Below are 57,671 nucleotides of genomic sequence, written 5' to 3'. Positions count from 1 at the left end.
ACAAACCGATTTGTTGGTTAAAAATGTAGATTCTGCAAGAAAGATCAAACCAAATTTAGTATCGCCAAGAACCGTGGAAAAAGGGCAATTTAAAATGGTGGTTTCAAAAGACTGGACCAGCGGTTTTTTTCCTGCAGAACTTTGGTATTTCTATCAGTATACGAAAGATAAAAAATGGCTTGATTTAGCTAAGAAATATACCGAAGACATTAAGAAAGAACAATACAATAAAGGTACCCATGATCTTGGATTTATGATTTATTGTCCTTTTGGTAATGGCTACAGCTTAACACAAGATACTGCCTATCGTTCGGTAATTATTCAGGCCGCAAAGTCGCTATCGACCAGGTTTAATGAAAAGGCAGGCGTTCTAAAATCATGGGACCACAATACGGATAAGTGGAAATACCCCGTTATTATTGATAACATGATGAACCTGGAACTTTTATTTGAAACCACAAAATTAACCGGAGATTCTTCTTTTTATAAAATTGCAGTTTCTCACGCCAATACCACAATGAAAAATCATTTCAGGCCTGATTTTAGTTCCTGGCATGTAATTGATTATGATACTTTAAGTGGTAATGTTTTACAAAAAGTTACCGCGCAAGGTTATGCAAATGAATCATCATGGGCACGTGGACAAGCATGGGCATTATATGGTTATACCATGTGTTATCGTGAAACTAAAAATAAATCTTATTTAGCTCAGGCTGATAGTATTGCGAATTTTATATTAAGTAGTAAAATAACTCCTGCTGATGGAATTCCGTATTGGGATTATAACGATCCGATGATTCCGAATGTATCCAGAGATGCTTCTGCGGCAGCCATAACAGCTTCTGCATTATACGAACTGGCCGGATACAGCAAAGGAAATAACAAGAAATACAGAGCTGCGGCCGATAAAATATTAAAATCCTTGAGCACAAAATATGTAAGTAAACCTGGCGATAACTACGGTTTTATTTTAGAACACAGTACTGGTCATCGTCCTGCAAAATCTGAAATCGATGTACCCATTAATTATGCTGATTATTACTATTTGGAAGCTTTATTAAGAAGCAATAATTAAGAAAAATGATGAAAGCCTTTAAATTTTACTGTGTTGTTAGTGTGCTTATTGCTTTGGCTTTAATGGCTTTTCGATTAGAAAATTTGCCCAAAAAGAAAGTGGTAATTGGTTATATTGGGGGCTATAAAGGCCTTGTTGATGTAACTAAAATTGCCGCTGAGAAACTAACGCACATTAATTATGCTTTTATAAATGTGAAAGGCAACCGGGCTTTTCTTAACCGGGAGGCAACTGATACCGTAAACCTTAAAAACCTGAATACATTAAAGCTTAAAAACCCCGATCTCAAAATTTTAATATCTATTGGAGGCTGGGCCTGGAGCGAAAATTTCTCTGATGCTGCCTTAACGGATACTTCGAGGAAAGCTTTTTCAGCCAGTGCAGTTAAAATTATAGAGCAGTATAATTTGGATGGAGTAGATATTGACTGGGAATATCCAGCAATACCTGGTGAAAAGGGGAATATTTTCAGAGCTGAAGATAAGCAGAACTTTACTTTATTGCTTAAAGAACTTCGCTTAGAACTCGATAGCCTGGAGCAGTTGCATAAAACCAGCAAAATGCTAACCATTGCTGTAGGTGGCTTTACCAATTTTATCAGACATACCGAGATGGATAAAGTTCAGCAATACCTGGATTATGTAAACCTGATGACCTACGATTTCTATAATGGAGATTTAGCAGGCCATCATACCAATCTTTACAATTCCAAAAAACATCCGGCCGAAAATTATGCCGATAAAACCTTTAAGGAGTTTCTTGCTGCCGGGGTTCCGGCCAATAAACTGGTCATGGGAATTGCTTTTTATAGTCGCGCTTTTACCTTGAAAGAAAACTCAATAAAAGGTTTAGGTGATTCGGTTTTAAGTAGCAGATATGGAAAAGGTTATACTTTTATTAAAGATAGTTTAATTAATCAAAAAGGCTTTACAGCTTATCATGACAAGCAAGCCGTAGCATCCTATATTTATAATCCGGAAACCCGCGAGTATATGACCTATGATGATGAACAATCGGTTAAAGAAAAATGCAGATATGTATTGAAAAATAAAATGGGTGGTGTAATGTTTTGGGAATATGATTCAGACTTGAATGGTTATTTGCTTGACCAGATTAATAAAACATTAAAATAAAGGATATGAAAAAACTTATTATCCTGTTGTTGATGGCACTTAGTCATACAGGTTTTGCTCAGAATAAGAAACCACGTTTTAAGGTACTGGTTTTTGCAGAAAATGGAGGTCACCACCTGGCTTATTCAAAGGCTGCTAAAATCTGGTTAAATCAGCTTGCTACAGATAATAATTTTATAATTGATTACGTGCAGGATACACATAAATTTAGAGATGAATATCTGAATCAATACCAATTGCTCATTCAGCTTGATTATCCACCCTATAGCTGGAAAGCTAATGAAATGGAAGCTTTTAAGAAATACCTTACAAAAGGCAAGGGCGGGTGGATTGGCTTTCACCATGCAACATTACTTGGCGATTTTGATGGTTACAAAATGTGGCCCTGGTTTTCAGATTTTATGGGTGAAATTCAGTTTAAGAACTATATACCAGATTTTGCAGATGGAAATGTTAGTATCGAAGATTTAAAACACCCGGTGATGAAAGGTGTTCCTGCGCATTTTACAATAGAAAAGGAAGAGTGGTATACGTATAATAAAAGCCCAAGGCCAAATGTGCGGGTTTTAGCCCGTGTGGATGAGTCATCCTATAAGCCTAAGTCTGAAATTGTTATGGGCGATCATCCGGTAATCTGGACAAATGAAAAAATAAAGGCTCGCAATGTTTACATTTTTATGGGTCATTCGCCCGAATTATTTAATAATATTGCATACAAAACAATTGTTAAAAATGCCATTTTTTGGGCATCGGGACAGGATTTATAAAATATAAGCACAAAAAAGAATGAAACAAAACCTCAGTATTCTCTTGATTTTAGCAACTGCATTTACAGCTGCTGCTCAAAATAAAAAGGGAATTAAAACCACTGGTAAAACAGTTCAAGCCTATGCCGTTGGAAATAAAAAAGTTACGGTGTATACTACTGCAGAGAATTCTGATTACAGGTTAAGTAAAACAGAAACCTTAACCTTTACCGAAAATAAGCAACCATTTGAAACAGAACCTTGTGTTTTTGTTGATCCAACCATTAAATATCAAACCTTGGTAGGTATTGGTGGCGCTTTAACCGATGCATCTGCTGAAACCTTTGCTAAACTTTCAAAGAAAAATCAGCAGGAATTATTAACTGCATATTACAGCCCTGATAAAGGAATTGGTTATACCTTAGCCCGTACCAATATTGCCAGCTGCGATTTCTCCAGCGGAAGTTATACTTATGTACAGGATAATGATAAGGATTTAAAAACCTTTAGCGTAGCGCACGATGAAACCTATAAAATTCCTTTAATTAAACAAGCTACAGCTGCGGCGGGTGGTAAATTGCCTTTGTTTGTAAGCCCTTGGTCGCCACCAGCATGGATGAAAGATAACAATAGTTTAGTGCAAGGTGGCCATTTATTACCTGCTTTCCGTCAGAGCTGGGCAAACCACTACGTAAAGTTTATTAAAACCTACGAAAAAATGGGCATGCCAATTTGGGGCTTAACCGTTCAAAATGAGCCAATGGCAAAGCAAAAATGGGAATCTTGTGTGTTTACGGCAGAAGAAGAACGCGATTTTATTAAGAATTTCTTAGGTCCAACTTTGCAAAAAGAGGGTTTAGGTTCTAAAAAATTAATCGCCTGGGATCATAATCGTGATCAGATTTTCCAGAGAGCAAGCACAATCTTAAACGATAAAGACGCTGCTAAATATGTTTGGGGCATTGGTTTTCACTGGTACGAAACCTGGACAGGCAGCGGTATGCAGTTTGGGAATGTTAAACAAACGCATGAAGCTTACCCTGATAAAGCCTTGATTTTCACTGAAGGGTGTAAAGAAAAATACGATGTAAATAAATTGGATGACTGGACTTTAGGCGAACGTTACGGATACTCCATGATTAATGATTTTAATGCGGGTACAGCTGCGTGGACAGACTGGAATATCCTTTTAGATGAAAAAGGCGGACCTAACCATGTAGGTAATTTCTGCTTTGCCCCGGTACATGCCGATACTAAAAACGATAAACTGATTTATACCAATGCCTATTACTATATGGGCCATTTCTCTAAATTCATTCGCCCGGGTGCAAAAAGAATTGGTTCTGCATCGAGCCGCGATAAATTGGAAACTACTGCATTTTTAAATGCCGACGGTAAACTGGCAGTTGTGGTAATGAACCAAACAAATGATAAAATAAAATATAGTTTATGGATAAAAGGACAAGCGGCAACAACAACCAGCTTACCACATTCCATAACCACATTAGTTGTTGAATAAAATCAAAAAAATCTAAATAATGATTAAAGAAGTTGAAAGCCTTTTCTCTCTAAAAGATAAGGTTGTAGTTGTTACAGGCGCTACAGGTGTATTAGGAGAGGCTTTTATAAACGGACTTTGTGCTGCAGAGGCATCCATAGTTATAATTGGTCGCAACGAAGATATTGCGAAACAAAGGGTAAAAGAAGTTACTAAAGCAGGTTGTAAAGCAATTTACATTATTGCAGATGTGCTGAATGAGCAGGATTTAATTGATGCAAACGCCAAAATTTTAAAAGAATTTGGACGGATTGATGCCTTGGTTAATGCTGCCGGTGGTAATGTTGCCGAGGCTGTAGTACAACCCGGTAACGATGTGTTCGATCTTAATGTTTCGGCACTAAAACAGGCTTTTGATTTAAACCTGTTTGGTACCATTATGCCTACTCAAATTTTTGGTCGCGAAATTGCCAAAAATGGTGGGAGCATTGTAAACATTTCTTCTATTTCAGCTACACAGGCATTAACCCGTGTATTGGGCTATTCGCTTGCAAAGGCCGCAATAGATAGTTATACCAAATGGATGGCTGTAGAACTGGCAAATCGTTATGATGATAAAATAAGAATGAATGCTATTGTACCTGGATTTTTTATTACCCATCAAAACAGATCGTTGTTAACCAATGAGGATGGCTCTTTAACCAGTAGAGGACAGGCTATTATTTCTAAAACACCATTTAAGCGTTTTGGAAGTCCTGATGAATTAATTGGTGCCCTGGTTTATTTGCTTAGCGATGCTTCGAAATTTGTAAATGGCGAAAATATAAAAGTAGATGGAGGCTTCAGCGCATTCTCCGGCGTATAATTTATGGAAACGAAATATAGAAAATTAGAACAAACCTGGCGTTGGTATGGCCCAAATGATCCGGTATCTCTGCAAGATGTTAAACAAGCTGGTGCAACAGGTATTGTTTCGGCCCTTCACCATATTCCACACGGCGAGGTTTGGCCTTTAACGGATATTCAGGAAAGAAAAGCAATTATCGAAGCAGCAGGTTTAACTTGGTCGGTAGTAGAAAGTGTTCCGGTGCATGAAGCCATTAAAACCCGCAGGGCAGATGCAGATCAGTACCTCGAAAACTATAAAACATCATTGCGAAATTTATCGCAATGCGGAATTAAGATTGTATGTTATAATTTTATGCCGGTTTTAGATTGGACGCGTACACAACTGGATCTGGAGATGACCGATGGATCAAAAGCGTTATACTTTAATTGGATTGATTTAGCCGTCTTCGATCTTTACATTTTGAAAAGAGCAGGAGCAGAGGCTGATTATTCTGAATCTATATTAAACCGGGCGAAAGAAAAATACGCTACCTTGAATCAACAGCAATTAAACGATTTAAGGATCAATGTTTTAATGGGTATTCCGAATGAAAAAGAAATTGAGCTCGAAACCTTGCGCAACAGCATTAATGAGTATGCAGCAATCGGTAAAAAAGGTCTACAGGAAAACTTATTATATTTCTTAAACGCCATTGCCGGTGTTTGTACAGAAGAAGGTATAAAAATGACCATTCATCCCGACGATCCTCCGTATCCTATTTTGGGATTACCACGTATTGCAAGCACACTTGAGGATTTTAACTACATCATTAATGGTGTAAATGAAGCTTTTAACGGAGTGTGTTTTTGTACAGGTTCGCTGGGCGCCGGAATGAGTAATAATGCCTTGGAAATCTTTAATGCAGTTAAAGAGCGCGTGTATTTTGCGCATTTACGTAATGTAAGCAAAGATGAAGATGGTAGTTTTTACGAAGCCGATCATTTGGGAGGCGATGTAAATATGTACGAAATTATGAAAGCATTATCTGATGAAAATGCTACAAGAGATAAATCTATTCCTTTTCGCCCGGATCACGGACACCAGATGCTTGACGATTTGGCTAAGGTAACCAATCCCGGATATTCGGCTATCGGTCGTTTAAGGGGTTTGGCCGAACTTAGAGGCCTGGAAGTAGGGGTAACCGGAAACTATTAATCATTAAAAACGCTTTGCTTAGGTAAAGCGTTTTCTTGTGTTTGGTGGTTACAATTCATTTTGTTTTCTGCTGGTATCCAGCAGGCTGACATTTAACAATAAATAAATTGCCCGATTACAAATTTTTAACTTCACCTTTGCTTGTGGCTTGAAATTTGAGTCTAAACAAGTATGGAAAATAAGCAGCATCCCGAAAAGAAAATCCTTAAACCTTCGGTTATACACGATGATTTACCAGAGGTTAAGAAACCCGAACATTTGCGTAAAAAATCTGTCAATGATGGCTCAGACTTACCCGAAAATCCGGAAAGAAATTATCACCACGAAGAATTCAGGAGTAAAACTTCTCTTCACGATGAGCTCAGACAGGCCGATGATGACATTTGGAATGGTGAAGATGCTTAAATTATAATTGAAGTCTGTTTTGTGTTGGCAAAACAGACTTTTTATTTTACCCAAACTTTGTTCATAAACCCGATCTGAGTGTATGCCCGATATTTCATCTGGGCAGCAACGGGAGCGGGACTGCAGGTTATAAAGCCTTACTGCCCATTCGTTTCCTAATATTTACCTAACCTTAAAAAATATTATTTTGGAAAGCAGCAATAGGAATTCTCTTGCAAGGTTGTTCCTGCTAACGTTCCAAGTCCTCGCTGCGCTCCGGGCTTTCCACTTATATCAGGTTTAATAAACAAGTTGCTGCTATAAAGAAATAAATAATCGTCATAGCAGGGTACGAGGCCATCTTCTTAATGCTAAATGAACTTACCCAAACTTTGTTCATAAACCCGATCTGAGTGTATGCCCGATATTTCATCTGGGCAGCAACGGGAGCGGGACCGCAGGTTATAAAGCCTTACTGCCCATTCGTTTCCTTATATTTTCCTAACCTTAAAAAAATTTATTTTGGAAAGCAGCAACACGAGTTCTCTTGCAAGGTTGTTCCTGCTAACGTTCCAAGTCCTCGCTGCACTCCTGGCTTTCCACTTATATCAGGTTTAATGAACAAGTATGCTGCTATAAAGCACTAAATAATCGTCATAGCAGGATACGAGGCCATCTTCCTAATTCTATGTACTTACCCAAACCTTGTTCATAAACCCGATCTGAGTGTATGCCCGATATTTCATCTGGGCAGCAACGGGAGCGGGACCGCAGGTTATAAAGCCTTACTGCCCATTCGTTTCCTAATATTTTCCTAACCTTAAAAAAATTTATTTTGGAAAGCAGCAACAGGAGTTCTTTTGCAAGGTTGTTCCTGCTAACGTTCCAAGTCCTCGCTGCGCTCCGGTCTTTCCACTTATACCAGGTTTAATAAACAAGTTGCTGCTATAAACGCATAAATAATAGCAGGGTATTAATTTCCTTCTGTATACTTTTTAAAATTATCCAATATTGCCTGCCAACCACCTTGCTGCATTTCGACGCTGTTTGTAGTTTCAGCATCAAAAGATTCAGTTACCTTAGTGGTGTCTTCATCTGCATCAAAAATAATTTTAACAGTTCTCCCGTCGCCCAAAGTATAAGCAATAAGTTTATTGCTTTCAACCTGGTCATAAACTCCACCAAAATCAAAACCGAAACTACCATCTTTAGCTTCCATGCGGGTTTCAAATTTTCCACCAACTTTTAAATCATTTTCAGCTTTGGGAGCATGCCATTCTTCTGATGCGCTGCACCATTTGGTAATGTGCTCAGGTGCATTCCAATACTTCCAAACTTTTTCTACAGGAGCGTTAACAATTGTTTCTACGGTAATCACTGTTTTTTCTGGGCTATTCATAGTTATCTGTTTATTTTGAATTTCTTAATGTAAACATACGGAGCTTGTTTAAAAATAAGCGGGTTATAAACGACAAATTGCAGGTATTTTTGCGCCAGATTTTTAAAAAGTACCTTTCAGCAGAAAATAATGAACATGGAAAGTATTGATATTGGCGTATTTGCAAAATAAATGATAAAAACTGCAAGAAATATTTTCTCATATTCAGCAGAACTTCTATATTTGCATCTCTTTAAAAAAGAGCCTTGGTAGCTCAGTTGGATAGAGCAACGGTTTTCTAAACCGTGGGTCAGGGGTTCGAATCCCTTCCAGGGTACACATTTAACATTATGTTAGTACGATGTTAAAAATCTTAAAAATAAGCAGGCTGTAGATTCATATCTACAGCCTTTCTTATTTATACATTATTTGGAGCAACATTAAAAATTATACATTTGCATATTATCCAATCTATTCGCAATTATAGATTATCTGTTACAGATTCAATTGCGTTTTGAATAGCAGTTGGAACATTAGATAGTAAATCGTATCCGGTTGCAGTTTCTATAGAATTTACATTCGTACGGAAAGTTTTCCAGTTGGTATTTAACCCATTTATGTTCGGCATATTTACAGCTATTACTCGTGTACTGGAGGTAACTCTGCTTAAATCATTGTTGCCGTTTGACAATACAACAATTACTTTCCATACATTTGATGGTACCGTAATTTTTCCGTTATCAATTGTATAAGTAGTACCACCATTGCTTCCTGTACCTCCCGAACCATAAGAACCACAAATTACATATACCTCGTTGCCAGCGGTGACCAATGATCGGGTGTAGTTCTCTAAATCTGCCCACGGACCTTGATTATTATTTGGAGCCTGTGGAATCATATTGGTCATTAAAAAAGTTGAAGAATTAGCCGCAACAGACGATGTGCGATCTCCTGAAGGACAGTTGTGGCCACGGTCAAAACCTGAGCCAGAATAACTGCTGTTTGATACCTGGTACCAACCCGAAGGCAAAGTATTATCTGCACGGAAATCATCCTGACGTGAGGTTGACCCTAAATCGGTTGAACCAATGTGCCAGCTTACCCAGTTTGGCGTACCCCTGCTTTTGCTGTAAGAGCTTACGTAATAAGTGCGTTCCATTAAATAATTTTCAGGATAAGCAGTACTGCTAACCGCATTACTTGGATTGCCCATTAACATGTGGCTGTTATCTCCAGGGCTAATTACTGGTGGGGTAGTTGTGCCACCACCGGAAGAAATACTAATGTCATCAATATTAATTCGGGCCGTTCCACCGCTGACTTTACGAATCTGGAAACGTACATTTCCGCTTATAGCGGTATTAAAAGTTGCGGTGCTAATACTTGTTGCGCTACTTGTTATAGTGCCCGTAACTTGTTGCCAGCTTGAACCACCGTTAACAGAATACCATAATTGCCAGGTACTGTTAGCATCGGTACCATATTTTGCATGTGCAATGGTAACTACATCTGCACCATTAACATCAAAATTCATTGTAAGTGTTCCGGTATTACGAATACGTACCGATTGGCTGCCATTTTTTGCATCGGCAGCTAAATTTCCAATTAGTGCATCGTCTAAAGTCCAGCTGCCACTACCCAGGGTAACCGACCCGCTGGCATAACTGCCTTTTGTTGCACTTTCAAAACCTTCCGGAAAGCCAGCTACCACTTGCGCCTGGATACTTTGATTGGTGATGCCACTAAGGTCTTTATTGTTTATTCCCTGGTTTTCTGTTTCCGTAATACTTTCTTTCTTACAGGCAGCAAGGCTCAGGCAAAATACGGCCATAAAGCCTAATTGTTTTAGTCTTTTCATTGTTGTAGAGATGATTTTTTAAATTATAGTTTGTTAAGATTTTTAAGTTTCAACCGCTTGTGTTTGTACGGCAATGCAACTGCCATCTGATAAATAGCCGCTAATAATGATTGGGATACGAGAGCCGGTTTCGGCGCGGGTAACCTGAAGATCAGTAAGGTTCTTTTTAAGGTACTCATAAAAAGTACGTAGTTTAGCTGCATTTTTAACCATATTTAGGTCAGCAGGATCTGCTTTCGAGGTTAGATGTTCGAAGAATACATCAATATTTATGGTTTTCAGCTGTTCGGGTGCAGCATTGGTTATGGCGGCAATTTTACCTGTTAAATCAGTTTTAGTAACCTGGCCCCAGTTATTTACAGTAAAGGGCGATTCGGATTCGCTAAAATATAACGTACCTTTTAATAGATCCGTAATTGTATTTAGCACAGTAGTGTTTTCCATCGATAATTTAGGTGTAGAGGTGATTATTTTGAGTACAAATAAATGTATTAAATATTTAATTTTTAGTATTTTTAAGTTAACAAATGGTTAACAGCCTCATTAAATTAGTTTATGATCGATGTAAACATCGGTCATTTTACGATGGCTTCACGCCTGATATTTCTCAATTTTCTGCAGCTATGCAAAAAAAATAAAAGTCAATTTTCAAAAAAAACAACTTTTTGTTAGGTGTTTTCATCAAACATTTCACTTTTCTACTTTGGTATGGTGATAACATCAACCAAAAATATTTCAGTTTAAAATAAGGGTAAAGCACTTTAAGGGTGTCCTATTATTAAATTAAAATATTAAATAATGACTATAAGAAAATCGTGTTTTTGGATAATTACAACTGCTTTAATAATTGGCCTGGGCTGTAAAAAATCTGGTCAGCCTACTCAGGTCGACACTAAAAATTTTCATCAGGTTGAAACTTATCTTCAATCAATAATTGATACCGGAGGCATTCCTGGTATTGCCATAGCGATAACCAGCGGACAGGAAGTAGTATACAGCAATGGTTTTGGAGTAGTTAATGCACTTACCAAAGAAAAGTTAAAGCCGTGGAACAACTTTCATGTGGCATCCATATCCAAAACATTTACAGCAACAGCCATCATGCAGCTTGCAGGAAAGGGAAAAATTGACATTAATAAACCTTTAATTACTTACCTTCCTTATTTTAAGCTAAAGGATGAGCGTTACAAGGTAATTACCATTAAGCAAATGCTCAATCATACCTCTGGTATGCCTGATGTAGAAGATTATGAGTGGGAAAAAGGAATAGCAGATAATGACGCAGCCGAACGGTACACCCGAAGCCTGACTGATAAAGAAATGATTAGTAAGCCGGGTGCAGAATTTCATTACAGCAATATGGCGTTTGATGTTTTAGGTGACTTGATAGCGAAGGTTTCAGGTGTTTCTTTTGAAAATTATGTAAAAGAAAATATCCTGACTCCGTTGGAAATGAAGGAGAGCAGCTTTTATTATCCTGAGGTAAAAGAAAACCTGCGTACGACTCCACATACGGGTAAGCCACAAAAAGTAAGTGCCATTTATCCATACAACAGAATGCATGCGCCAAGCTCTACCTTAAATTCAAGCGTGGTCGATTTATCGCATTGGGCAATTGCCAATATGTATGGAGGGCAGTATAAAAACAAGCAGATTATTTCTCCTGCTACGCATGCAACTTTGTTTACACCAACTTTTACCATAGATGCCAAGCAACAAACAGCTGTAGGAATAAGCTGGTTTATGTATCCCTATAAAGGATTAATGAACTATACGCACGACGGGGGAGATTTGGGTTACAGGAGTGTAATTACTTTAATTCCTGAAAAGAAATTGGGCATTATAATATTAAGCAATTCTGATGAAATTCAAATTCAAGAGGTACATGATAAGGTACGCGATATGTTGCTTTCCGCTAAAGGATTGTAACATCGGCAAAATATCTAATTAGCTTATGGTTGGTGTTATCACTAACCATTTATGCTTTATATGTATGCTTTGGTATGGTGATAACAGCAACCAAAGGAAAAAAATAAAAATAAACACGCTGATCGTATTCGATTACAAAACCTATGGCAACCATAATACACTTTCATTTACCCTGCTGGGATTATATCTTATTTTTACGCTGATGGGTAGTTTGTAGGTTTGAAGATGCGTTAATACAGACGAATTAATAAAGGAATGGCCTAAAAAACAAGAATCGACATGAACAATACCATTTACAATAAAACTATATTTAAACTGAATTTTATTTAGGCGGGTTATATTTCCTTTGCCTATAGTTTGTGTGGTAGTTAAAACCTCTTTTCTTTCATATATTTCTCCGCTTGTTTCAGCTGTTTTTTGGATACCTTGCCACAGCATGGCCAAATAAGAAATGTTGAACGCAACAAAAAGAACAGATACTAAAAGTAAGAAAAAACAGGTTATTTGGCTTATGGTTTTCCAATCATATAAAACAAAATTATTTACTTTTTTCACTCCTTTTACTGATTATAGATTTTCACTCTGCTTGATGATAAATGATATTACTATTTAATTTGAAAAATTTAAATATAAAGAAAAAAAGCCCCCTGTAATAGAACTATTCTTCGATAGAATAGGCGTTATTTTGAAATTGATTATCTATTTAACACTAAAAAAGCCAGTGTTTTGAGCTAAAGAATAGATAGATAGTGTGGTACTATTACTCAATTAATTTCTGATTTTCCAGTTACATTTCTTTAAAAATAAATTAATTTTCGACTTTAATTTACGGGATATTGTACTGATTAAGTGAATAAATGTACAGGGAACAGCCCTTATTCAGCATGTATTTTTGTGTTGCTTTTTATGAATAGGCAAAAGAGGCAACACACAACATTAATGAAAAATACATTTAAAGCTGGTATATCTTTGCTGTTTATATTAATTGGATTTTTACATTCAGCGGCACAAAATACCGGGAAAATTATAGGCACATTAAAAGATGCCAAAACAGCTGAAAACATTCCCTTTGCAACAGTATCATTATTCAATGATAAAACAAATTTGTTGATTAAAAATACCCAAACAGATGCACTTGGTGCTTTTGCCTTAACTGATTTAACTATGGGTGTTTACCAAATTAAAGCAGGTTATATTGGCTATAATACCATCATTAAAGATAGCCTTCTACTTTCGGCAGAAAACACAAACATCAATGTTGGCAACATTAAAATGAGTTTATCAGAAAATAATCTGCTTAGGGAAGTAACCATAACCGCCGAAAAAAATAAGGACCAAATCAGCATTGGTAAAAAGAAATTTTTGGTAGAACAAAGCTTGGTAAGCAAAGGTGGTACCGCGACTGATTTATTGCAAAATATACCCACCATTAGTATTGATGGAAATGGCAGTGTAAATTTACGTGGTTCTTCCAAAGTAAATATATTAATCGATGGAAAACCTTCATTAATTGCCGGTGGAGATGTAACTCAAATACTTCAATCCATTCCGGCAGGTTCAATAGAAAGTATAGAGCTTATAACCAACCCTTCTGCAAAGTACGATGCAGAAGGAGCAACAGGTATTATTAATCTTATTTTAAAGAAAAATCAAAAGTTAGGATTCAATGGTTCAGCAAGTGCTTCGGCTGGTACGCGCAACAACTATACAGGCGGAATTAATTTAAGTTTCGAAAACAACAAGCTTAATGTATATACAAATTACGACTACCAGCGGAGTAATGTATTTAGTAATGGATATCAGAATATTACCTATTTAAATCCAGGTAATGTTATTTTTTCTGATGAAAGCTTTCCTTCAGTCACGCTTACAAATGCCAACAATATAAAATTAGGGATTGATTATTATATTAATCCTAAAAGCCTGCTGAGCTTCTCGGGCGGTTACAATTCCAGTAATATTAACAAAAGTGAATTTTTAGATATTAAACAATACGATGCAGACAGAATGCCTTTACAGCTTATTTATAATGATAATACCACAGCAGCCAAAGGCGATACCTATAATGTAAACCTTGATTTTATTAAAACATTTAAAAAGCCCAAAGAAGAACTAAGCTTTAGTATTGGTTATGCACATGGGAGCGGGGTGAGCGATCAAAATTTTATTTCCAACATTTATAATCTGAATAGGCCTGCTAATTCTTATGATCTAATTAAAATTCATCCTTTTAATCATAATCTTAACCGGTACTACAATGTACAAGTTGATTACACCTTACCCATAGGGAAAGGAAATTTAAACGCTGGCTATCGCAGTCAGATAAGGTTTGATGAAAGAAACCAAAACGTATATAGCTTTGATAAAACGGTTAATACCTACACGGAATATTATCCTTACAGCGCTTATTTTAACAGCCATAACCAAATACATGCACTTTACATAGATTATAAAAGCCAGCTTAAAGATTTTAGCTACCTGGTTGGTTTAAGGGGCGAGTATGCTAACCTAAACGGTTTTGTGAATGGATATACTAACAATAGCGAACCTTTAAGCACACCCGTTAAAGTGCTAAATAAACGATTGTACCCGAGCATTACCTTAACGCAAAAATTAAAAAATAACCAGCAATTACAATTAAGTTATGCCTGCAGGGTAACCCGGCCAACACCCAGAAATTACAGCCCGATTCCGGATATTTCAGATCCTGTAAATTACGATGTAGGCAATCCAAATATTTTACCGGAAGATATACATGCCTTTGAATTGGGTTATAATAAAAACTGGGATAAAATTAATTTCACTTCGAGTATATATTACCGGATAACCAATAACTTTATTGCACATGTAGAAAGTGAACCCGAAAATGGAATTATTACCACTACTTCGACTAATATAACACATGCCTATACGGAAGGACTCGAAATCATCAGTCGGTTTAACGTGGCAAAAACCTGGAATTTTCTTGTCAATGCAAATTTGTATGAAAATGAAACCAACGCGGCCCCACAGTTTAACATTAGTAAAAGCAGTGGCTTTAGCTGGAACGCCAATATCACTAATAATTTTTCGGTTGTGAAAAATATTTCATTTCAAATCCGCAGTAATTACCAGGCACCTTATAAGACAGCACAAGATCAAAATGATGGTAGCTTTGGGATAGATGCAGGTGGTAAAATAAATCTTTTTCAAAATAAAGCTACTTTGTCTCTTAGCGGCAGGGATATTTTTGCTACACGTAAGTGGAGTTTTTTAAGAGACGGCAATGGTGTTTTGCTCGATTTTGAACGAAAAACAATTGGGGCAAGAGCCAACCTTAGTTTTACCTATAATTTCGGTAAAGATATTTTTCATGCAAAGAAAATAGAACACAGTACCGAGAAACAAGAAAACTGAGAACAGGTGATCGCCACAGAATGCATCCCGCTATATTTATTATCCTTAAAAAAACTTCATTACGTCAAGAAACGACTTATTGATGGTACCGCCGATAAATTTTAACAGCCCTATGTTTTTGGGTTTTATGAGTATCTTTAATTATATATGGCAAGAGAACATTTATATCAACCATTTGAAACTGAATTTAAAAAAATAGACATATTTCCTAAGGCAGTTTACAAAAATAATTTTTTTAAACTGGTTTATATTGTAGAAGGAACAGGCGTGCAAACCATGAACCAACATAACTTTACTTATCGTAAAGGAAATATGTTTTTAATTACGCCAGCAGATAGTTATTCTTTTGATATTAGCAGCACAACAACGTTTTTTTTTCTCCATTTTGACGATACCTACATTAAGCCAAAAACAAATAAGGATAATGACTGGGTGCAGCGAATGGAATACATTCTACAAAATGCAAGTCACAGACCAGGCTGCATTTTAAAAAACACTGTAGATAAACCCGTGGTAGCGGCTTTGGTAGATTGTATACAAAAAGAACTTAATTTGGGGCAGCTGTACTGCAACAAAATTATTCAGCAAATTGTAAATACATTGCTGCTAATTGTGGCAAGAAATATTGCACTAAAACTGCCTAAAAACGTAAAAGAAAATACCGGCGAAGCGGTGTTAGACATCCTCCATTATATACAGGAAAATATCTTTGTACAAGAAAACCTGCGGGTTGAAAAAATAAGCAGCAACCTTAAAATTTCTGAAAGTTATTTAGGCCGTTATTTTAAAAAACAAACCGGCGAAACCTTGCAGCAATATATTTCCAATTATAAAATCAGGTTGATTGAAACAAGACTGCTAAATAGCGATATGCGCATTAACGAAATTGCATACGAATTAAATTTTACTGACGAAAGCCACCTAAACAGGGCATTTAAAAAATATAAAGGTCTTAGTCCTACAGAGTACAGAAAGAAATTTGCTTAGTTGTTTAGCGGGCCGATACTATACACCATTTACCCCAATATTACTGAATTAGTGAAGAATTGTACAGGCGCAAAGCTTATACGCCGTTTACTTTTGTTGTGGTCTTCAGTTATAAAAAAAAAAAGACCAAAAACTCAACTAAAAAGTATGAAAAAGGCAAGTGTTTTAATAATTCTGATTGTGGCAGTTATATCTGTTACCTGTTTTGCACAAAATAAAAAGCCAAGGCTAAGTTTGCCCGATACGGTTACGGCAAAATTAGCCAATACAAACATTACCATTACATACAGCAGGCCAGCGGTAAATGGCAGAAAAATTTGGGGTGGCCTTGTACCTTACGATTCCGTTTGGAGAGCTGGCGCAAATGAAGCCACAACTTTTCATGCCGACAAAGATATTACCGTGCAGGGAAAACTCTTGCCGGCGGGCACCTATGCATTTTTTTTAATACCTCGTGAAAATGCAGCCTGGATTGCCATATTTAATAAGGTAGATAAACAATGGGGTGCATTTAAATACGATGAAAAGCAAGATCAGTTACGTGTAGAAGTGCAACCTGTTGTAATAAAAGATAATCAGGAGCTATTGAGGTTTTTAATTACGCCAAAAGGCATTTTATTAGAATGGGAAAATATAAGCCTGCCCATTTATTTAGAGTAAAAATTATTGTGCATTTATTCAGCGTATAAAATCTGATCAAAAAATTAAGTGATACTCTTTTAAAGACTATAATTTATTCGTTATTATTTTTAATAAGTCTAAATAATGTTAGCTTTGCGGAAATTTATATCCATGAAGCAGCTATACATAAAGCTTTTTACCGTCGTTCTTTTTATTTTATTTTCTGCAACACTTTTTGCGCAAAACAATAAGGCCAGTATCAGTGGCGTAGTTTTAGATTCTTTAGGTCATAAAATTCCCTATGCAAATATTCAAATCAGGAAATATAACCTTAAAACGACTTCAAATAAATCAGGCGAATTTTTATTGCAGGCTATACCGGCGGGTACACACCAAATCAGGGTTTCGAGTACAGGTTTTAATCAATTGGAGCAAAATATAGTGGTTGCGTTAAACGATACCACAAAAATTACCTTCGTTTTAAAAGAGCAGAGTGAAGGACTAAATGATGTAATCGTATCTGCCAGCCGCCGGCCGGAGTCTTTATCACAAACGCCATCATCTGTAACGGTTTTAACTGCTAAGGAACTCAATACGCAATCTACCATCAGTCCTAATTTAGCCAATATTCTATCATATAGTGTACCCGGTTTAGGCTTTTCGACAAATCAGACCGGAAACTCAGGACAGACCTTGAGGGGCAGAAATGTATTGGTCCTCATTGACGGGATTCCACAATCTACCCCTTTAAGGGCGGGCGGAAGAGACATCAGAAGCATCGATCCTTCCGTTATAGAACGCGTTGAAGTAATTAAAGGTGCTACAGCCATTTATGGTAATGGTGCAGAAGGTGGATTGATTAATTACATAACTAAAAAAGCAGACCAGGGAAAATCTTTTGGAGGTTATTCTCAGGCCGGGATCACCGGTAACCTGAAAGGAGATAGTACCATTGGATATCGTTTCTCGCAGCAACTGTATGGAAAAACCGGAAAAATGGATTTCCTGATAAGTGGCATGTATGAAAAAACTGGAGTATACAGAGATGCAGAAGGCTTGGTAATTTCGCCTGAATATGGCCTTGGAGAAACCAAATCCTATAATGGTTTTGTTAAACTGGGTTATAATTTCACTCAAAAGCAGCGGTTACAGCTGATGTATAATTATTTCAGTTCAAGGCAGCATTCTCTTTACATCACCAAAGAAGGAGTTTACCGTCAATCTCCGGCAATTGGTATTTATGGGGTAAGAAAAGGAGAAGATGAAGGTACACGATACAACCATAATGTAAATTTACAATACACTAACCAGCAAATTTTCGGTAAAACCGATTTAACGGCAAATTTATATTATCAGGATTTTTATACCATTTATTCTAATTCAGCTTCTTTTTTCGGTAGTGGCCAATCTGCCATTACTTCAACTAAAAAAGGCGCCAGGGTAAATTTAAATACCCCATTAAAAGTATCAGATCAAATGTTGGTGCAATTAAACTATGGGCTGGATTTAATGAACGATAAAACCGCACAAAGCTTAACCGACGGGCGGATATGGGTGCCCGATATGAACATGATTAATTTTGCACCTTATTTACAAGCTTCAACAACTTTATTTAATGATTTAACGATTAAAGGTGGTTTAAGGGCAGAAAATATTAATATTAATGTAGATGATTTTAATACTTTGGCTACAGGTGCAAATGGCGCTGGTAGCATTGCCGTAAAAGGTGGTAAATTAAATTATAATGCACTGGTATTTAATGCAGGTGCCCGTTATTCAAAATATAAATATTTTAATCCTTTTATCAGTTATGCACAATCTTTCTCCGTATTTGAATTGGGCAGGGTATTAAGGGCTGCCAAAAGCAATACCTTATCACAACTGGAAACTAAACCCATTATTGTTAACAATTACGAGGCAGGTTTTAGCAGTACTGTTGGCAACCTTAACTTTAGCGCGGCTTATTATTATAGTAGTTCTAAGTTGGGGGCAAACCTTTTAGAAGTAAATGGCACCTATATTTCACAACGGATACCTGAACAAGTATATGGTTTCGAAATCCAGGCCGATTATCAACTCTTAAAAGAGCTAAGCGTGGGTGGTAATTATGCTCAGGTAGAAGGCAAGGGCGATGTAGATGACGATGGTAAATTTGATGGTGAAAAAGATGTTTATTTGAATACCACCCGTATTCCTCCTTCAAAAACAACTGTATACCTTAAATATTCGGGTATTAAAAACCTAACACTCGACGTAAACTGGATGCGTGTAGGTAACAGAGACCGGTTTAAACCAAATGCTGCAGGTAAGTATTTAATAGGCGAAGGACCTGTAAAAGCATTTAATTTGTTTAATGTAGCTGCGGCTTATCAAGTTATACAGCCTTTAAGGGTATCCTTAGGTATAGAAAATTTGTTGAATAAAGTTTACTATCCGGCCATATCGCAATTTTATGGCAGTAATGTTAACTATGTTAGGGGAAATGGCCGTAGGTTTAACTTGGCTGTAGGTTACGCTTTTTAACCAGTGATGAAAAGAAAATTCAAAAACACAATCAGGCAAATACACTTATGGCTTGGCCTTGCAACTGGTTTGGTGGTTATTGTGATTGGCATAACCGGCTCACTGTATGTTTTTGAAGAAGAAATAAGGGCACTTACACAAAAAGAATTTCGGCTGGTTCCTGAGCAAAATAAACCTTTTGCCGGGCTGGATAAAATTATTATCAATTTTGACCAGCTGGCCACCAAAGATAAGATCAGAGGCATCAGGATAAATGAGCAAATTGCCAATGCCACAGTTGAAGTAACAACCAAAAAGAATCAGGTGTATTATTACAACCCGTATACGGCAGCATTGGTAAAAAAAGGCGGATTAGATTGGCTGGAAGTGGTGCAACACATCCATACCTCTTTACTATTGGGTAAAACAGGCGAATTTATTATTCGGTGGTCTGTGGTAATTTTTGTACTGATGCTCCTAACTGGATTAATTCTTTGGTTCCCTGGTCAAATGCGTTTATTAAAGCAATCTCTTACCATAAAACGAAATGCATCATTTAAACGATTAAATTACGATTTGCACAATGTGCTGGGTTTTTATGCTTCGATTGTATTACTGGTTACTGCATTAAGCGGATTATATTTCGCCTTTAAGGAGGTAAAAACGGTAGCGAGTTTTTTAACAGGTACTAAACTAAGTGCTGGTAATAAAGTAATTGATAGCAAGCCTGTTGAGTTAAACTTACTGCCAGAAAGATACCAGGAAATATATAGAGTAGCCAGGCTTAAATATCCGGGTGCTATAGCCACCAATTTTTCTTTAAGGGCAGGTGGAGAGCTGCGGTTAAGAATGATTTATCCCTATAGTTGGGCACGTAAACAAAACACCTTTTTTTATAAAGAAGAAAACGGTAAAATGTTAAGAGAAAAATTATATATCCATAATAATGGTGCCGATTTAATTGAAGCTACTAATTATGATCTGCATACCGGAAAGTTGCTGGGTTTACCCGGTAAAATACTAACCTTTATGGCCGGTTTAATCGCGGCAAGTTTACCCGTTACCGGTTTTATCATCTGGCTTAAAAAACGAAAGAAACCGGCTAAAAAGCGAAGCATAAAAGCTGCAGATAAATTTGCCTGAATATTTGATTTATAGCTGAAATTAAATGTAAATTCAGCTATGAAAATTATTTCACTTCTTCGGCTGTTGCAACATTTTAATCTTTACCATTTCTCAATATCAATAAAAACAAATTTTGAAATTTACAATTCATGTAAATTTTTGAACAATAATATTCGCTGATTAGTTCTATAGCCTATATTGAGGTTTTTTCGTGTAAAATATACTTTATACGGATTTTCCATTCTGATTATGGAATTATCTTCGCCCCATCATCATCCCTAAAAGTAATTACTAATATTAATTAACGATTATTAAAACTGATGAGAAAAATTAATGCACACTCTTTGCCTTTTAAGGCAATTGGGCTCTGTTTTGTAGCCTTACTTTTATTTATAACATCTTGTAAAAAAGATAATGTAAATGGGAAATTATCTAATGACGAACTTCAAGCTTTAAAAACCTGGCAAAGCCAAAACTTTGATCAAAAAAGTATCTTATTTGCCGATATGGTTCTAAACTGGAATACTATTTATGTAAATCAATTAAACGATAAAACCGTTTACGAGGTTGATTTGAACACTACCGATAATGCTTTCATAACAAACAGTTTTTTAAAGAAAGGTGATAAGAAAGATTATCAATCAACCAGTAGGTTTAAGCTATTGATATTTAAAGATACGCAAACAGGTAAAATAACCGATGGTTATTACATGTCGAGTATATCCAATGCGCCTGTACATTACAAACAAGTAAACAATTTTACGGGTTATATCTACTTTTATAATAAACAGGGTAATTTTGTGAACGGGTGGGTGTATGACGCCGGCAAAGCATTACAAGGTATTAGCCAGGGTACAGAGGCAGGTTATAGAGAAACGATGAACGCGGGTTTAAAGGAAAAAATTAATCTGAATAATTTTGGTGATGGAAGAATCCAGGTCGCTTCGCAGGAGTTTTGTTACACCATCGAAATTCCAATTTATGGTACAAGCTGTATCGCTGCTAGCGGTGAAAGCGGACCGGCTGGTCCTCCAGTTTGTGTAACCATTATTAAAGGATATACCTATGGTCGATATTGTACACCTAATCAAATGGCCGTAGATGATAATGGTGGTGTAGTGCCTGATCCCAACAACCCAAAAGGAACGGAACCTAAAAAACCTACACTGCCATCGATAGGACCAGATGAGGAACCTGCTGATATAAAAAATAAAGTTAACGATCCATGTTTAAAAGCTATGGTTCAGAAAGAACTAGATAGAGGTATTAACTTCTCAGCGGAAGAAACTTTAAATAGTATTTTTGGAGAAAATAGTGATATAAATTTAGATTTTGGAGATAAAATTTATGCTAATACTGGCACAGATGGAGGTGCACTAATCACTAAAGCTGTAAGGAATCCTAACGGCTCTGTAGCAAAAATGGATATTACAATAACATTAAATTCAGGAATTCTTCCAAATGCGTCGCAAGAATATATAACAGCTACCATTTTACATGAGTCTTTACATGCATATTTTGATTATAAAAATGGAGTAGGAGATGAAAATGGACAGCACATTATAATGGCTTCGCAACCTTATATTTCTAAATTTTCTGCAGCTATGCAAAAAATTTATCCAAACATGAGTGGTGAAGATGCATTAGCTTTAGCATGGGGAGGCTTAGAGGGTACTCCTGATTATGACACCTATAAATTAGCCGAACCTTATAAAGTAGGCCAGATGTATTTAGCTAATTCAGAATATAGAGATGGATCAAAAGGAAGTAAATGCCCTACAAAACAATAACAATATGAAACGAATTACTCATACACTTTTTTGCATTATACTAATAATCTTTATTGGAAATAAATTAATGGCACAAGATATAGTACAAACAGATTCTGTAGGCAAACTAATTACTAAAAATGGTATAAAATTAGATTCCATCTTTAAGGACTGTGAATTGCATTATGCAATGATAAAAATGGATATAAATAAGCTTAACCAAGTTACCGAGGTAAGTTCTTTAAATAACATTTCTAATGAGTTCTACAATATCTTCTCCCCGTTAAAAAAAATGACTTTTCCTAAAATTAAGGGTTCAATTAAAAAAACCATTGTATTCATTTATGTTGTTTATCCTAGAAGGAAATGCAATTCCGGTGAAGTTAATCATAAATCTACTTTAACTTTTAGTCTTCCGGAATTGACGCATTTACTTGCTGAGCAAGTAAAGAAAAACCCTAAAACAATCTACTATGGAGTAATAGAAACTTATCCGGAATATATTAATTAGCATTTATAAAGGTTAGATGGGTGAAAGAATAAAGCCATACGAAGCTTTTTCGTGTGGCTTTGCTGGTTAAAATACATTGAATGGGTTTGAATCCAGCAGCGATGCGAACAACGCAACTAAAATGTGGAGCCGATTTTTTTATCGCCCCCCTGTTGTAGAGAAGGTTGTAAAAAGTGATTTTTGAAAGCAGTCAAATAATATTTTGTTTTATTTTTTTAATTACTCAATCTTATATTTCTTTTTAGCTAATGGTTGGTGTTATCCCCAACAATTACTTATGCCTTGGAGTGGTAATAAAACCAAGTAACTGTCCAAATGAAATAAGCCTTGCAGTAATACAAGGCTTATTATTTTAGAAGTTGTATTTAATTTTAATTTTCTTTTCGGTTATTTAGTTGGTAGGTGTTAAACGGATGGATTAACTTTAATTGCTCAGCTGTGGAAACCTCAAGATATGTATTTAGAATGTAAACGGAGCATTCCGGGACCTCAGATTATATACTTAAAACCACAATTACTACCTTCATAACGCCAAATTATACGTTCAATAACCTAAAACATAACATTTACCTTAGCTTGTGGTTAGTGTCTACTCCATTGGGTCAGCGCTTAAAATATAAATTATAGTTATAAATTAAGAACATGAAATGTTCAGGAAAAGACCTGATAGATAAAAAAGGCAAGTATAGTAAGTAACTTTTAATATAAAATATGATGAGTAAATCGATTTTAATACTCTTGATTTTTATCCTTATTAATATCATTGGATTCAATATAAATGTACAAATTCGTTACAAAATTTTTGACCCGAACGGACAACATGCTGAAATGGCAACTGAGCAATATATAACTTGGTTTAAAAGTGCGGTCAAGAAAATTCTTACACTTTAGCAGCAGAATAAGAAACCTCAGGTACACCGCTTAGTCAGCGTATAAAATGTAAGCTATAAATATATGAGATTAATAACCATAACTTTTGCAATGCTATTTTTTAGCTCGTTTTCTTTATTTGCTCAAGCAAATAATAATACTGAAACAGATATTGCGATTAATTTAGATAGTTCGATTTATACACTTTGTAAAACAAGGGCAGAAAAAGGAAAAGAGATTTATGTTTTAAATAGTCGTTATAAATTTAATAAGAACTATAGAAGTTTAGTTGGAGATGATGCAGATTTCATGTTTACTTTTTACATTTTTCCAGAAAATAATAAACTGGAAATTAAAGAAATTCAAAAACCTGTAAAAAACATCATAAATAACTCAACAGAGTTACTAAAAAAAAGTAAACAATTATTTTCGTCCGATTATAGTAGTCCTTTAGTTTTTAATTTACTTATTAAATCAGGTAACAAATACTATAAATTCATCAATTGTAAAATCGAAAGTCAAGCATTTTATATTCAAGAAGACCCTCAATTTTTCCCGAAGTTTGGAGCAGGATCTAATAGATTTGAACTTAACTTGTTATCAAAACCATATACATCTAAATCTATTGATTCGTTAAGAAAAGTTATTTCAATAGATTCTACGGCTTTAAGACGTTTCCCCACATGGGCAGAAGACTTTTACGACAAATGGTACATTAAAAGTATAAACCGGAAAGAAAATAGCTTAAATTATTGGATTGATTTAAAAAATATATCGGCAGAGGGATATTCTTTTGGAAGAGTGGCAGAAGAAATTACCTATAAGATGAAAGTAGGCATAACAAGTTTTAAAATTAGGCCAACATACCGAATGTTCACAGATGAATATATCGATGACCGTTACTCTATTATTGAATTTAAGTTTGTTGAAATTGTAGATTTGAAAAGTATACTTCATAAGTAATTTTAAATGTTAGCTTAAAATTTAGCTGGTGATAACACCAATTAAAAGAAAACCCACCAAAACATAAAAGCTGCAGATAAATTTGCCTGAATATTTGATTTATAACTGAAATTAAATGTAAATTCAGCTATGAAAAAAGTACTGACCTATTTACTCGCCATTGTGCTGAATATTGCATTTTACTTCTTTCTTTCTGTGCTAATTGCCTTTGCCGTATTTGCCATTTTTGGCGAGGGGCAGGAGAGCCATAAATATTCGTTCTGGGTATCGCTTTTCTTTCTCTTATTTCAAATGCTCTTCCTGTATTGGCTTTACAAAAAACAATTCCTGATAAAAGATAAAATTTTATTAATTGTAAATGTGCTGATTACTTTAGCCCTGTTTTTATTTTTTGTGGTTTACCTTTCCGGTGCTTTTTAATGCCCAGTAAACCAAAGCCGGCTGAAAAAATAAACGAAGAAATCTTTTGCCATCGGTATTTAAACCAAATGCACTTCTATGGTGTGTAAACTGCGAAATGTTGCCGGGAAATACTGAAATAAATAATGCAGCAGCCAGTTTACCTATGGTTTTGCGCTGTTTTGCCGGTGCCAATACCAACGCTGTACCCATTGCAATTTCTACAAAACCCGAATATACAACCGTATCATCTTTTTTTAACGGAACCCAATCTGGAACTTGTGCCTGAAAAGGTTTTCTGGCAAAACTTAAATGACTGATGCCCGCAAACACCAGGCCAGCGCCTAAAGCTATGCGTGCTATATTTTTAATGTGCTCTTCTTTCATAATATATTCTTTCTATTCTGATTTTTTTATAATCGTAAGCCCCGCAAACAATCTTATTTAATACTTTGATAAAACAGTGGTTAAAGGTTTATTGTTTGAGAGGGGCAGCATCTTTAAAACATAAACTTAAACAAGGTGTTGTTATCTTTACCAAATTAATTATACATTCTGGTTAACAATACCATGGGAATATCCAAAGACAAAGACTGGCGTTTTAAACTGCATGAGGTTATTTACGAATCTAATACACCGGCCGGAAAAGCTTTTGACGTAGGTTTACTGATTGCTATTTTAGCCAGCATAGTTGTGGTAATGTTAGATAGTGTTGTGCACATTCATCAGCAATATGGCAGGTTGTTTAGCCATTTGGAATGGATTTTTTCTATCCTTTTTACCATTGAGTATATTTTAAGATTGGTTTGCATCCGTAAGCCATTAAAATATGTGCTAAGTCCGCTGGGGATAATAGATTTAATTGCGCTCATTCCTTCCTACCTGAGTATCTTTTTTGTAGGTGCACAGTCGCTGCTTGTTTTCAGGGCTTTAAGGTTGCTCCGTGTTTTTCGCATTTTTAAACTGGGCCATTTCCTAACAGAAATTAATTTTTTAACCCAGGCGTTAAAAGGTAGTGTAAGAAAAATCAGTATATTTTTATTAACGGTTTTAACCCTGACCGTAATTTTGGGCTCTATAATGTATTTGGTAGAGAAGCGTGAAAATGGTTTTTCTAATATTCCCGAAAGTGTGTATTGGGCAATTGTTACCATTACAACAGTAGGTTATGGTGATATTTCGCCAGTTACACCAACCGGAAAATTTGTAGCTTCTGTTGTTATGTTAATTGGATATGCCATTATAGCTGTTCCAACGGGTATTCTTACCCATGATTTAGCCATGGCTTCCAGGCAAAAGAAAGAACTACCCGAATCTTGTCCATCATGCAGTAGGGAAGGACATGATACTGATGCCGAATTTTGTAAGTACTGCGGCGCTCCTCTTTTCAGAAGCTAATGGCCCCATGGTTCGTTTTCTAAACTTTTAAGGATTTAACAATCACTTTTACACTTCTCTTGCTGCCAATTTCATATGCCTGTATTTAAAATAGATAAATGTGAATAAAATTGCGGTTATTTAAGACCGTATTCGGGAAAATATATTTACATTTGATTTATAGTCATTTAGGTATTAATCCGAGTCTTGTAGCTGCATTTTCTGACGCCGTAGAACAAGACAGCAGTTTTGATACCCATATCTACTAAATATACTTTGTATGTTAAATAGATGTGGGGCTGCTGTAAAACCATATTACATAAGGCGTCAGAAACTTTTAGCAGGTATGGTGTGCAGCCCACATTTATAGTGTGTATTGCATTCCAACAAGACTCGTGTTATAAAATAAAGGTAATGAGCAGATTGAACAGCAATAATTCTTTATCACTGCCTGTAAAAAACGGGTTGTACAGCTGTGTTTTTTGCTTAGCCTTAGTTCCATCCATATGTTTACCACATCCCATCCAATCGCAAAAACAATTGTTCAAACTGATAATTAAAAAACCAGTCTGACGATTTTTATAAATCCCTTTTTCGAAACAGATTTCCTGCCTGTAAGTAACCCTTTTTAATAGAGATTGGATTGCTTTTGCTAAAAATCAGGCACCTGTTTCTATAATTTTCTTTAAAACTAACCAAATAACATATGCGAAAAATATCAAATTTAATCGCCCGGGCATCGCTTTGCCTAAAAAAACACCTCCTCATTACCAGCATGGTAACGGCATTTATGACTTTTGGAACCAATGCGATAGCGCAAACCCAGATGAATGATCAAAGAACTTTCAAAATCGGAGATCCTTTGCCGGAAATTTTCTTTAAAAAAGTGCTCAACTATAAAGATAGCACTGCACAATTATCCGATTTTAAAGGTAAAGCCATTCTCCTCGATTTTTGGGCAACCTGGTGTGGAAGCTGTATTAAGGGGTTTTCTCATGCCGATTCCATCCAAAAAAAGTATGCTAAAAATCTTCAGGTATTAATGGTGAATACTTCAGCACGAGATACTAAGGCAAAAGTTGAAGCTTTTCTTTCCAGGCAAAAAAAAGAAATTACTGATTTTTCCATCCCGGTAATTTTGGGCGATTCTACCCTAAAATCTTTATTTCCAGTTCATGTAATTCCGCATTACATCTGGATAGGGGCCGATGGCCGGATAAAAGCCGTTACTGAACAGGAGCAGGTTACTTATGCAAATGTAGAAAATCTGATTGCTGGAGTGACCATTAATTTACCGCTAAAACAACGATAATATGTTTAAGAATAATTTTAACGGTTGGTTTAATAACCGGCTATACATTCATACGGCAACATTTTCAATATTATTTATTTTGTTGATGGTATTTAGTGCTTCAAGCCAGGTTAAACTGCCCTTTACCATAAAAGGTAAAGTAACGGATTTAGACGGAAAAAGAATTTCTGTTTCCATACGCACTACAAAAAACGGAATGGCCGGAACTGATGAAGACGGCAATTTCAGTTTTCAAATCAAAACGTTGCCAGATACCCTGAAATTTAATGCTATAGGTTATGTTGCTATTTTTAAACCCATATACAATGCAGGTTTTGTAAGCATAAGAATGTCTCCAAAAATTGAACAATTGGAAGAAGTTGTCGTGCAAACAGGCTATCAAACGCTTAAACCAAATGAAATTAATGGAACCGTTTCTATAATTAATGAACAGGCACTAAATAACAGAGCAGGTACAAACATTTTAGACAGACTTGCGGGACAGAGCAGTGGTTTACTTTTTAATGTAGGGAAAACAAATGGCAATCCTCAAAATAATCTCAACATCAGCATTAGGGGTTTAGGAACTATAAACGGACCTTTAGATCCGCTGATTATTTTAGATGGTTACATTTACGAGGGCGATATCAGCAACATTAATCCAAATGATGTAGATAATGTAAGTATTTTGAAAGATGCTTCTGCCGCATCCATCTGGGGTGCCAGAGCAGGAAACGGTGTAATTGTAATCAGTACTAAAAAAGGAAAATTAAATCAGCCGCTACAGGTTGGCTTTAACGCCAGCTTACTGGTACAGGCCAAGCCTAACCTCTTTGCAGTAAGAGAAATGAACCCGGCAGATTATATTGATGTTGAACGTAAGCTATTTAACAGTGGCTTTTTTGATAGCCAGATTACACAAAACCCTTCTCAGGCACTTACCCCGGCTGTAGAGATTTTACTCCGTCAGCGTAGTGGAAAAATTTCTGCAACACAAGCGGGAGATATGCTCACTGATTTAGCGAAAAATAATACGCAGCAGGCTTACCTGGATAATTTTTATACAAAAGCTGTCACGCAGCAATATGCTTTAAATATTAAAGGAGGTGGGAATAAAAATAGTTATTTCCTGTCGGCTGCTTACGATAAGTTAAAGGGAGAAACCTATGGCACGGGCAATAAACTCAATATGCGCCTAAACAACGACTTTAAGCTGCTTGATCGATTGAATCTGACAACCAACGTATATTTTACTTCATCCAATTCAAAATCTGGCCGGCCTGTTTATAAAAGCATTGGCATTGGAAACAGAATGATTCCATACTTTTCTTTTTTAGATGCAAATGGAAATGCTTTACCTGTAGCTAAGAATTACCGTTCTACCTATACAGATACGACAGGTAATGGTAAATTATTGGATTGGAAATATTACCCTGCTGAAGACTATAAGCACAACACGGTTAAAAATGTTCAACAAGAACTATTTGCGAGTGTTGCTTTAAAATACCAGTTGTTAAGTTATTTAAGTTTAAACCTAAGTTACCAGTATCAGAAACAAAATGCAACTTCAACGGCTTTTGCAGATTTGCAGAGTTACATGGCTAAAGATCGGATTAACACCTATAGCCAGTTGAACAGGACAACAGGCGTGGTAAAATATATTGTGCCTTTGGGCGGAATACAAAATGTAATTGATAACGACATAGCTTCACAAACAGGACGTTTTCAGCTTAACCTGAATAAAAATATTAATGTACACGCTATAAATGCCATTATTGGAATGGAAGCACGGAATGTACTCACTCATGGCAGCGGCGTAACGAGGTATGGCTATCAGGAAGATCCTCTTTATTTTTCGCTTATTGATGCCGTTACAAATTACCCTGAATTTTTAGGCGGCAATTATAGTCAGATCAGTTCTGAAGACAATTTACTACATACACATTATAGATTTGTAAGTTTATATGGAAACGCGTCTTACAGTTATTTAGGTAAATACTCTATTTCAGGTAGCATTAGAAGGGATGGTTCAAATATTTTCGGAGCCAACACCAACGATAAATGGAAACCACTTTGGTCAGCAGGTATTGGCTGGGATTTATCAAAAGAATCGTTTTTTACCCTTAAAGGATTTTCCTTATTAAAATTATCAGCCACTTTTGGGTATAGTGGTAATGTAGACCTGACCAAAACGGCTTCAGCAATAGGTTCTTACCTTACTTATCCGGTAACCGGATTGCCCGGCATAAGGGTAACGAGTATTAATAATCCCAACTTAAAATGGGAGCAGCTATCGCAACTTAATTTGAAGGTAGATTTTGCATCACAAAATAACAGGTTAAGTGGTTCTTTTGCGTGGTACTTAAAAAAAGGTACTGATTTGTACGGACAGGCACCTTATGATTATACTACATGGGGTGGAAGGGAACTATTGGTTAGAAATATTGCCGATATGAAAGGGTATGGCATTGATGCAGAATTTCACAGTCAGAATATAACAACTACTGCATTTAAATGGAATAGCGACTTATATTTTAACTACAATACCAGCAAAACCGTTAAATACTATCGTTCGCAAGGTTCAGATTTATCTGCTTTGCTTTCCGCAGGATCGAGTATCACGCCGGTAGAAGGAAAGCCGCTGTATGCAATAGCAGCTTATAAATGGGCGGGTTTAGATGCGCTTGGAAATCCGCAAGGTTATTTAAATGGTAAGGTAAGTACCGATTACAGGGCCATGCAAATGGAAGCATTTGCAACAGGAAACAACCTCGAATATTTAGGTTCGGCAAGCCCAACTTTTTTTGGTTCATTTATCAATACCCTAAAATATAAAGCGTTTAGTTTTTCCTTTAACTTTTCTTACCGTTTAGGATATTACGTTAAAAAACCATCCATAAACTACAATAACCTGGTCACATTTGGACAGGGGCACGGAGATTATGAAAAACGCTGGCAAAAGCCAGGTGATGAGGTTTTAACAAATGTACCGGCCTTTATATATTCTGCTAATGCAGCCCGGGATGGGTTCTACTTAAATTCGACCATAAATGCGGTTAAGGCTGATAACATCAGGCTTGATTATGTTAACCTGAATTATAAATTCAATACTGCTGGCTGGCGTTTTCCTTTCAGAAGCCTGGAAATATATACTGTAGTACAAAACTGTGGTTTGATTTGGAAAGCAAGCAATGAAAATATCGACCCCGATTATGCTGATGTAGTTCCGCCTGCTAAGCAGTTTAGTTTTGGTTTAAGAGGAAATTTCTAAAATAAAAAAAGATGAAAATAATATATCAATTGATATTTGCTTTATTGATTATAGGAACAATAAGCAGCTGTAAAAAGTATTTGGATGTAAAATCAAATGCGACTTTAGTTATTCCGCATACTTTAAAAGATGCCCAGAGCTTGCTGGATGATGCCACACTGATGAATATTAAAACTACGCCATCTTATGGGGAAACCTCTGCCGACGATTATTTCCTGACTTTGGCGGGTTATAACGCGGCAGGTACTTTAGGGCAGGATATTTATGTATGGAAAGCCATTGAATACCTATATGGAAACGATTGGTCTTATTCCTATCTGGCGGTTTATAACACAAATTTAAGTCTGGATATTTTGAATAAGATTGACCGGAATGAGCAAAATGCTCAAGCCTGGGACAATGTGAAGGGTTCTGCTTTATTCTTCAGATCGTTTTATTTTCTTGGTTTATTAACTCAGTATGCCTTTGCCTATGATGAAAATACTTCTGATAAAGATTTAGGGGTTGTATTGCGGCTCAATTCGGATTTTAATGAACCTTCATCAAGAGCAAGTGTAAAACAATGTTACGATCAGGTTATAAACGATTTACTGTTATCCTTAAACTACCTACCCGATTATTCAATACATCAGCTTCGTCCATCAAAAGGAGCAGCATACGCTTTGCTTGCCCGTGCGTACTTATATAAAAGACAGTATGATTTGGCTTTGAAATATAGTAGTGAAGCATTAAAATTAAACAGCCAGCTTATGGATTATAATGCTGATCCTGGGATTATTAGTCCTGTTGCTGCGGTACCTTTTAGAAAATTTAATAAGGAGACTATTTTTTATTCAGAAATGTTCAGTTTTATTGGGCTTCATAATGCTGTTTCTGCAAGGATTGACACCAACTTGTATGCTACTTATAATGCAAACGATTTAAGACGTACCATTTTCTTTAAAGCAAGCGGAAGTTATCAGGTATTTAAGGGGAGTTATGCCGCAAGTGCAGCAACCTTATTCAGCGGTTTAAGTACCGATGAGTTGTACATTACACGGGCAGAATGCCGTGCATACTTAAATGATGTGCCAGGTAGCATGGACGATCTTAATTTGCTGTTAAAAAAGAGATGGAAAAATACGGTAGCTTTTGTACCGCTTGCATCAACAAACAGATCAGATGCCTTAAATAAAATCCGGTTGGAGAGAAGAAAAGAACTGGTAATGCGGAATATGAGGTGGATTGATGTAAAAAGATACAATAAAGAAGGTGGAAATATAATTATGAGCAGGTTAGTAAATGGGAAAACCATCAGCATTTTGCCCGATTCGAGGTATTATGCACTGCCATTGCCTACAGATATTATACAGCAAACCGGAATGCCACAAAATTAAAGAGCGCAACGGCAGCAATTCTGCCGTTGCTTCTCCGATTTAATTAGAGCGATTGTAAATTAACATATTGCTATCTGCCGATCCTGTTACAAATGCTGTTCCGAGTGTGGCATGGATGCTGGCGCTTAAATTAGTTGATGATTTAAGTGTTGGGGTAGTTAACGGTGTATTGACAAAATTTTCATCAACCTGAATGGTACAGGCACTTTGTGCCCTGTCATCGCATACAGTTTCATCGTTGCTATCATAAACCCAGTTGCTTTCGTTTTCAACACTGGCCTTATCAAACGTAGTTCCATTATAAAAGAAAGTATAAGTGCCAGTTTTTGCCTTTTCTGTTTTAAAAGCAGAACCTGTTAATACAATTACCAAACCAAAGGCAGCCGCAAGAATACCTGTGCTAAAATTTTTGAGGTTATTATTCATAATAAGAATGCTTTATTACGATTGAAAAAGCAAACGAAAAAGTTTAGTGAATGTGTAATGATTGATTAATAACAGTTAATGTCTAACCGGTTTTTAAGCTATTTTTTGAATTACTTTGCCTTTAACCTCCTTTCTATCTTGTTAAAAATGGATAGGTTAACAGCGTTAATAACAATGAAGAATAAATTAAATAAAAAGTGTGTTTTCCAACTCATTACTTTTAAAACTCCTCCACAACTGCAAGGGGTACTTTTAAAGTAATTAAGTAAAATCAATAAGATGTAAACCGTAAAGATTATAAATAAGGTTATAGAGCATATCAAACCTGATTTCCTGGTGCCTGGGATAATCAGAAGAATTACCACGATTAACTCAGAAACAGGCAGGGCATAGCTTAACGGTTTTAATACAGGCCTGGGCAAATGCTGCATACTAAGCTCATGCCTAAAGGTGTCAAAATTAGCAAGTTTACTGCCTAAGGTATAAGTCCATAGCAGCACCAATAGAAATAATATGCTATTGAAAATTTGATTTAAACTTAAAATTTTACGTTTCATATAGCTGATTGAATAATCTAAAGTAGTCAGCGATATGTATAGGTGGAACTTGGTTTGTAGTATTAAATTTACTTAGTTTGCTAAGTTGTTTTTTCCTCTGTTTTACTATAAGAGTTTGGTGTAAATAGAAGTGAAATAATCATAATTAAGCTTTAGGTAATTGCTTATGTCTTTTTTCTGAATCACGACTAAATATGGCCGGTACCGGATTAAGAAAAGCTCGACTTTTCTCTGTGCAGATTTTTCTTCCAATATTCGCTGGCGGTAAACCATACCTTCATCATAGTTCGCGCAAAGGGAGTCGTAAGTTGTTCTAAGTTCTTTAAACTGGCCGTAAACTGCAATTAATTCTTCAAATTCTAAATGTACAACATAAGTGTCAGTGTAAGCTTTTAAGTAAAAATGCTTATTTAATTTTCTGGTTATTAAACTATGGCCAGGTAAAATGAAATTAATAACGGAGGGTTTTTTCCGTGCTTCTGCATCATATTCTTTCAAAAGTCCGGTTAATATCCAGGCGAGTTGGCCTTCCTGACGGTTAAAATTTTCACCCGTTTTAATAAAAGTATATTTAACTGTTTTCAAAATCAGGTCCCAGGCTTCAGGTTGCAGTGCCCCTAAAGTTTGAAGTTTAAATTTTAATTCTGTGAGCGTTGGTGTATTCATTTATAGTATTTTAATTTTTTAAATATATTATTAATCATACTTATTTGTATTTTATTTTGTATTTAATTTAATTTGTGATCACTTTCCCAGCTTTAGCAGAAATAAATACCACCTTGATGGAAGTACATTAAACGAAAAAAAGGAGCTAACTTTCGTTTAGCTCCTTCAAATAACGGGGGAGAATCTATTTATTTTCGGCCTTTAATTGTACCATCTTTATCATCATTCATTATAACAAAATCAATTTGTTTAGGATCATTTACAATAATCTGAGGTTTACCATTGTGGATGGTGATAATTCCTTTTACTTTAACATAATTATAAAGATTAGCATTAAAAGCCGTTTTTGCACTCCCTTTTAATACAACCGTAAGCAGTTGGTTTGGATAATCAGCACCAAGGTTTAATAAAATCATACTGCTAAAATCTTTTGAGCCGTAGAGTTTTGAATTTAGCGATACATTGGCACCTATGTGGCTGGAGGCCTCGTTAATATTTATCGGAGTAACTTTTTGCACATCCGCAGTAGCCTCAGCATTATTTATAACAGGGCTATTACCCTTATATTGAACGCCATTTTTGAAGATACTGTTTAACAAACCGGCTAAACGAATGCCGCCCATTTCAATGCGCTCATTTACTATGCTAATGTGAGACTGATAGTATTTTTCATCAATTTTATTATTTTGTTCTACCTCAGCATAAAGTTTTGAGCTAATTTGATAGCTTTCAAAAAGCCAATTTAAGGGAGAAGCATTTTGCCACTTTTTTATTTCTGATACACTTGCATTATCCTGATTTGTTAGTTGTGAAATGCTTAAATTTTGGTGGTCAAGTAACCGGCTATCCCATAAAGAGTGAAGATTAGTCCCTTTACCATCAAATTGCACCTGAATGGTATTACCGCCTTTATCTTCGGCACGGCTTACATGCATGGGTTGATGTGCATCGCCAACCAAATGGACAATAAACTTGAGCGCAATTTTTTTCTGCTCTTTGGTAGCCATCTGATCATTAATCACCTGTTCATTTAAGGTCAAAGCTTTCAATAGATCGGGTTTTTCTGAATTTTTAACGGCTTTGGAAAACTCATTAAAATTTAGGCCATCAGCAACATTTACAAAATGCCAACCGGCAGTTGCCTTAAATTCAGGTTCATTACGAATTTCATCTGCCCATGAAGCAACATCGGCCAGGCTTTCGTTCTCCAATAAATCTTTTACGGCTTGTTTTGCTGAAGGTGTTAAATGATTAGCCGCAATACTTGCTACGGTTTTATGCCCGGTAATTCCCCAGGAAATTAAAATAAATGAGAGCGCAATTAAAGTTAATATGATCGGGATTTTTTTCATGCGGCGAAGATATAAGGATGTAATTGTTTACATTTTTATAAATTGTAATATTGTTATGGTGTGGATAAGTTTAAGAGGGCGGAGGCATAGATGAGTATTTTGGAATAGCTATAGAAAATTAATTAAAGCTGTAGCACTTTATTGGTACCACTCGTTTACCAAATAAAACCAATATAAATTAATATGAAAAAAATGCTAAAATTAGCCGCTCTGTTGCTGGTTTCTTCTGTTTTCTTTTTTGCATGTAAAAAGAAAAATAACGAAGCACCTTACGAACCCCTTAAAGGGATTTGGGAAGAAACACTTACGGGAAACTACCAACGTAAACTGGTATTTAAAGAAGGTGGGAAGTTTACCATGTACCTAAGCAACACCAATGATGCGAATTATCTATTAACCCTAAATGGAACTTACGCTATTAATGGTGAAAATCTGACCGTTAATATTACAGAAGAAGTTGCAAGGCAAAGTAACGGAACAACAGTTACCACGCCGTTAAATCAATACAATATATTCGAAAAGGGAACCTTCAGCATTAATAATTTCCTGCTTACTATAAATTACACCACATATCCGGCTGATGCGCCAGTAAAAACACAGGCAAAGTTTAAGAGAATTATTGGGTAAACATGCTTAAGTAAAGACTGTTAAAATGCCTCAAACGGTTTAAATATCAGGCATTTTGTGGTATGCATCCTTAAACATAAACTAATCTGGTTTCATTAGGTTATATTTGTAGTAAGCCTAATGTAAAGCCAGCTTCAGTTATCATATGTTTAAAAAGAAGTTTCCAGTTTTTATTGTTATTGTTTTTTTAACGTTAATTTTTAATGCCTCACTGCGGGCGCAGGATAATCTTAAAATTATTCTAATCAGGCATGCCGAAAAGCCTGCTCAGGGCGATAACCTGAATTGCCAGGGTTTGAACAGGTCTATGCAGCTTCCGGCAGTTATTGTAAAGAAATTTGGGTTGCCCAATTATGTTTATGTACCTAACTTAAATGCAACTAAAGGAACTAAACGGTCAAGGGCTTTTCAAACGGTTTTGCCTTTATCAATTAAGTATAATTTAAGCATAAATTCTTCCTTTGATGTAGAAGATAGCAAGGGCCTGGTCAATGATATTAGTGCGAAGAAAGGCTTGGTTTTAGTTTGCTGGGAGCATCATGAACTGACTAAAATTATGAAAGCTTTTGGTGTAAAACCTACAAATTTAAAATGGGCGGAAAATGATTTTGATGGCATCTGGACCATTACCTACCAAAATGGAAAAGCCGTTTTCTCCGCAGATAAAGAAAATTTGAAGCCAAAAATTAATTGTACTTATTAAGTGTTGATATTAAGCTTTTTATATGCTTTTAAAGTGCGTTGAGGCTTATTATTGAAAAATTTTTTGTTCAGGATCGGTCAAATTTTGTTAAGTTTATCGCAACAGATATTTAAGCCGAAACCGAACAATTTTTTACGTTTGCAACTTTCAATATTTTCTACTCCCGCAGATCCAAAACCTCAGGATCGTAACTTAACCGTTTGCTTAATTGAGGCGGCTCATTATGTAATGGCGCTCAATTTTATGGATGAGTTTTCACTATTGTACATTACACTAAACCAAACTGAACGTTCTGCCCGTGGTGGTTTTCGTTTTGTTAGAAATGGGCATCTTAAAATGCACCCAATGGTATACGATCATTTAGCCCTGATCAGCATATCCGGAATATGCGCAGCAACTATTCATGCACATGGTTTAGAACTGGTAACTTTAGAACGTAATAACTTTCCAATAGATTCTACGCTTTTAGTAATGGCCGATTGTGAGGAGGATTATGCCAATTTTAAACGCCTGGTAAGCCCAATATCAAGGCACTTTTTACTTTCAGCACGTGAAGTACAATGGAGCACCATGTTAGCCGCTTTTAACTTTTTTGTAGCACCGGGTGTTTGGAAAAACATTGAGCTGATTGGTCATTTATTAATGAGCAGCAAAGAAGACAAATTAATGCATCCGGATATTTTAGCTCAACTTAAAGCTGCCGAAGGTTATGCCGATTTAGGTGTTGCTATGGATCATTTAAGGGCTTTAAGGTATCCACTTTCAAAGGCTGCACTAAAAGTTAGCCTTGATTAATTTTTTATTTAAAAAAGCTCGTTGGTGCCCAGGTAATTGTTAATCCATTTTAAAATTTCCCTGCCATGGTCTGTTGCGTTTCCAATGCCAACTCCTTTTATAGCAGCCAGTTGTTCGGTAGATTTAGGTAGTTTCTCGGCAATAAGTTGTAAAACCTGTTCAGAAAGTACGGTATGTTCGGCTACGTTTCTTTTTTCGCTTACACCTTTCCTCCAGGTAAGCAAATCCTGGAAAAGTAATGGGTTGATGATTTTTTTCGGTACTTCTGCTTTTTTAACAGGAATAACTTTTTCTTCCATTTCTTTTATGCTACCTGCGTGGTAAGCTTCCGTGTAAACAGCAGGACTGAAATTGTCCCATGAAATTTTAAATAATTCCATTTTAATACTCAGGGCATTGAAACTGTTATTCAACAGGCTCAAAATTTTCTCTGAATGTTCATCCCGATAAATTTTTACTTTATGAAATTCAGCTATTTCTTTTAAAATAGAGTTAATTTTTGGAGCAAAATAAGCAGATGCCTTTTTTAAACGCTCAATAAATAAACTTTCTGTTTTTAAACCGCTGTTGGCTGATATTTTGGAACGTTCCTGGTTTTTAAACTGGTTGGCAACTTTAATTACTTCCGTTTCCAATATTTTGCTGCAATGCGCCATCATTTTACGGAATACACTGTTTTCAACGGTATGGTTAAAATTAGATAGTTTAAGTGTTATCCATTGATTTTGAATGGTCTGAAAATCAAGTAAGTCGTCAATTAGGCTCCATTCAAAAGCAACCTGGTAAAAATCAAGCAGGTTGCGGTCAGGCTTTTTTTCTGTGGCCCCTTTGGTAAATTTGATCACCCCGGCATCTGTAATAATATTCTCCATTTTAACAGGCGTTTTTAACACCAAACCTTCTAAACTGCGGCAGCGGCTTAAAGCCACATAGGCTTGTCCGTGCGTAAACGAAGAACTTACATCAACAATGGCCTGATCAAAGGTTAGTCCCTGACTTTTGTGTACGGTTATGGCCCAGGCCAGTTTAAAAGGATATTGCGAGAACGTTCCGGTATTTACTTCATCAATTTTATTTTCATCCTGGTTAAGGTTGTATTTCAGGTTCTGCCATTCTTCAGGGATTACTTCAAGCACCGAAGCATCATCAATAAACTGAACCTGAACAGAATCACTGTTGATGGCCAGGATTTTTGCGGCCTTACCATTGTAAAATTGCTTTTTACCAGACGAATCATTTTTAATGAACATTACCTGGGCACCAACTTTTAGTTGCAGCACTTCATCAACAGGATAGGCATCTTTCGGGAAATCGCCAGAAATTACTGCCTGGTGTAAATATACCTCTCCACTTAGCTTATCTAAACATTCCTGATTAATTTGTGTAACCAGGTGGTTGTGGGTGGTTAAGGTAACGTATTCATCTTTCCAAACCTGATCCAAGCCAGGATCGTAACGTTTGTTAAGTTCTTCGAGTAAAGCCTGGCTCAGCGTATTTTCGCGGATGCCATTTAAAATATCCAGAAATAGCGGGTCAGACTGACGATAAACTTTATCCAGTTGAAAAGTGGTGATTTGGATGGAACGCAACACAAGGCTATCAAAAAAATAAGGACTGGAGTAGTACGTTCTTAAAATATGCCATGCATCATGTGCAATGGGCGAAAGCTGGTAAAGATCGCCAATCATTAAAACCTGTACGCCGCCAAAAGGACGTGAAGAGGCCTTAACGGTTCGCAGTGAATGATCTATAAAATCAATCAAATCTGCCCTTACCATACTAATCTCATCAATAATCAGCAAATCAAGGCACCTTAAAAGCTTTATCTTATCTTCAGAATAACGAACTTCCTGCGTAGGTATTTCGCCTTGCCTTACGGGGATAAGTGGGCCAAATGGAATCTGAAAAAAGGAGTGAAGCGTTACACCACCTGCATTAATTGCGGCTACAGCGGTTGGTGCAACAATGGCAAAATTCTTTTCCGTGGTATTCTTAATGTGGCGAAGTAAGGTTGTTTTTCCTGTTCCAGCTTTTCCGGTTAGAAAAATGGGTTGATTGGTCTGTTTAAGAAAATCGAGTATGAGCTGATTATCGTTCAATGTTGTGCATTTATTGCAAGGTTTTATTAAACCCTGTTTGTTTATGAGTAGCCCGAAAGCAATTGTTAGCTGTTTTTTACAAAGATGCCCTGAAAATTTTTAATCAACATCATTTAAACGTTTATTTTTTGTTGATTGTATTTTGGCTAAAAATACAATCATTTTTTTATTTTTTCACTAAAAATATTAGTATATATTTGCCTTTGTTAAAAATTAATTTGTTTACTAAACTAATGTGTTCATCCGCACATGAAAACCGATAACCCTGAAGCATTGACTGACCAAACTCCTTCTTTTACAGAAAAGGCAGGACGAGGTGCTTTTGATGCCTTAAATATTAAAACGTATTATGCAGGTGAAACCCCATGGCACCGCAACTGGAAACTTGCTTTTCCTGAAAATTACAGGGAGCGGGGGTTTTATGATAATCAAACAGGAGAAATTCATCGTGCCGATGTGCATACACCATCGGGGATCACGCTCGAATTTCAAAACTCGCCAATTACACTTGCCGAATTAAACAGCAGGGAAGCCTTTTATCCTAAATTAGTATGGGTGTTGAATGGAAAAAAGTTTAAAGGTTTCAGAATATTGAAAAATCTGCCGGATGTGGATGATCCGGCTTTAGATCATTATGAATTTTGCCACAGCGATCATCTTTCTATGGTTCGAAAAACCGAAGTTTTAATGGGCTTAACCAAACCTAAGGTGCTGAATTTTTACCATCCTGAAATTAAAAAAGTTGCCATAACCACACATTATTATTCATATTGCTGGAAACAGCCACATGCCGTATGGTTTATGGCCAGGGCACCGATTATTGTAGATTTGGGTGGCCACTTTTTATACGAACTTAAAAAGAGAAAACAAGTTTCGGGAGATTACGCTTATTTGAAATTAATTACCCGAAAATCCTTTATTGAAATGTATACCTGTGGCTAAAAATAGCGGATATTTTTTTCCTTTTTTCGTGGAAACTTACCTTTGTAGAATAAATATATTGCAAATATCGTCAGCCCGAACCCTGAAGCTAAATAGGATAATACGCTTAGTCCTGCATGTTTAAAAAAGAGATAAAACAATATAATCGCAATACAAAAGGTAAGTATGCTGATGATATAGAGGAGCGTTGATTTAAATTTCATGATGGGCGTTTTATACTTAAAACGAACCCGCAATGCTTATCGCTACATTGTAAATGCATTTTTAAATGTTTTGCACAGCAACAATTCAGTAGATATTAAATACATGTTTTCGGCATAAAACGATATTGGCTCATGGTCCTGCCGAAATTTTTTCAGCAGGATTTGAACTCAATGGTACTAAAATGTAAACCGGGGGTAAAGTACCAAATGGATGCCGGAATTAAACTTTTATATACCTTTACTGCAGATATGGATACAACTATTTGTGCGTGCTGTTCGGGATTAAGCTATGAAAATTGCTGTAAACCTTTTCACCAGCATCGAAGCGTTCCGGCAACTGCCGAAGCATTAATGCGTTCGAGGTATTGTGCTTATGCCTTACATTTAACAGATTATCTGGTAGAAACCACCCATAAAAGTCAGCGGCATTTGCATGCTAAAAAATCAATCAAAGAATGGGCAGTAGCAAACACCTGGTTAAAGCTTGAAATTTGCGATACTGCCCCAAATATTGTAGAATTTAAGGCTTATTATCAAAATGGTTTACAACTGTACATCCATCACGAACGATCAACTTTTAAGTTTGAAAGCGGAAAATGGTACTATGTAAGCGGGCAGTTTTTCGATTAATTCCTGTTTCCACTTTTTGCTTGCCTGATGGATTCATTGTCTTTCAGGTTAAAACGGTAAACAAAAGTTAAGCGGTAACGTGCTGCATTAGAGTTGCTTAATTGATTCAAAACATAGTTTTCGCCGGTGGTTAAGGTTTTGGTTTTGCGCGAGTCAAGAATATTTGTTCCGTCAAAACTTAAGGTTGCTTTATCTTTCAAAATATTTCTGCTCAATCCCACATCTAAATTGTGTATAGCTGCCCTGTAAGTTTGGACATTATTTTGAGCACCTGTATAATTGTAGCGGATTTGTACATTAACAATTTTAGGGTATTTAATTTGTGTGCTTAATCTTCCGGTTAAAATATGCCCCTTAAAATTAAAATCCTGGTTTGAATAAAATCCTTCCTGCTTAAAATTATAAGCATTCATCTCCGCATTAACTTGCAACCATTTTAATGGATTGTACAGTAATGAAAGCTCAATACCACTTCTGATTTCCCGATCGATATTAACTGGGGTGGTGTAAAAAACACCTGCATCCCGGTATGTATAGTTTTGGATAAGAGCACGGTTATTTTGATAATACAGGGATGGATTAAAGGTTAGGGTGCCCCAGTTTTTTAAAAGCCCAATTTCTAAAACATCAGCATACGAAGGGTTTAAGTTAGGATTACCAATATATTGCGCATTTAAATCTGTTAATTCGTTAAAAGGATAAAGCATCCACAGTGACGGACGATTAATCCGTTTACTGTAACTAAACTGAGCTGAAGTACTTTCATTGATCTGATAACCGAGATTTAAAGTTGGAAAAATGCGCGTGTAGTTTTTATCGTTTCGGTAAGTACCTATACGGTCTTCAATACTTATTTTTGTAAGTTCGCTACGCAAACCCAGCATGTATGAAAACTTTTTACCTTTGTTGCTTAGTTGTGCATACGCACTGCCAATAAGTTCATCGTACTCCAGTTTATTGTTAATGTTATCATAAATTAACCATTCATCGCCCTGCTGCTGTTCTGCATTAAAACTGGTTATAACACTTCTTTTTTCGGCTTTTAATCCAACTTCGAGCATCATTTTCTCATTAAGCGGTTGTTCCAAATCTGTTTGCAATAAAAAATCTTTACTTGATCCAATTGAGCTTGTTCTGATACCGGGTAAATTTTCAGTTACCGGAAATGTTTTTTGGGTATTTAAATTCCAGCTTTTATCGCTGTTCCAAAAATCATACTGCATATCAATTGTAAATTTCTTTCTGGCATTTTCAAAGGTTTTAGTGTAATTAAATTCGAACTGGTTATAATCACGTTTTTCCCACGATTCGGCATTTCTAACCAAGGTGCTATCTGCACGGTTACTGCTGTACCCGTAATTTAAAAGGCTTTTATCATGGTCGTGTGTTGCGTTTTTAAAGTATGCAGCCGTTATGGTATTGTGCGCATTAATTAAATAGTCGGCGCCCAAATAAATCAGTTTGGCATCATCATGTCTATTTTCATCGTGTGTTTGATCCAGGAAATTGCTTAATCCGTTGTTGGTTAAAACCTGGTTGCTGCTGTAAAAACCTTTATAATCCGACAGCCTAATGCCCAGTGTAGAAAATAAGTTTAACTTATCTGATTTATAGTTTAAACTTGGATTAATACGCGTTTCGTTGGGTATGCCGCCTACTACTTTTAGCTGACCATTGAAACCACCATTTTTGTTCTTTTTAAGGATAATGTTAATGATTCCGGCAGATCCCGCGGCATCGTATCTCGATGAAGGGTTGGTAATGACCTCAACTTTTTCAATTAATCCAGCCGGAATCTGATCCAGTGAGTTGCTTTGGGTTAAGCCAGACTGGCGCCCGTTTATCAATACCGTAACATTGCTGTTTCCACGCAAGCTAACAGCGCCTTCGGGATTTACAGAAACAGAAGGTACGCTGTTTAAAATATCATTAACAGAACCACTTTGTGCTAAAATATCTTTACCAACCTCGAATACTTTTTTACCAAGTTTTAAACTAATTCCAGGTTTTTCTGCAGTAACCAACACATCGTTTAAAATGGTTGCATCCTGCACTAAAGTTAAGCTGCCTAAATCAATTTTATGGGCGGTCGGGTTTAAAATAATTGTTTTGTTTAAAGTTTGATAGCCTATTAAGCTGAATTGAATATCAAGTTCCTGTATAGGCAATCCTTCTAGGTGGAAAGTTCCTTTATCATCGCTAATGACCGTTAAAATAGATTTTGCATTTTTATCTTTTACATTTATGGTAACGTAAGGCAATGGGAGCGAAGCCTTTTGATCGGTTAGTTTACCACTGATTACTCCATTTTGAGTGGTTTGGCTGATTGTATTTTGTGTGTACGCTTTATTGCCAATAATGAAGGCCGTAAAGAGAATAAGCAGTTTTTTCATACCGCAAGATTAAGCGGCTAAAAGATTTGATGAAGAATAAAACATGCCAACGGCTCTATATCCTTTCAAAATGCATTTTTCTGTCTTAAATTCGCCCTAACTTTACATCATGCCTAAATTAAGTTTCTTATTGTTGCTCATCTTTTTATTACCATCCTGCAAACAGGACGTACATTATGAATATGCTGATGCGGTTTACAAAAGCGGGGATGATTTGCAGCGGGCAAAAAAAGACTCTTTTACAAAAGACTGGATAAACGAACCCCCCACCAAAAGCGAAGTTTTTTGGGCGAGGGTTGAGGTAAAAATACGGGATAGAGATAATCGGGATAGTATTCCGTTGGGTTTACAAATCCATAGTTTTGGTTCTTTTGATGTGTATTGGGATGGCGTTTTTCTGGGTAAAAATGGTCAGTTTGCAAAAGATAAGGTTCATGAAATTCCAGGTAGTGAAGCCAGCAATTTTATTGTGCCTGATTCTCTTGCCAGATCGGGCTTGCACAGCCTGGCTTTGCGAAGTTCGCAACATTATAGCCCCCACGAAATCAGGAATATTGATGTAAAACTTCAATATTACAAGAGAATGATTGAACGCCCGCTGATAGCGATGTCTTTTATGAACCTCATGGCCGGCGCTTTTCTAATTGCTTCTTTATATTATTTCTTTCTATACATCAACAGCAGTGGCAGGGAACTAAATATTCTAATTTTTGGAGTTATCTGCCTGTTGTTTTTTATGCTGCTAATTGCAGAATATATCAAATTTTACATCACCATTCCATACAATCATTTTTATGTACGGCTGGAAATTATAGGCTGGCTTACCTTTTCCATCGCTTTGCTTGTCCCTTTTTATTTTACCCTTCAATTTTACTTTAAGCATAAGTTTTGGTTATTGGGTGTAGAGCTTGTACTGTTAATTTACATTTATATTTACAATTTCAGGCATTACGACTGGACTGCAATGCTGTTTAGTTATACCATGTGGTTTACTACTTTAATTATAGTGGTTAATGCCTTGTTTAACCGGGTTAAAGGTGCATGGGTAGTCCTTTTCTGTTTTCTTGTAAGTGCGGTAATTGCCAGTTTTATTGTTTATGATTTTGTGCTTTTCATTTGCTTTACACTGATTGTGCTCTCTATGCTTTATTTACATTCCATCAGAACCAAGCTGCTCGAAAAAGAACATCAATCCTCTATATTGCTGTCATCCAGGTTAAAATTAGAACTTTTAAAGAAAAACATCCAGCCTCATTTTATAAAAAATACTTTAACGTCTATGATCGATTGGATTGAAGAATCGCCTAAAGACGGAGTTATTTTTATTCAGGCTTTAGCGAAAGAGTTTGATATTTTAAATGAAATTGCCGATCAAACTTTAATTCCAATAGCTACAGAAATAGAACTTTGTAAAACACATTTAGAGGTGATGCAATTCCGCAAAGAAATTAATTACCAGTGGGAGCAGTTTAACATAGATGAAATGGATTTAATTCCACCCGCTATTATCCATACCATTTTGGAAAATGGGATTACACACAGTATGCCCACGCATGAAGGGAAAATTATTTTTAAACTCAGTTTTGAAAAAACCAATAATTACAAAGAATATAAGTTGTTAACGATGGCAAGAAACCGGAAAAAGGTAAAGGACAAAAATGCGGGCACGGGTTTTCAGTATATCGCAGCCAGGTTAACGGAAAGTTACGATCAAAACTGGACTTTTGAATCAAATGCTATACCGGAAGGCTGGCTTACTTCAATAAAAATAGCGACGAGGATATGAAGATTTTAATTGTGGAGGATGAAGCCAGAATTGCTAAAAGGGTAGAGCGGATGACCCGTGATTTTTTTGGTGAAGTGATTGAAAGTCTGGTGGTTTGCGAATCTATAGGAAGCGGTTTAAGGTATTTAAATGAACAAACCCCTGATCTTTTACTATTGGATTTAAATTTGAATGGAGAAGATGGTTTCGATTTATTAAAAAGTGTGGTTTCAGGAGCCTTTCATTGCATTATTATTTCGGCCTATACCGAAAGGGCCATTACTGCATTTGCTTACGGTGTACTTGATTTTGTTCCAAAGCCCTTCGATCAGGAACGTTTGGATGCTGCTTTTAAACGATTATCGCAGCCTTCAGTAAAAAGAGAAATTAATCTTGAATACCTTGCTGTAAGAAAGGCAGGCTCTATCATTTTAATCTCTATTAAGGAAATCCGTTACATTAAAGGAGCAGGAATTTATACCGAATTACATTTACTCAACGGGAAAAAGGAACTGCACGATAAATCTCTCGAAAAGCTGGAACAACTGCTTCCGTCATCTTTCGAACGGATTCATAAATCTTACATTGTTCCCATTACACAGGCCGAAAAAATTATTGTACAGGCAGGGGGGAAATACCTGCTTGAGTTAAAAAATGAAGAGTTGCTTCCGATTGGAAGATCGAAGTACAAAGAATTGCGGCAAAAAATATTCTGAGTATTCTTGTTTTACAGTAAATTGAAACATTTCGACAGGCCAAACAGGATTTTTAGTTTTTAATAATGAAATTTCAGCTAAATCTAACAATCCCAAACCTGTCGAAACGTATTCCTTACTTAATAAATATCTTACGAATTAAATAAGGCCGGGCTTCCATTTTCATAAACATAGGTCATACTGATGGGTGCTCTTGTAGACCAGAATTCCGAATCAATACCATTTACTTTTTTAACAATCCGGGCAACGTCGGCATCATCATTTAATATAATTTTAAGGGTGTTTTCTCCGGTTTGTTCAACATCCTTGATGTCATCTGCCAGTGCGGTTTCTTTTAATATGCTAATCATGCTTTTCATATTAGTTTAACCCCTTAAAACTATAATGGTTTCAATAAATTTAAATTAAGTAAGCGCCGGTGATTTACTTTAAATTTTCGTTAGGGTGCGAAAGATGGTTTTCAATTTCTCCTGCAATATAGTTTATTTGCAACGTATTTAAATGCAGTTGAGGTCGGTTTTCTTCATTATGCTGATAATCAAATGGGGGCAAATCGCCGGGCAGAATTTCTTCTTCGGGTACAAGTTCCCATCCGGTTTCGCGGTTGCGAATGGCGCCGATAATGCCTCCAAAATAAATGATTTTATAATAATCAGATTCGGGCAGGATGGTTAAGGTTAAATTGTGCTGATGGTGTACAATATGGATGTTGAAAGGGCTCATAATGGCATAACATTTTTTGAGGATTTTGGTTTTTAAAATGTTTAATTTGCCTGTTTTGCTGATCATTTTAATCCCCATGGTGAATGCCATTTAATTAGATTTTATAATTTAACGGTTAGATGGTTTACGAATTAGCATGACATTTGTCAAATCGTGTATTTTTTTAAATACGGTTTCCCATTAAAAAATATAGCGTTAATTTAGTATACAACAGCCATAATCGATTTTAACCAGGTATTAATGCTCATTTCTTATGCAAATCTGCTGCTGCAGCAATTTGAATTTAAATTTTCTTTTTTCATACATTTGAACCAAACAAACTATAATTAGTTTCTGCATCATTAAACTATAAAATCCGCAAGGCCTAACTAACCTTGTTAAATATGTCGCAAATAGAGTTCTCCTCTTTGCCGGCTAATTTAGTTTTAGACTTTTTTGATGTTCGAAAAGATTAAAACTTGTATACCCTATCATCCTTATTTTACTTTTATGAACTCTAACAGACGCTCTTTTCTAAAGAGAAATGTTGTGCTTGGCGGTGGTCTTCTGCTGGCCGGATCATTAGATACGCTCGGTAACGTAACGCAAAAAATCAACACCCGGTCTTCAGCCCTTAAAAATATAAGTATAAGCTATACCAATGATCTTTGCGGACAAACCGAAACGGTTTTAAAGGATTTAGGCGGGCTTAATGCATTGGAAGCCAGTTTGAAAAATCAGGAGCAGCATGCATTGTTTTTTGATGCGGGTGGTTTTATTAATCCTTTACAAAATTTTAAGCAGCAGCTAAAAGGCATTGATGTAATGAATAAGCTTGGCTACCACGCAGTAAACCTGAGTAAGGATGAACTGGCCGGTGGTACAGCACAATTAATTAAGCTGATTCCTTATCTTAATTTTCCCTTAATTAGTGCCAATTACCATTTCGATGAGCCTGTGCTAAACCATGCTATAGCACCCTATATTACATTTAAACATGGAAATTTTAAAATCGGGGTAACTGGTGTTGGTGCCTGTGTTAAAATGGAAGGCTTAACCGTTTCAAACCCGCATGAGGCTTTAAAAAAGGTCAGCATTAAATTAAAAGAAACCCATCAGTGTGATTTAATCATTTGCTTAACCCATTTAGGTGTTGATGGCGATTCTGAATTCTATAACAAAACTTTAGCTGAGCAATCAGCACTCACCGATTTGTTTATCGGGGGTAAACAAAACGGGCAGCCAACTGGCCTTAGCGTAATTAAAAATATTGTAAAACACGATACTTTTTTAAGCAATAACCATCCTAAAGGTTTATCCCTGTCTCAGGTTATTTTCAGTTTTAACCAAAATGGTGATAAAATCGGGGTTGTACTCGACCAGGAGATACCGAGCCTCTATAAACAAACAAAACTGGCAAAAGTGAAAGATTTTAACGCATATAAGAATATAATATAAAATACATGGAAAGATTTGATAACATCCCTTTTATGGGTGAAATAATGATGATTTCTTTTAATTACGCTCCCAAAAACTGGGCTTTTTGTAATGGTCAGTTAATACCCATTAATCAAAATCAGCCCTTGTTTGCTCTATTAGGAACCACTTATGGCGGTAATGGTACAACCAATTTTGGGTTGCCAGATTTAAGGGGGAAGGTACCCATACATATGGGCAATGGTTTTACTTTAGGGCAAACCGGTGGAGAAGTAGGTCATGCTTTAAATAGTAATGAAATTCCTCCGCACAGCCACCAGCTTAGCGCCACCAATTTGGCAGCGAAAGTAGGCGGAACGCCGGATACTGCAAATCCTGTGGGTAATTATTTTGCCAATCAGGCGGGTTTAACTACCCGTTTTAGCAAAAGGCCCGACTCTTTGGCTATAGCAAATACTGTTGTTTCTGGTTCAACAGGCATAAGTCAGTTGCACAACAATATTATGCCTTCATTAACTATAAATTTTGTAATCGCCCTTGTGGGCATATTTCCTTCAAGAAACTAAATTATGGCAGATCAACCATTTGTAGCAGAAATTTCGATAGTAGCGTTCAACTTTCCTCCCAAAGGTTGGGCGCATTGCGATGGACAAATATTACCCATATCTCAAAATACGGCCATTTTTTCCTTATTAGGGACCAATTATGGGGGTAATGGTTCAAGTACTTTTGGCTTGCCCAATATGCAGGGACTTGTGCCCATGTTTTATGGGCAGGGACCGGGCTTGTCTGCACACAGCATAGGAGAAACAGGTGGTTCGGCCAGCGTTACTTTAATTGCCAGTGAATTGCCTTCACATACCCATCCGGTTGTTGGGGCATTAAATACCGGTGGAACGGCAACTTCAGTAAATCCTGACAATAGCCTGCCTGCAATAGCCTTGAATAATGAATTGATTTATTCTACAACTGCCGGGGCAGGCACAACCAAACCACTGAATATGACTAAACAAGATAGCGAACTCTTTAATGGGGGCGGACAGGCACATAACAATATGCAGCCCTATCTCACACTTAACTTTATTATTGCGCTTCAGGGTGTTTTTCCTCCAAGAAGCTAAACTATACGATTATGCAACCACACTTAGGAGAAATCAGAATGTTTGCTGGAAATTTTGTTCCTGCAGGCTGGGCATTTTGTGATGGACGGTTATTACCCATTGCTGAAAATGATGTACTTTTTAATTTAATTGGAACCACTTATGGTGGTGATGGGATAGAAACATTTGCTGTGCCGAATTTACAATCACGTATTCCGGTGCATCAAGGTGCAGGTACTTCTTTTAGCCAATTCGGTGCCGCACTGGGAACAGAAACGGTAAACCTTGTTGCTAATAATTTACCTCCACATTCGCACAGCATCCAGGGGCCACAAATGCCGTATCGCGGAGACGGACCAGGAAACAGTGCCGATCCACTTAATAATGGACTGGGTATTGGAACAGGGAAAAAATATTATGCTATGGGTACTCCAACAGGCACCATGGGGCCACTGTCTGGAACTTTAAATATTCTGCCTAATGTGGGCAACCAGCCTCATGATAATATGCAACCTTATTTGTGTGTAAGTTTTATTATTTCTCTTTTCGGTATTTATCCTCAAATGTAAATGAAAATAGGTTTACTACTCCCAGGTTCATCTACACATCCATTAATCCCGCATAATTTTATGGGCGGAATTAATGCGGCGCTTGCTGCGCATCAACAGGCAGATCAATTTGAAATTTTTTCAGCTTTTATTGGCTTTGGAACGGATGAAAAGCTAATCAGCAAAGAGGCTGAAGAACTTTTTATGATGAAGCAAATTGAAGTGCTGATTGTTTTTGGTGATGAACCTAAAATACAAAGACTTTATCCGCTTGCAAATGCCTTAAAAAAGCAAATTATTATTGTTAACCACGGTGCTCAGTTTAACTCGCTCAATAATGGCGATTATGTGGCTTACCATACATTAAATACAGTTGTAAGTGCTTACTTAACCGGTGAGGTAGCAAAAAAGAATAGCGATAAAGCATTGATGGTATCTTCATTTTACGATGGCGGATATTCGATTATGCAAGCTATGGTTGATGCCTTTTTGACCAATGAAGATAGTTTGGCAGGTAGCTTTATTTTGAGCTATTTATTAAAGGATTTTGATACTTCGGCCTTGAGGCAATCGCTGGAGAAAGATAAAAAACCTATGCTGTGTAATTTAAGCGGCGATTTGGTTGAAGCATTTTTTAAACAAATGAATAGTCTGGAAGGTGCCGAAGCTGTAAAGATATTTGCTTCATCCATACTTGTAGGAGAGGCGGCGGTATTAGAATCGGCCATTAATTTTCCGGTTACCGGATACACCTGCTGGCATCCTGAGATTAAAACAGGTGAAAATAAAAAACTGGTAGAAACTTTTGAAGCTGCAAACGGGCGGGCGGCAGATGCGGTGGCGGCTTTAGGCTGGGATACTGCATTGATTTTATTGCATGTTAAAAACAGCCAGCAAAAAGGGAATGCTTGTTTTGCCAACTTAGATATAGAGGCCGCAAAAGGAAAACTTAGTTTTGATTCTGTTACCAATCGTTTTCTTTCCAGCCAGTACCTCGCAAACTACCTGCCAGGTAACAAATTTCAATATTCAGATTCATTAAACTATGCAGAGATTTTATCTGCATGGAAAAATATAACAGCAGCCTATCCAGATGGAACAAGTGCAGGCTGGGTAAATACTTATCTCTGTTCCTAATAATCCTTATTCGCTCATGAAAAGAATAGCTATTCTAACGCTTAAATATTCACTTATATTAAGCTTATTTCTTTGCATCAAATTAAATGTTCATGCTCAGGCACCATGCTCGCTTTTGAAGGGCGATATTGTTATTAATGGCTACGATATGGCCGACGATCAGAATAATGGGACACTTAAGGATGACAGGTTTTCATTTGTCGTGCTTAAAAAAGTTAATTTAGGGCAGGTAATTTATTTTACTGATTTTGGCTATATCAATGCTACAAATCAGTTTCAAGTGCCTTCTAAAGCGGTAAGCGATGGGATAATTAAATGGACGGCAGATCAGGAATATGAGGCCGGAACAGAGATTATTATCAACTGTAAATTTACGCTTAAGGCTACTTTAAAAGATAATATAACCGCTGCTGGTACTGTGGTAGGTGCATTGGAATCATATAATACTAGTACGCTTTTTACCGGCGATCCAAAAGAATATATGAGTTTAGCGGAATTTTCTGGCGATCAGATTTTTGCTTTCTTATTACCTTCATCCAATGGAGTAAATGATTTCACAACCGGAATTACTTTTTTAGCGGGTATTTCGGCAAATGTTTCAAGCGGCGGCTGGATAACGGGCTTGTCGCCTAATTTAGCAGATGCTTCAATTTCAGAATTACCTGCCCAGTTAAATACGGGTGCACAAAACCTGATATTAAGTTATAACAATGGCGATAATACAGATGGATTTACTAATGATGGCTTTGCTGGTCGCCATAAAAATAAAATAACCAATACCGCTGCTGCCATCGTTGCGGATGCAAATACACCAGCCAATTGGGAATATGCTTCTAATTTTTATCCAGATCCTAATTTTGTTCCGTTATTAACAGCTGCAAATTATAGCTTAAGCCCATTAACGATTGGCACAATTGCCGATCGTTTAAATATTTGCCGTGGTACATCCACTACCTTTACGGCTGTAACCACAAATGCTTGTTCTTATCAATGGCAAATGCGTACCCCAGCCGGAACTTTTGCCAACATAACCAATGGTGGTATTTTTACTAATGTAACAACCAATACCTTAAACATTAGTAATGTTACCACGGTAGATGGTAACTTTTTCAGGCTTTTGGTAAATGGAAACGGCGGCATACAAACTTCCAATGAGGCCAAATTAACCGCAGTTAATCCGGTTATTTCCTTAACGGCAGCAACTTTTCCCAATGGTTTAAAAAATATAGCTTACCCCAATCAAACTATTGCGGTAACAAGTGGTGGTGTAGCACCTTATAATTTTACAGTTACGAGTGGTTCTTTACCAACCGGGCTAAGTATTGATGCAACAACAGGCATAATTTCGGGAACACCGACTACAACAGGTACATTTAATTTTATAATAAGTGCAACCAGTGCCTGTACCAGTACGGGGGCACAATCTTATTCTATTCTAATAAAAGAAATTTTAATTGCACCAGCTTCATTAACTGACCCAACAGTTGGGCAAGCCTATTCTCCTGTAACCTTATCGGCTACTGGCGGAGTTGCTCCTTATACATATGCGGTTAGTGCAGGTGCATTACCTGCAGGACTTACTTTGAGTGCTGCAGGTGTACTATCGGGAACACCAACAGCGGTGGGTAATTTTAACTTTACCATCCGTGCAACCGATGCAGCTGCAAGTCCTGGCCCATATTCAGGGACTATAAGTTATAGTATTACTACTGCAGCCCCAACTGTAGCCATTACGCCGGTAACTTTGTTAAATCCAAGAGCAGGCCTAAGCTATAGTCAAACCGTTGCTGCATCAGGAGGTACCGCTCCATATATTTACTCAATTTCGAGCGGAACTTTACCTGGGGGGCTAAGTCTTAATACGACAACGGGTGAAATTTCAGGGAAACCAACCGCAACAGGTAGTTTCAACTTTGCTGTGAGAGCTTTCGATTCATCCACAGGTGCAGGGGTGCCGTATGCAGGAACAAGAGCATACTCTATAACTGTTGCCGCACCTGTTATTTCTGTTATCCCTTTAACGCTTCCGAATACAACTGTGGGCTTAGCTTATGCAAGTCAAACTATTACGGCTTTAGATGGTACAGCTCCTTACACTTATGCAATAACATCAGGTGCATTGCCAGCAGGATTATCTTTGGCTGCAAACGGAACTCTATCGGGCACAGCAACTGCAGGTGGTAATTTTAATTTTACAGTTACAGCAACTGATGCAACAACTGGCGGTACATATACCGGATCAAGGGCATACGCCTTAGTCGTAAATACCCCAACAATTGCGATTGTGCCAATAACTTTACCAAGCTCATCGGCTGGTGTTATATATAATCGAACCATAACTGCATCTGGCGGCACAGCTGGTTATACCTTTACGGTAGTGTCCGGTACTTTGCCAACAGGCTTATCGTTAGCATTAAACGGAACCTTATCAGGTACTGCAAATGCAACCGGCACTTTCAATTTTATTGTTACTGCTACTGATGCTTCCACAGGTACTGGTCCATATACAGGATCACGTGCTTATACCCTTGTTGTAACAGCACCAACCATAACCATTACTACTGCTTCGTTAAATGCAGGTACTGTGGGAACGGCTTATAGTCAAACTTTAAGTGCCGGTGGTGGAACAGCTCCATATACATATGCCGTAACAGCAGGAAGTTTACCCGCAGGATTATCACTAACAACAAATGGAACATTATCAGGTACGGCAAGAGCTGGCGGTGTTTTTAATTTTACCATTACAGCAACAGATGCAACCACTGGCGGTACATATACCGGATCAATGGCTTATACCTTGACGATGAATGTGCCTACAATTGCTGTGAGTCCGCCTACTATTGCGAATGCAACTGTAGGACTGGCTTATTCTCCATCAACCTTAACAGCTTCTGGCGGCACAGCTCCATATACTTATGCGGTAACGGCTGGAACTTTGCCGGCAGGATTATCTTTGGCTTCAAACGGAACTTTATCCGGAACAGCAACAGCCGGCGGTACATTCAACTTTACAGTTACGGCTACTGATGCCTCTGCGGGTTCGGGCCCGTACACCGGATCAAGGGCTTATAATTTAACGGTAAATACACCCACCATTAATATTAGCCCTGTAACGTTTTTAAACGGAACAGCAGGAGTGGTTTATACACCAGTAACTGTTACGGCTTCTGGAGGTACAGCACCTTATGTTTATACCATAACTTCGGGTGCTTTGCCAGCAGGACTTTCTTTAACTTCTGCCGGTGCACTTAGCGGAACACCAACAGCATCAGGAGTATTTACGTTCACAATCCGCGCAACGGATGCTTCGGCTGGTACAGGGCCATATACAGGTGCGCGTGCTTATAGTTTAACAATTGCAGCACCAACAATTACAATTGCCCCGGCTACATTAGCTTCTGCAACAATGGGCAGTGCCTATAACCAAACGGTAAGTGCAAGTGGTGGTACAGCGCCATATACTTATACAATTGTTGCGGGGTCTTTACCAGCAGGACTTACCTTAAACAGTGCGGGATTACTTTCGGGGACTCCAACGGTATCTGGTAATTTTCCAATTACCATTAAAGCTGTTGACCAAACAGGCGGGGTCGGACCTTTTAGTATATCTAATTTTTATACACTTTTAGTACAGTTCTTGCCTAAAATTACCTCAGCAACTTACGATGCTTCAACTGGGGTATTGGTTGTAAACGGAACCGGTTTTCCGCCGGCAGGCCCTGCAGATATCAGTAAACTTATAATAAAGGCAAATGGATTTACTTACCCGCTAACAGCGTCTACCGTAAGTAACTCGAGTGCAACTTCGTTTACAGTAACATTAACTGCGGCTGATCAACTGGCTATTATGTTAAATAAAAATGGTACAACAGGTGCAGATGGAATTACCTATAATTTATCAGCCAATTTAAACTGGTTTTCTACAGCACCTGCTGATGCAACCGGAGGTACCATTACAGTGAGTAATTTAAACCAGCCTTCCATTACTTCGGCCGTGTATAATGCATCTACATCGGTGCTTACAGTTAGTGGAACAAACTTTAAAGCCTATCCGGGCGCTGGTAATGATATTGCAGTAAATAAATTGACCATTACAGCAGAAAGTACTACTTATACTTTAACCAGTAGCGATGTAGAACTAACGAATGCAACTACCTTCTCTGTAACGCTTAATGTAGCCGATAAACTGGCGCTTAAATCCATTATCAATAAAAACGGAACTCAATCAACAGATTTAACCTTATATAATTTAGCCGCTGCTGAAGATTGGATGAATGCGGCAGATGCTGCAGCTATCATCGCCGATTTAACTTTAAATGGCATTACAGTAAATAATGTTGCGGTACCAGCCATCACATCTGCAAGTTACCAGGCAAGTACAGGTATTTTAACGGTTACCGGAACCAACTTTTTAAGTTTAAGTGGTGCTGCAAATGATATTGTTGCCTCTAAATTTACAATAACAGGTGAGGGTAGCACAACTTATACTTTAACCAATACGCCAAATGTCGACATTACCTCTGCAACAATATTTACACTAACTTTAAGTAGTACAGATCAGGCCGGGCTTAATTATATTCTCAATAAAAACGGAACTTCTTCAACAGGTGGTACGGTATACAATTTGGCCGCCGGGGAAGATTGGGCCGCAGGCGCTGATGCAGCCCTTGCTGTAGCTGATGTTAACGGGAATGGAATTACAGTAAGCACCGTTGCTGTTCCGGCAATAACCTCGGCAATTTACGATGTTGCTACTGGTCAGTTGGTGGTAAGCGGAACAGGTTTTCTTTTCCTTAACGGACCTTTGAATGATGTTGTTGCAAATAGATTTTCATTTACCGGACAAGGAGGAACAATCTACACATTAACCAATACACCAAATGTTGATCTTACTTCGGCAACAGAATTTACCTTATCATTAAGTACTGCAGATAAAGCTGCAATAAAACCATTATTAAATAAAAACGGAACTTCATCTATAGGTGGTACAGCTTATAATCTTGCTGCCGCAGAAGATTGGGCGGCTGGAGCAGATGCGGCTTTAGTGGTTGCCGATCTTGTAAATCCGCTAACGGCGGTTAATGCCCTATCAACCAATGCCGATCTTTCCGGCCTGGCTACTTCTGCAGGAAGTTTAAATCCTACATTTGTAACGGCTACTACAGCCTACAATGTAAGTACAAATACCACCACCAGTACCGCAACTGTTACTGCTACATTAGCAGATTTAACAGCCAATATGCAAGTGAATGTTAATGGCGGTGGTTATGCTGTATTAAATAATAATACAGCCTCAGGTAATCTGCCATTAAATTTTGGAAACAATATTATTACGATTAAGGTTACTGCTGAGGATGGTTCAGTAAAAACATATACGTTAACCATTAACCGACCAAATGCCAGCCAAACCATAACTTTTGCATCAACAGTTACTACGGCTTATGGCACAACCGATTTTGATCCGGGAGCAAGCAGTGCAACATCTGCAATTAACCCAATTACTTACAGCAGCAGTAATGCTGCCGTTGCTACTATTGTTGGTGGCAAAATTCACATTGTTGGTTTAGGAAACACCAACATTACAGCATCACAGGCTGGCAGCATAGGTTTTGATGCGGCTCCGGATGTAGTCCAGGTTTTAACAGTTGTTAAAGGAACCGCAAGTATTGCATTAAGCAATTTGTCGCAAATTTATGATGGCACGACTAAAGCTGCTACGGCAACAACAACGCCAGTTGGTTTAAGCGGGCTGAGCATTACTTATGATGGTTCTGCAACGGTTCCGACGGCTGCAGGTACCTATGCTGTGGTGGCCAGTTTAAACAATACCAATTATACTGCGCCGGATGCGACAGGAAGTTTGGTTATTGCCCCTAAAGCGATTACGGTAACGGCCGATGCGAAGAGTAAAACTTATGGTTCAGCCGATCCGGCTTTAACCTATACGGTTGCTGCAGGCTCATTGGTTGGCGCAGATGCTTTCACAGGCGCTTTAAACCGTGTTGCGGGTGAAAATGTGGGTACTTATGCAATTAACCAGAATACTTTAAGTGCAGGCGCAAACTATGCGATTACTTATGCAAGCGCAAACCTGAGCATCGGTACCAAAGCGATTACGGTAACGGCCGATGCGAAGAGCAAAACCTATGGTTCAGCCGATCCGGCTTTAACCTATACGGTTGCTGCAGGCTCATTGGTTGGCGCAGATGCCTTCACAGGCGCTTTAAACCGTGTGGCGGGTGAAAATGTGGGTACTTATGCGATTAACCAGAATACTTTAAGTGCAGGCGCAAACTATGCGATCACTTATGCAGGCGCAAACCTGAGCATCGGTACCAAAGCGATTACGGTAACGGCCGATGCGAAGAGT

The 57,671-nt window shown here is 37.1% G+C and carries 47 protein-coding genes and 1 tRNA gene (1 of these 48 running past the window's edge); 35 read left to right on the top strand and 13 right to left on the bottom strand.

Annotated elements, in window-relative coordinates:
* The 7 genes from R2Q77_RS19790 to R2Q77_RS19760 all read left to right on the top strand — a co-directional run.
* A protein-coding gene (locus tag R2Q77_RS19790; protein WP_316805439.1) for a glycoside hydrolase family 88 protein crosses the window boundary here: on the top strand, positions 1-1,075 show its 3' portion. 101 nt of this gene lie to the left of the window's left edge; only the last 1,075 of its 1,176 coding nucleotides appear in the window; its start codon lies off the left edge, out of view; the stop codon is at positions 1,073-1,075.
* A gap of 5 nt (positions 1,076-1,080) precedes the next feature.
* Positions 1,081-2,208, top strand: a complete 1,128-nt coding sequence (locus R2Q77_RS19785; RefSeq protein WP_316805438.1) for a glycoside hydrolase family 18 protein — start codon at positions 1,081-1,083, stop codon at positions 2,206-2,208.
* 5 nt (positions 2,209-2,213) lie between these two features.
* The gene (locus R2Q77_RS19780) at positions 2,214-2,975 is read left to right on the top strand and encodes a ThuA domain-containing protein (RefSeq protein WP_316805437.1); all 762 of its coding nucleotides are present in this window, start codon (positions 2,214-2,216) and stop codon (positions 2,973-2,975) included.
* A 19-nt stretch (positions 2,976-2,994) separates the two neighbouring features.
* Positions 2,995-4,473 (top strand): glycoside hydrolase family 30 protein, encoded by a 1,479-nt coding sequence (locus R2Q77_RS19775; RefSeq protein ID WP_316805436.1) that lies wholly within the window; start codon positions 2,995-2,997, stop codon positions 4,471-4,473.
* Positions 4,474-4,492: 19 nt separating this feature from the next.
* Entirely contained in the window at positions 4,493-5,317 is an 825-nt protein-coding gene (locus R2Q77_RS19770) for an SDR family oxidoreductase (protein WP_316805435.1), read from the top strand.
* 3 nt (positions 5,318-5,320) lie between these two features.
* Positions 5,321-6,496, top strand: a complete 1,176-nt coding sequence (gene uxuA, locus R2Q77_RS19765) for a mannonate dehydratase (protein WP_316805434.1) — start codon at positions 5,321-5,323, stop codon at positions 6,494-6,496.
* Positions 6,497-6,667: 171 nt separating this feature from the next.
* Entirely contained in the window at positions 6,668-6,901 is a 234-nt protein-coding gene (locus R2Q77_RS19760; RefSeq protein ID WP_316805433.1) for a hypothetical protein, read from the top strand.
* A 952-nt stretch (positions 6,902-7,853) separates the two neighbouring features.
* Here R2Q77_RS19760 and R2Q77_RS19755 read toward each other — a convergent pair.
* A complete protein-coding gene (locus R2Q77_RS19755) occupies positions 7,854-8,279 on the bottom strand; it encodes an SRPBCC family protein (RefSeq protein WP_316805432.1) in 426 nt (141 codons plus the stop codon).
* A 242-nt stretch (positions 8,280-8,521) separates the two neighbouring features.
* Between R2Q77_RS19755 and R2Q77_RS19750 the strand changes: the two genes are divergently transcribed.
* A tRNA-Arg gene (locus R2Q77_RS19750) sits at positions 8,522-8,595 on the top strand.
* 144 nt (positions 8,596-8,739) lie between these two features.
* Here R2Q77_RS19750 and R2Q77_RS19745 read toward each other — a convergent pair.
* Entirely contained in the window at positions 8,740-10,116 is a 1,377-nt protein-coding gene (locus R2Q77_RS19745; protein WP_316805431.1) for a DNA/RNA non-specific endonuclease, read from the bottom strand.
* Positions 10,117-10,158: 42 nt separating this feature from the next.
* The gene (locus R2Q77_RS19740; RefSeq protein ID WP_316805430.1) at positions 10,159-10,560 is read right to left on the bottom strand and encodes a nuclease A inhibitor family protein; all 402 of its coding nucleotides are present in this window, start codon (positions 10,558-10,560) and stop codon (positions 10,159-10,161) included.
* Positions 10,561-10,914: 354 nt separating this feature from the next.
* Here R2Q77_RS19740 and R2Q77_RS19735 point away from each other — a divergent pair, with 354 nt between their 5' ends.
* Entirely contained in the window at positions 10,915-12,045 is a 1,131-nt protein-coding gene (locus tag R2Q77_RS19735; protein WP_316805429.1) for a serine hydrolase domain-containing protein, read from the top strand.
* 141 nt (positions 12,046-12,186) lie between these two features.
* Here the strand turns inward: R2Q77_RS19735 and R2Q77_RS19730 are convergent, their stop codons facing one another.
* Positions 12,187-12,600, bottom strand: coding sequence for a hypothetical protein (locus tag R2Q77_RS19730; RefSeq protein WP_316805428.1), 414 nt, complete (start codon positions 12,598-12,600; stop codon positions 12,187-12,189).
* Between the two features lie 384 nt (positions 12,601-12,984).
* Between R2Q77_RS19730 and R2Q77_RS19725 the strand changes: the two genes are divergently transcribed.
* The 9 genes from R2Q77_RS19725 to R2Q77_RS19685 all read left to right on the top strand — a co-directional run bounded on the left by R2Q77_RS19725 (position 12,985) and on the right by R2Q77_RS19685 (position 25,209).
* Positions 12,985-15,441 carry a TonB-dependent receptor domain-containing protein gene (locus R2Q77_RS19725; RefSeq protein ID WP_316805427.1) on the top strand — a complete coding sequence of 819 codons (2,457 nt, stop codon included), beginning with the start codon at positions 12,985-12,987 and terminating at the stop codon, positions 15,439-15,441.
* Between the two features lie 147 nt (positions 15,442-15,588).
* Positions 15,589-16,428: an AraC family transcriptional regulator gene (locus R2Q77_RS19720; RefSeq protein ID WP_316805426.1), complete on the top strand. Its 840-nt coding sequence runs from the start codon at positions 15,589-15,591 to the stop codon at positions 16,426-16,428.
* Between the two features lie 147 nt (positions 16,429-16,575).
* Positions 16,576-17,088 (top strand): DUF2911 domain-containing protein, encoded by a 513-nt coding sequence (locus tag R2Q77_RS19715; protein WP_316805425.1) that lies wholly within the window; start codon positions 16,576-16,578, stop codon positions 17,086-17,088.
* A 132-nt stretch (positions 17,089-17,220) separates the two neighbouring features.
* On the top strand, positions 17,221-19,572 hold the full coding sequence (locus R2Q77_RS19710) for a TonB-dependent receptor (protein WP_316805424.1): 2,352 nt from the start codon (positions 17,221-17,223) through the stop codon (positions 19,570-19,572).
* Positions 19,573-19,578: 6 nt separating this feature from the next.
* A complete protein-coding gene (locus tag R2Q77_RS19705; protein ID WP_316805423.1) occupies positions 19,579-20,694 on the top strand; it encodes a PepSY-associated TM helix domain-containing protein in 1,116 nt (371 codons plus the stop codon).
* Positions 20,695-20,996: 302 nt separating this feature from the next.
* A complete protein-coding gene (locus R2Q77_RS19700) occupies positions 20,997-22,466 on the top strand; it encodes a hypothetical protein (RefSeq protein WP_316805422.1) in 1,470 nt (489 codons plus the stop codon).
* Between the two features lie 4 nt (positions 22,467-22,470).
* Positions 22,471-22,956: a hypothetical protein gene (locus tag R2Q77_RS19695; protein ID WP_316805421.1), complete on the top strand. Its 486-nt coding sequence runs from the start codon at positions 22,471-22,473 to the stop codon at positions 22,954-22,956.
* A gap of 954 nt (positions 22,957-23,910) precedes the next feature.
* The gene (locus R2Q77_RS19690) at positions 23,911-24,789 is read left to right on the top strand and encodes a hypothetical protein (protein ID WP_316805420.1); all 879 of its coding nucleotides are present in this window, start codon (positions 23,911-23,913) and stop codon (positions 24,787-24,789) included.
* Positions 24,790-24,918: 129 nt separating this feature from the next.
* Entirely contained in the window at positions 24,919-25,209 is a 291-nt protein-coding gene (locus R2Q77_RS19685; RefSeq protein WP_316805419.1) for a hypothetical protein, read from the top strand.
* Here R2Q77_RS19685 and R2Q77_RS19680 read toward each other — a convergent pair.
* Positions 25,174-25,575: a hypothetical protein gene (locus R2Q77_RS19680; RefSeq protein WP_316805418.1), complete on the bottom strand. Its 402-nt coding sequence runs from the start codon at positions 25,573-25,575 to the stop codon at positions 25,174-25,176. The two genes, R2Q77_RS19685 and R2Q77_RS19680, sit on opposite strands and share 36 nt — an antisense overlap.
* Before the next feature lie 183 nt (positions 25,576-25,758).
* Here R2Q77_RS19680 and R2Q77_RS19675 point away from each other — a divergent pair, with 183 nt between their 5' ends.
* From R2Q77_RS19675 to R2Q77_RS19660, 4 genes are all read left to right on the top strand, one after another.
* Positions 25,759-26,586, top strand: coding sequence for an ion transporter (locus R2Q77_RS19675; protein ID WP_316805417.1), 828 nt, complete (start codon positions 25,759-25,761; stop codon positions 26,584-26,586).
* Positions 26,587-27,271: 685 nt separating this feature from the next.
* The gene (locus tag R2Q77_RS19670) at positions 27,272-27,877 is read left to right on the top strand and encodes a TlpA disulfide reductase family protein (RefSeq protein ID WP_316805416.1); all 606 of its coding nucleotides are present in this window, start codon (positions 27,272-27,274) and stop codon (positions 27,875-27,877) included.
* A 1-nt stretch (position 27,878) separates the two neighbouring features.
* The gene (locus R2Q77_RS19665; RefSeq protein ID WP_316805415.1) at positions 27,879-31,127 is read left to right on the top strand and encodes a SusC/RagA family TonB-linked outer membrane protein; all 3,249 of its coding nucleotides are present in this window, start codon (positions 27,879-27,881) and stop codon (positions 31,125-31,127) included.
* Between the two features lie 11 nt (positions 31,128-31,138).
* Positions 31,139-32,503: a RagB/SusD family nutrient uptake outer membrane protein gene (locus tag R2Q77_RS19660; RefSeq protein WP_316805414.1), complete on the top strand. Its 1,365-nt coding sequence runs from the start codon at positions 31,139-31,141 to the stop codon at positions 32,501-32,503.
* Positions 32,504-32,542: 39 nt separating this feature from the next.
* Here the strand turns inward: R2Q77_RS19660 and R2Q77_RS19655 are convergent, their stop codons facing one another.
* The 4 genes from R2Q77_RS19655 to R2Q77_RS19640 all read right to left on the bottom strand — a co-directional run bounded on the left by R2Q77_RS19655 (position 32,543) and on the right by R2Q77_RS19640 (position 35,504).
* Positions 32,543-32,929 (bottom strand): hypothetical protein, encoded by a 387-nt coding sequence (locus tag R2Q77_RS19655; protein ID WP_316805413.1) that lies wholly within the window; start codon positions 32,927-32,929, stop codon positions 32,543-32,545.
* A gap of 110 nt (positions 32,930-33,039) precedes the next feature.
* Positions 33,040-33,486, bottom strand: coding sequence for a MauE/DoxX family redox-associated membrane protein (locus R2Q77_RS19650; RefSeq protein WP_316805412.1), 447 nt, complete (start codon positions 33,484-33,486; stop codon positions 33,040-33,042).
* A gap of 105 nt (positions 33,487-33,591) precedes the next feature.
* Positions 33,592-34,152 (bottom strand): hypothetical protein, encoded by a 561-nt coding sequence (locus R2Q77_RS19645; RefSeq protein ID WP_316805411.1) that lies wholly within the window; start codon positions 34,150-34,152, stop codon positions 33,592-33,594.
* A gap of 188 nt (positions 34,153-34,340) precedes the next feature.
* Positions 34,341-35,504: a S1/P1 nuclease gene (locus tag R2Q77_RS19640; RefSeq protein WP_316805410.1), complete on the bottom strand. Its 1,164-nt coding sequence runs from the start codon at positions 35,502-35,504 to the stop codon at positions 34,341-34,343.
* A gap of 183 nt (positions 35,505-35,687) precedes the next feature.
* On the opposite strand from R2Q77_RS19640, the gene R2Q77_RS19635 reads away from it, so the two are divergent.
* The 3 genes from R2Q77_RS19635 to R2Q77_RS19625 all read left to right on the top strand — a co-directional run bounded on the left by R2Q77_RS19635 (position 35,688) and on the right by R2Q77_RS19625 (position 37,629).
* Entirely contained in the window at positions 35,688-36,131 is a 444-nt protein-coding gene (locus R2Q77_RS19635; RefSeq protein ID WP_316805409.1) for a hypothetical protein, read from the top strand.
* A 145-nt stretch (positions 36,132-36,276) separates the two neighbouring features.
* Positions 36,277-36,834 (top strand): histidine phosphatase family protein, encoded by a 558-nt coding sequence (locus tag R2Q77_RS19630; RefSeq protein WP_316805408.1) that lies wholly within the window; start codon positions 36,277-36,279, stop codon positions 36,832-36,834.
* Between the two features lie 138 nt (positions 36,835-36,972).
* Positions 36,973-37,629 carry a hypothetical protein gene (locus R2Q77_RS19625; RefSeq protein ID WP_316805407.1) on the top strand — a complete coding sequence of 219 codons (657 nt, stop codon included), beginning with the start codon at positions 36,973-36,975 and terminating at the stop codon, positions 37,627-37,629.
* A gap of 8 nt (positions 37,630-37,637) precedes the next feature.
* On the opposite strand, the gene R2Q77_RS19620 is transcribed toward R2Q77_RS19625, so the two are convergent.
* Positions 37,638-39,728: an HRDC domain-containing protein gene (locus tag R2Q77_RS19620; protein ID WP_316805406.1), complete on the bottom strand. Its 2,091-nt coding sequence runs from the start codon at positions 39,726-39,728 to the stop codon at positions 37,638-37,640.
* A gap of 249 nt (positions 39,729-39,977) precedes the next feature.
* Here R2Q77_RS19620 and R2Q77_RS19615 point away from each other — a divergent pair, with 249 nt between their 5' ends.
* Together R2Q77_RS19615 and R2Q77_RS19610 are read left to right on the top strand one after the other, a co-directional pair.
* On the top strand, positions 39,978-40,670 hold the full coding sequence (locus R2Q77_RS19615; protein WP_316805405.1) for a competence protein: 693 nt from the start codon (positions 39,978-39,980) through the stop codon (positions 40,668-40,670).
* A 335-nt stretch (positions 40,671-41,005) separates the two neighbouring features.
* Positions 41,006-41,503, top strand: a complete 498-nt coding sequence (locus R2Q77_RS19610; protein WP_316805404.1) for a YchJ family protein — start codon at positions 41,006-41,008, stop codon at positions 41,501-41,503.
* Here the strand turns inward: R2Q77_RS19610 and R2Q77_RS19605 are convergent.
* Positions 41,500-43,896 (bottom strand): outer membrane beta-barrel family protein, encoded by a 2,397-nt coding sequence (locus R2Q77_RS19605; RefSeq protein WP_316805403.1) that lies wholly within the window; start codon positions 43,894-43,896, stop codon positions 41,500-41,502. The two genes, R2Q77_RS19610 and R2Q77_RS19605, sit on opposite strands and share 4 nt — an antisense overlap.
* 109 nt (positions 43,897-44,005) lie before the next feature.
* On the opposite strand from R2Q77_RS19605, the gene R2Q77_RS19600 reads away from it, so the two are divergent.
* Together R2Q77_RS19600 and R2Q77_RS19595 are read left to right on the top strand one after the other, a co-directional pair.
* A complete protein-coding gene (locus R2Q77_RS19600; RefSeq protein ID WP_316805402.1) occupies positions 44,006-45,682 on the top strand; it encodes a histidine kinase in 1,677 nt (558 codons plus the stop codon).
* Positions 45,679-46,377, top strand: coding sequence for a LytTR family DNA-binding domain-containing protein (locus R2Q77_RS19595; RefSeq protein ID WP_316805401.1), 699 nt, complete (start codon positions 45,679-45,681; stop codon positions 46,375-46,377). The genes R2Q77_RS19600 and R2Q77_RS19595 overlap by 4 nt, the downstream gene beginning before the upstream one ends.
* Positions 46,378-46,508: 131 nt before the next feature.
* Here the strand turns inward: R2Q77_RS19595 and R2Q77_RS19590 are convergent, their stop codons facing one another.
* Both R2Q77_RS19590 and R2Q77_RS19585 read right to left on the bottom strand, forming a co-directional pair.
* The gene (locus R2Q77_RS19590) at positions 46,509-46,727 is read right to left on the bottom strand and encodes a hypothetical protein (protein WP_316805400.1); all 219 of its coding nucleotides are present in this window, start codon (positions 46,725-46,727) and stop codon (positions 46,509-46,511) included.
* A 73-nt stretch (positions 46,728-46,800) separates the two neighbouring features.
* Entirely contained in the window at positions 46,801-47,190 is a 390-nt protein-coding gene (locus R2Q77_RS19585) for a hypothetical protein (protein WP_316805399.1), read from the bottom strand.
* A gap of 399 nt (positions 47,191-47,589) precedes the next feature.
* Here R2Q77_RS19585 and R2Q77_RS19580 point away from each other — a divergent pair, with 399 nt between their 5' ends.
* The 6 genes from R2Q77_RS19580 to R2Q77_RS19555 all read left to right on the top strand — a co-directional run.
* On the top strand, positions 47,590-48,537 hold the full coding sequence (locus R2Q77_RS19580; protein ID WP_316805398.1) for a hypothetical protein: 948 nt from the start codon (positions 47,590-47,592) through the stop codon (positions 48,535-48,537).
* A 5-nt stretch (positions 48,538-48,542) separates the two neighbouring features.
* Positions 48,543-49,082: a phage tail protein gene (locus tag R2Q77_RS19575; protein WP_316805397.1), complete on the top strand. Its 540-nt coding sequence runs from the start codon at positions 48,543-48,545 to the stop codon at positions 49,080-49,082.
* 3 nt (positions 49,083-49,085) lie between these two features.
* Positions 49,086-49,637 carry a phage tail protein gene (locus R2Q77_RS19570; RefSeq protein ID WP_316805396.1) on the top strand — a complete coding sequence of 184 codons (552 nt, stop codon included), beginning with the start codon at positions 49,086-49,088 and terminating at the stop codon, positions 49,635-49,637.
* Between the two features lie 11 nt (positions 49,638-49,648).
* Positions 49,649-50,185 carry a phage tail protein gene (locus R2Q77_RS19565; RefSeq protein ID WP_316805395.1) on the top strand — a complete coding sequence of 179 codons (537 nt, stop codon included), beginning with the start codon at positions 49,649-49,651 and terminating at the stop codon, positions 50,183-50,185.
* On the top strand, positions 50,186-51,301 hold the full coding sequence (locus R2Q77_RS19560; protein WP_316805394.1) for an ABC transporter substrate-binding protein: 1,116 nt from the start codon (positions 50,186-50,188) through the stop codon (positions 51,299-51,301).
* A 16-nt stretch (positions 51,302-51,317) separates the two neighbouring features.
* On the top strand, positions 51,318-57,671 hold a 6,354-nt coding region (locus R2Q77_RS19555; RefSeq protein ID WP_316805393.1), incomplete at its 3' end, for a putative Ig domain-containing protein.

Origin of the sequence: Pedobacter nototheniae (assembly GCF_032678625.1) — a bacterium.
GTDB classification, from domain to species: Bacteria; Bacteroidota; Bacteroidia; order Sphingobacteriales; family Sphingobacteriaceae; genus Pedobacter; species Pedobacter nototheniae_A.
This window is presented reverse-complemented; position numbering and strand designations above follow the sequence as displayed.

Bases quoted from the DNA above. Each gene is read 5' to 3' on its own strand.
- R2Q77_RS19610 (WP_316805404.1), top strand. From the start codon at position 41,006: ATGGTCCTGCCGAAATTTTTTCAGCAGGATTTGAACTCAATGGTACTA.
- R2Q77_RS19755 (WP_316805432.1), bottom strand. From the start codon at position 8,279: ATGAATAGCCCAGAAAAAACAGTGATTACCGTAGAAACAATTGTTAAC.
- R2Q77_RS19590 (WP_316805400.1), bottom strand. From the start codon at position 46,727: ATGATTAGCATATTAAAAGAAACCGCACTGGCAGATGACATCAAGGAT.
- R2Q77_RS19760 (WP_316805433.1), top strand. From the start codon at position 6,668: ATGGAAAATAAGCAGCATCCCGAAAAGAAAATCCTTAAACCTTCGGTT.
- R2Q77_RS19680 (WP_316805418.1), bottom strand. From the start codon at position 25,575: ATGAAAGAAGAGCACATTAAAAATATAGCACGCATAGCTTTAGGCGCT.
- R2Q77_RS19705 (WP_316805423.1), top strand. From the start codon at position 19,579: ATGAAAAGAAAATTCAAAAACACAATCAGGCAAATACACTTATGGCTT.
- R2Q77_RS19690 (WP_316805420.1), top strand. From the start codon at position 23,911: ATGAGATTAATAACCATAACTTTTGCAATGCTATTTTTTAGCTCGTTT.
- uxuA (WP_316805434.1), top strand. From the start codon at position 5,321: ATGGAAACGAAATATAGAAAATTAGAACAAACCTGGCGTTGGTATGGC.
- R2Q77_RS19715 (WP_316805425.1), top strand. From the start codon at position 16,576: ATGAAAAAGGCAAGTGTTTTAATAATTCTGATTGTGGCAGTTATATCT.
- R2Q77_RS19745 (WP_316805431.1), bottom strand. From the start codon at position 10,116: ATGAAAAGACTAAAACAATTAGGCTTTATGGCCGTATTTTGCCTGAGC.
- R2Q77_RS19600 (WP_316805402.1), top strand. From the start codon at position 44,006: ATGCCTAAATTAAGTTTCTTATTGTTGCTCATCTTTTTATTACCATCC.
- R2Q77_RS19735 (WP_316805429.1), top strand. From the start codon at position 10,915: ATGACTATAAGAAAATCGTGTTTTTGGATAATTACAACTGCTTTAATA.
- R2Q77_RS19585 (WP_316805399.1), bottom strand. From the start codon at position 47,190: ATGGCATTCACCATGGGGATTAAAATGATCAGCAAAACAGGCAAATTA.
- R2Q77_RS19740 (WP_316805430.1), bottom strand. From the start codon at position 10,560: ATGGAAAACACTACTGTGCTAAATACAATTACGGATCTATTAAAAGGT.
- R2Q77_RS19615 (WP_316805405.1), top strand. From the start codon at position 39,978: ATGAAAACCGATAACCCTGAAGCATTGACTGACCAAACTCCTTCTTTT.
- R2Q77_RS19770 (WP_316805435.1), top strand. From the start codon at position 4,493: ATGATTAAAGAAGTTGAAAGCCTTTTCTCTCTAAAAGATAAGGTTGTA.
- R2Q77_RS19700 (WP_316805422.1), top strand. From the start codon at position 20,997: ATGAGAAAAATTAATGCACACTCTTTGCCTTTTAAGGCAATTGGGCTC.
- R2Q77_RS19645 (WP_316805411.1), bottom strand. From the start codon at position 34,152: ATGAATACACCAACGCTCACAGAATTAAAATTTAAACTTCAAACTTTA.
- R2Q77_RS19720 (WP_316805426.1), top strand. From the start codon at position 15,589: ATGGCAAGAGAACATTTATATCAACCATTTGAAACTGAATTTAAAAAA.
- R2Q77_RS19650 (WP_316805412.1), bottom strand. From the start codon at position 33,486: ATGAAACGTAAAATTTTAAGTTTAAATCAAATTTTCAATAGCATATTA.
- R2Q77_RS19785 (WP_316805438.1), top strand. From the start codon at position 1,081: ATGATGAAAGCCTTTAAATTTTACTGTGTTGTTAGTGTGCTTATTGCT.
- R2Q77_RS19630 (WP_316805408.1), top strand. From the start codon at position 36,277: ATGTTTAAAAAGAAGTTTCCAGTTTTTATTGTTATTGTTTTTTTAACG.
- R2Q77_RS19685 (WP_316805419.1), top strand. From the start codon at position 24,919: ATGAAAAAAGTACTGACCTATTTACTCGCCATTGTGCTGAATATTGCA.
- R2Q77_RS19560 (WP_316805394.1), top strand. From the start codon at position 50,186: ATGAAAATAGGTTTACTACTCCCAGGTTCATCTACACATCCATTAATC.
- R2Q77_RS19655 (WP_316805413.1), bottom strand. From the start codon at position 32,929: ATGAATAATAACCTCAAAAATTTTAGCACAGGTATTCTTGCGGCTGCC.
- R2Q77_RS19605 (WP_316805403.1), bottom strand. From the start codon at position 43,896: ATGAAAAAACTGCTTATTCTCTTTACGGCCTTCATTATTGGCAATAAA.
- R2Q77_RS19695 (WP_316805421.1), top strand. From the start codon at position 22,471: ATGAAACGAATTACTCATACACTTTTTTGCATTATACTAATAATCTTT.
- R2Q77_RS19725 (WP_316805427.1), top strand. From the start codon at position 12,985: ATGAAAAATACATTTAAAGCTGGTATATCTTTGCTGTTTATATTAATT.
- R2Q77_RS19565 (WP_316805395.1), top strand. From the start codon at position 49,649: ATGCAACCACACTTAGGAGAAATCAGAATGTTTGCTGGAAATTTTGTT.
- R2Q77_RS19595 (WP_316805401.1), top strand. From the start codon at position 45,679: ATGAAGATTTTAATTGTGGAGGATGAAGCCAGAATTGCTAAAAGGGTA.
- R2Q77_RS19575 (WP_316805397.1), top strand. From the start codon at position 48,543: ATGGAAAGATTTGATAACATCCCTTTTATGGGTGAAATAATGATGATT.
- R2Q77_RS19570 (WP_316805396.1), top strand. From the start codon at position 49,086: ATGGCAGATCAACCATTTGTAGCAGAAATTTCGATAGTAGCGTTCAAC.
- R2Q77_RS19775 (WP_316805436.1), top strand. From the start codon at position 2,995: ATGAAACAAAACCTCAGTATTCTCTTGATTTTAGCAACTGCATTTACA.
- R2Q77_RS19580 (WP_316805398.1), top strand. From the start codon at position 47,590: ATGAACTCTAACAGACGCTCTTTTCTAAAGAGAAATGTTGTGCTTGGC.
- R2Q77_RS19635 (WP_316805409.1), top strand. From the start codon at position 35,688: ATGAAAAAAATGCTAAAATTAGCCGCTCTGTTGCTGGTTTCTTCTGTT.
- R2Q77_RS19675 (WP_316805417.1), top strand. From the start codon at position 25,759: ATGGGAATATCCAAAGACAAAGACTGGCGTTTTAAACTGCATGAGGTT.
- R2Q77_RS19660 (WP_316805414.1), top strand. From the start codon at position 31,139: ATGAAAATAATATATCAATTGATATTTGCTTTATTGATTATAGGAACA.
- R2Q77_RS19665 (WP_316805415.1), top strand. From the start codon at position 27,879: ATGTTTAAGAATAATTTTAACGGTTGGTTTAATAACCGGCTATACATT.
- R2Q77_RS19640 (WP_316805410.1), bottom strand. From the start codon at position 35,504: ATGAAAAAAATCCCGATCATATTAACTTTAATTGCGCTCTCATTTATT.
- R2Q77_RS19780 (WP_316805437.1), top strand. From the start codon at position 2,214: ATGAAAAAACTTATTATCCTGTTGTTGATGGCACTTAGTCATACAGGT.
- R2Q77_RS19670 (WP_316805416.1), top strand. From the start codon at position 27,272: ATGCGAAAAATATCAAATTTAATCGCCCGGGCATCGCTTTGCCTAAAA.
- R2Q77_RS19710 (WP_316805424.1), top strand. From the start codon at position 17,221: ATGAAGCAGCTATACATAAAGCTTTTTACCGTCGTTCTTTTTATTTTA.